Genomic DNA, 57,671 nt, shown 5'->3' with positions numbered 1-57,671 from the left:
AAATTACAACCGAACATTAAAGTTTTGTTTTGATGCTGTATTATCTCAAAATAGCCAAAACTTCCCAATGAAATACCTATTTAAAAAATATGATAGAAATACTTCTTTACCGCGAAGTTTTACATTTAAAAATGGCTTATCTGAATTATTTACTAATCAAAAACAAAAAATTATCAAAGAAAAAGTTATCAAGATTTCAAAACAAGATACATGGATAGTTGAAACAGACAGTGCTAATAGTTATCACTGTGATAACTTATGCATTGCAACACCATGGAATATAACGGAGTCTTTGCTAGAAGATATACTGCCAAATATAGCAAAACATCAATACCGACCTGTCATGTCAAACCTAACAAGTATAGGAATTGTTACTAATAAAGAATCATTAAAACATATTAAAAGTATTGCTGGCTTAATTGGTAAAGAACAGTTCTTTTTCTCAGCCGTCTCCCGTGACGTCGTCGATAACCCCAACTACAGAGCTATAGTATTTCATTGTAAAGGTAATTACCCTCAAAAAGAGTTAGCATATAAAATCACAAAACTTCTAAATATAACTGACGAAGATATTCTCCATACATATACAAAACAAAACACATTACCCTGCTATCATCGTAATCATAGCACTTTCCTACAGGATTTAGAAAAAGAGCTTTCTCAATTATCTAATTTATATATTACAGGTAATTTTTTTGATAGATTAGCAATTGAAAACTGTATTAGACGGTCAAACAAAGAAGCCGATAGATTGATCTGCTCTCAAAAAAAATGAGCTAAAACATACTCAGCTCTAGGAGCCACAAACCAATGATAAAAACCCTTGCTGTCAACAATTATCGTTCATTATTAAACCTAGTAATACCATTATCACAACTAAATATTATAACTGGCGCTAATGCAAGCGGTAAGTCAAATCTATACAAAGCTTTGAGACTACTAGCAGAAACAGCTCAAGGGGGTGTAGTAAACTCACTTGCTAAAGAAGGTGGTCTACCCACAACATTTTGGGCAGGTCCTGAAAAAATTTCCAAAGAAATGCTTGAAGGTAAAATTCCAATACAAGGAGGACCCAAACAAAAAGAATCTCGTCTACGCTTAGGGTTTAGTGATGAAACATTTGGATATGCTATTTCTCTCGGCTACCCAGGTCCACTAACTGCAACTTCTTTTTCTCTAGATGCCGAAATCAAGCGTGAAACAATTTGGGTTGGTGAAAATTATAAGCATCCAAGCACCCTAGTCGATAGAGATAGTCATATCATAAAGATCCGAGAACAAAAACAATGGCAAGTCATAGAGCAACACTGTCCTAAATATGAAAGTATATTTACTCAAGCTTCGTATATTGATAAAACACCTGAAATTATAACCCTACGAGAGAAAATCAAACAATGGCGTTTTTACGATCACTTTCGCACAGATATTGATGCTCCAGTACGGACTCCTCAATTAGGCACTCTTACAACAGTGCTAAGTCATGATGGCCACGATCTTGCCTCAGCACTGCAGACTATTATTGACATTGGAGACCAACAATCTCTAAATGAAGCTATCGAAGATGCTTTCCCGTGTAGTAATCTAAATATCAGAAAACATGCTGATGGGCAATTCATTACAGAGCTAAGTCAACACGGTCTACTTCGCCCGCTATCCGCTCGTGAACTCTCTGACGGAACACTACGATACTTATTATTAACAGCTGCGCTATTCACTCCAAGACCTCCTGAACTTATGGTTCTAAATGAACCTGAGACGAGCTTACATTCTGACTTGATACCTCCTCTTGCAAGACTAATTGCAAAAGCATCTACTAAAACTCAAATTTGGGTAATCTCACACTCTAAAGAACTCATAAAATATCTAAGACAACTACCAACTCATAGCCTAATTGAAATAGAGAAAGAACTTGGACAAACTAAAATTATTGGACAAAATCTTCTAAATACTCCAAATTGGAGGTGGCCAGATACAAAATAAGCTATATATAATTTTTCTGTATCAATTTTATTTGCTTATCTCACATAGACAGTGTACCATATAGACTGCTTAAATTTTTAAAGTGTGGTGAACTGTATCTGTTCACAAAATTAAGAATTTTTTGCAAAAACTGAGTAATTGACAACAATAAAATAAAGGAAAAAAGATGAAAACGTTTACTGCAAAACCATCAGACATCAAAAGACAGTGGCTTTTGATTGATGCTACAGATAAAACTTTAGGTCGTCTAGCTACAGAAGTAGCAATGATCCTAAGAGGTAAAAATAAACCAGAATATACTCCTCACATGGACACTGGTGATTATGTTATTATCATCAATGCTGAAAAAGTAGCTGTAACTGGTAACAAAAGAAAAGGCAAAATTTACCACCACCATACTGGATATATTGGCGGTATCAAATCAATCTCTTTTGAGAAGCTAATTGCAACTCATCCAGAAAGAGCTATTGAAAAAGCTGTTAAAGGCATGCTTCCTAGAACTCCTCTTGGACGTGCTATGTACAAAAAGTTAAAAGTTTATGCTGGTGAAAATCACCCACATACAGCTCAACAACCTCAAGCTCACAATATTTAATAAAGGATGGTAAAAATGTCAGAATATAATTATGGTACAGGTCGTCGCAAAAGCTCTGTAGCTCGTGTATTTATGAAAAAAGGTACTGGTCAATTCATCGTAAACGGACTTCCATTAGAACAGTACTTATGTCGTGAAACAGATTGCATGGTTGTAAAACAACCTTTAGAGTTAACTAACAACACTGATAGCTTTGATTTTAAAGTAACTGTAAAAGGTGGTGGAACTACAGGTCAAGCTGGTGCTATTCGCTTAGGTGTTACTAGAGCTCTTATCGAATTTGATGAAGATTTAAAACCAGCTCTTCGTGAAGCAGGCTTTGTGACTCGTGATCCACGTAAAGTTGAGCGTAAGAAATTTGGTCTTAGAAAAGCTCGTAGAAGAAGACAGTTCTCTAAGCGTTAATATACGTCATACTACCTTTCTATTATTCTTTTTATTTTTTATCACTAGGAGGATAAAATCTTGTTATTATATACAAAAAAGGATGATATCTATAGCGACATAGTTCGTATGATTCTTCTTATCAAAGGAGCTAATGCAAAGATTATAGATGTTTCTGAAGAAGAAAACTCCAAACACTTAGAAGAATTAAATATCATAACGCCTAATGGTAACATCCCTACTCTTAGTACAGATGAATTTGCTGTATATAGGCTTAGTGTTATTATAGAGGCTATAGAAGATTTGTACCCTTTTCCTCCGATGTTTCCAGTTTTTCCAAAACAAAGAGCTAATGCAAGAATATTATTAGAATATGTTAATAAAACATTTCTACAAAATATTATTAAATTACAGAGCTCAGATTTGACAGACGAAGAGGCATCTGAGATAAAAGTAAAAATGCAAAAAGATATTATTAGTACTTATAAAACAGTTGTTAGCGAAAGAGAGACAAATGCAGAAAGTAATCCTGATGCTCAAAACATTAACGTTTTGACTCTCATCATAACCTTCGTTTTTTATTACTTTATTAAGCTTAAGATTTCTATACCTACAAAAGATAAAAATATTATTAAAGAAATCAAAGAGCTACTTAGTGAGCCTAATTTCATTAAAACAATTAAAGCACAAGGAGCTTGATATGGCTATGCTTAGAGCTTATGTGGCTAAAGCTACATACAACTGGCTAGTTGATCACGGATTTACACCATATGTCTTAGTTGATACTGAATATGAAGGTGTAATCGTACCTAACAACTATATTGATGAAGATAATAAGATCTTACTAGACCTATCTCCTCAAGCAATACAAGGCTTAGAAATTGACGATAATCATATTAGCTTTGATGCTACTTTTGATGGTGAACCAATTTCGATAAATATTCCTATGGAAGCTGTTTTAGAAGTTTTTTCTAAAGAAACAGAACAAGGAATGTATGCTCGAGAATTTGGTTATGGAATCAATATTAATGAAGGTGAAGATGATGAAACAGTTAATCCTAAAAAATTAGGAGAAACAAACTCAGATAATGTTCTTTCACTAGATTAATTCTCTAGGAATTTTTCCTATCTTATCAGAAATTTCATGTAGTCAATTTATCTGAAACAATATAGCCATCTTTAATTATTAATTTTATGCTTTCATTAGGATTTACCAATAAGTCTATATCCTCTAAAGGGTTTCCTTCAAATACAATGATGTCAGCAAATGCACCTGATTTTATTATGCCTAGTTTATCTACCATATTTAATAACTCTGCATTTTTATAGGTAGCTGAGTATAGAGTTTGGAATGGTGTTTCAACTTGAGATCTAATCTTAAATTCAGTATTTTGATACCTCATTAGACCTCCCAATAGATCTGTACCAAAACCAACATTAATACTATAATCATGCGCAATTTTAATAGCCTCAAGACTATTTGATCGAACTCCACCTAACTTCTCTAAGACATGATCTGGGGTATTAAACTCTTTACCATGAAGATAAAATGCTTCATAAATTGCTAACGTAGGTACAATGAAAGCATTATTTGCAGCAATTATTTTTGCTGCCTTTTCATCAAGGAGATTCGCATGCTCTAAAGATCTTACACCTAATTTAACGCAGCGTATTAAAGCTTCTGGAGTATAAGCATGTGCCATGACATAAGTTCCATTACGTTTAGCTTCATCAACAATTGCTATTATTTCATCATCAGAGAATTGTAAGTTAGTAATTTTATCTGCTGGTGATGCAATACCTCCAGCTGCCATAATTTTAATCTGAGTAGCACCTTCTCTTAGCTGCTCTCTTGTAGCTTTTAGTACCTCTGGCACACCATCACATATTGTAGAAATATTTGAACCACTGACTTGACAAGAACAAATTTTTGATTCAGTAGTTCCTCTAAAATCTCCATGACCTCCAGTAGCACTGAGGGCCTTACCACTATAAAACAATCTTGGTGTTGTTGCTTTTCTTTTTTCAAAAGCCCGAGCTATTCCATAACCAGCTCCGCCAGCATCTCGTAATGTCGTAAATCCTCTCAGCAATGACTCTTCTGCTGCTTGTAGTGACTCTATAGCCATGAAATCATTTGATATATTATCATTTGCTAGATCCACTGATGCTGCTGAAGATAAATGCACATGAGCATCTATAAGCCCAGGCATCAAAAACCTATCTTTTAAATCTATAATTACCTCAGCACTAAAATTAGAAATTTCATTATCAGTCAATGATAAAATCTTATTATCTTCCACATAAACATAATTATAGTGATTAATTTGATTGTCTTTACCATTAAAAACATTTGCATTTTTTAATATAATCTTAGCCATTTTATATTACCTTTTTTTGATTATTTAGATTCTTTTTCGGTTTTATCAACATTTGTTAAACTTTCTAGATTAATAATCATCTCATCTAGTTGCTTAGTAAAGATATTTAAATCTTTATTATCGATATGTCCCAAAGACTTTTGCCAATTTATGTTTATAAAATCTTGAGTCTTAACTGAAAACTCTTTTCCTAGTTCTGTTAATTCAAAACGCACAACTCTTTTATCTTTTGTATCAACATATCGCTTCAATAACTTTTTAGATAGCAGGCTGTTAATCGCTCTAGTAATATTCTGAGGCTCACATCTCATATAGTTAGAAATATCCGACTTTGAAGGTTTATTAAGTGATAAAGTAGCTAGTAAAACAATAGACTCTGTATAGGTAAAATTTCTTTGCTCCAAATAGTCCATGAATATTTTATACCATAAGGCATTAATTCTTCTCCATTGTTGACTCAAATTTGTAAATTTATCTAGTAACATAAAAGCTATATATTTTTTTATTTACAATTATATGAAGCATTGCGTTATATTTCAACTAATGATAATATCTCATCCGTAATTATCTAACTAGTCTTGAAACATGATCACATTAAATCAAAAACAAATCTTACTTGACAAAGCTATCATGCAACAAAAATCACCTTTTTTTATAAAAGATATTGATAGCAAATATATATATATCAATCATCAAGCAGCCGCACTAGCAGATTTAACTCCAGAAGATTTTATAGGATTCGATGACTCAGAAATTTTTGGGGCTAAAATTGGGGCTATATATCGAAAAAAAGATCAAGATATAATTGCTGGTAAAGACATTAATCCTATTGATATTTTCACTGATAAAAAAGGCGTTACAAGAGCATATTTTATATTAAGACAACCTATCTATGATAAGGATAAAATTATCGGAGTATCTGGAATTAGAGCTGATATAACTAACTTCATAGAAAAAATTGCAGCCATCAAAATTTAATTTATATGACAAAAAATATTTTCACAGATAAAAATAATTATATTTTTGCTTCGACGATTACAGCTTCTGTATTTTTTTCTAGCTTAAGCTCATCCTACCTTTACAATCATCAAATACTACCTATGATTTGGGCTTTTGTTTTTGGGATATTTCTACCTTTTTATCGCTTTGGAAATACTAAGCTTGAACAAATCAAAAGCCTAACCACAAATACAATTCTAGTTCTAATAATGATGCTTCTAGCATCTTTTGTCAGTTTGATAAGTTCGCCAATACTGCAAGAACTAGCTCGTGGAATTTTAGTTTTTTATTGTCTATGTTCACAACGATATTTTACTGGTGGGCGTATTTTAATTATATTCTTGATAGTATATGTACTACTTTTTTTCTATCTTGATCCAATTCTATCTGAGAATACTCTATTACCTTCTCTTAATTACTGTCTAACTGGATTATTAATGGGCTACATATCAACTTCATTATTTACAATAATTATGCCAAGTGTTGATATCAAAACTCCGACTATTAATAATGACTCATTTGTTTTTAAACAAGCTATTATCATTACCATCCTTATAGTCTCTGTTTATATAACTGCTAGATTTATACATATAACTAATCCAGCTTGGATTTGCTATTCTATAGTTATAGTATCTACAGGAAATTATATAATATCGATAAAAACATCTCTGCATCGATTAATTGGCACTCTTATTGGTGCCGTTATAGGTATTGTATTATCACACTTTATTTTTGATAAATATCCATTAGCAATATACTCCTGTTTTATCTTCATTTTTCTTACATATTTTATGATTAATCATAATTATGGACTTGGTATTGTTTTTGCAACGATTTGGTTAATTGCAGTATTTTATTTTCTCAAATCAGATATGACAGTAATCAGGTTTACTATAGCACGAATTTTCGACACGCTAATTGGCATAGGTCTTGGAATATTTGCTGAATTCATATTACTTAAGAAACCTAGAAACAATAGACTATAATTTTTTAAAATATCCTAACACTACAGGCAAATACCCAATCATAAAACTTAAAGGTATACACACACTTGCCCAATAGAAAACAAAATCATCTTGATTAAAAATCAAATAGCAACATAAAGCACTTATCACACCTATTACAGTACTTAGAATAGCTCCTAATAAATTAGTCTTACTACCATAAAACCCATATAGCAAACTAAATGCTAAGGCAGCAATAGGAATATTAAAGAGCAACATTTTATCAAGAATTTGATCTATAAAAGTATTAGCAAGTATGTAGCTAAAAATTGCAATAATAGTTACGGTAATGATATTTTTGTGCTCGCTTTTATTATCTTGAAAATGTACAGAACACATCGAGGCCATAGTATTCCATAATGCTGCTATAGTTGTCAAAGCTATCATAAACATCATAAGATAAAATATCACCAACATAGGTCTACTGAAGAGATTTCGCACAGTATACACAAATGCTTCATCAGGATTGATGGAGCTAATCACTCCTGCATATTTAGCCGTAGTATAGACAGCTATCAGATAAATTAAACTCACAATAAATGATGTAATCAGGACAGCATAAAAAGCCACTTTCTTAGATTTGGCAGCAAATATTTTTTGTCCATACCATGGTGAAAGTATGTAAGTAAATGCTGTAAGAATTGCTAGAGATATAGAAAAAGAAACTGGTAAGGTTGGTATATGTGCATTATTAATATATCCAAGTGCAGAAGCATCAGCATTATATGCTAAATACCCTAAATATATAAATAGAACTATAGATAATAAAAAGCTCAACTTATCTATTTTCACTATCACTAGTAGTCCGTCTCTTATGGTAAATAATAACATTAAACTACATGCCACCCCACTTATTAACCAATGATTATAAGAAGGAAAAATCTGTTGTAGATAAATTGTAGTAGAGTATATAAAGTTAGCTCCAAACCCTGCCATCGCAGTTAACAAACATAATGCCACTACTAATCCAAATACTGGATTATAACGTTGAGAAAAAAATTCAGAAACACTAATTGCATCAAAGTTTTTCCACTTTTTAGCGACACTAAAAGAATAAAATAATAATCCAACTAAAAACACAATTCCTAGAGATAGTGCTGAGAATCCATATAAATGTCCCAAGCTCGAGAAACCTATTAGAGTTGATACATTTAACTCTGTCATTACAAGAGTAGCTGTAAGTGCAAAAAGTCCTAAACTCTTTCCTGCTGTGTAGTAGTTTTCAGAGTTATTCATTTATAACAATAGTTGAATTGGTTTATAGCTTTTTCTATGGATATCTAATACACCATATTTTCTTATATTTTCAAGATGTTCTTTTGTTGGATAACCCTTATGCTTAGCAAAACCATATTGTGGAAATAATCTATCATGCTCGAGACAAATATTATCTCTATGTACTTTTGCTAATATCGAAGCTGCAGATATTTCTTGAATTTTTGAATCACCTTTCACAATAGCTTCTGAATTATAATCCCAGTTTGGTAATTTATTACCATCGACCAGCACTTTGTCAAATTGTCCTTTTAAATTATCTGCAACTTGATTCATCGCTTTGAGCGTTGCTTGAAGGATATTTAATTCATCAATTTGCTGAGGTGAAACTTCAACTATTGTATATGCTTTTGCATGAGAAATTATTTGTTCATATAGTGATTGACGTTTTTTTTCTGTTAATTTTTTAGAGTCTGCAAGACCATCAATAGTTTTTTCAGGATCTAGTATTACTCCAGCAGCAACTACAGGTCCTGATAGTGGTCCACGCCCTGCTTCATCTATACCAAGTATAATCATTTTAATTTATCCAAATTATCTAGTGATGTTAAAAAGCCTCTCAAGATATTAACCTCTTGACTCTCTAATTCAGATCTTTGAAAAAGTCTACGCACCTTATCCATTACATGACCAGGTTTATCTCTATCCAAAAATCCAGATTGAAGCATATTATCTTCAAAATGTTGATATAACCCTTGTAGCTCTTTGACAGAAGCTTTTTTATGCAAATGAGTATATTCAGGAACTTCTTTTAAGTCACTAATCTCTACAGCTTGCTTATAAATCTCATAAGCTACTAGTTGTACAGCTTGGGCTAGATTAAGAGATGTATATCCTTCATTTGACGGAATATACGCATGCACATTACTCATCAAAAGCTCTTCATTTAATAGTCCTGTTCTTTCTCTGCCAAATAATATTGCTATTTTTTCATCAGATTTTTGGATTTTATTAAGTATGTTTGTAGCAACTTTATATATAGGCTCTATAGGCAGAGATACTCTACGCACTCTTGCACTAGTCCCGACTACATAATCTATACCATCAAGTGCTTCTTGAAGATTAGGTACAATCCTAGCATTTTTCACAACTTCTGTAGCATGACATGATAATGCTATGGCTTCGTCATCTATGCCTTTTTTAGGATTGACTAGCCACAAATTTGTTAATCCCATATTCAGCATTGCTCTAGCAGTGGAACCTACATTGCCACTGTGAGAGGGCTCTACTAAAACTATACGTATATTATTAGATAAATTAGTCATTGTTAGTATTAATAATTAAATTATACAAATCATCAGAACTTTCAGCTTGCTGAAAATATTGCTGGGTTCGATCCTCTTTTAGATAAAGGGCTAACTGCTTTAATAATTCCATATGAATATCTGATATCTTATCTGGAAAGAAAACACCAATAGCTATTTTAATATCATCGTCTATAGAATTATCATAATAACTATTTTTCAATGTAACTATCATTATTCTAGTAGTCATAAGGTTTTCAACCCTACAATGAGGAATATAAATATTCTTGCCAATATATGTATTACCTATTCTCTCACGCTTATAGATGTTTTTTAGAACGATATCTTCACTTATATCTGGATAACTATCAGATACTCGATTTGCTAAAAACTCAATTAAGCGCTTTTTTGACTCAATATTTAAATTTAAAATTATATCTTTTTTACTTATTAGAGCTTTTAAGTTCATGAATTTTATATAGAAAAATATAACAAGATACTTATTCAGAATGACCAGTCGCGTGGTTATCTCTCAATTTATTTTTATGTTTTTTTATCTGACGAGCCAACTTATCTTCAAGCATATCAATAGCTGCATATAAATCTTTATCCTCCGCCTTCGCCACAAATTCACTACCTGGAACTGTAACTATAGCTTCTGCCACTTGATGATCTTTTTCAACATCTAAAATTACTTTTGTTGAAGTGATGTTGTCAAAATAATGTCCTACCTTACCAATTTTCTCATTAACATAACTTTTGATTGGGTCAGTAACTTCAACATGTCTACCAGTAATTTGAATATTCATATAAACCTCCAGATTTTGAATAACACGCCCACAGAATTATATGGAGCTCTGTTTTAATAACCACCTAAGTGATATACTTGTATTCATATTATACAAGCTAAATACTATAAAGCAAAGCAATGAACAACAATGTAAAACAAATTTTAACCTCTCTAGGTCTTATTGCGGTAGCAGTTATATCATTCATTATTTTTGCTCCTTTATTTGTTTTTCTAATTATTTTTTTTATGATTTTCTCATTTTTTATACGTAGGAAAATAATTAAAGAAAATCCCGATTTTTTTAAGCAATATACAAATAAAAAAGGTCGTGTGATAGATCAAGAAGAAGATGATACTGATATTAACTCAAACTACAAAATAAAATAAACATGTATACTAAAGATACTATAGTTGCAGTTGCAACACCCCAAGGTAATGGTGGTATAGGTATAATACGTATCTCTGGCGTAAATGCTTTATCAATAGCCGAAAAGCTCACAAAAAAACGTCTCAAACCTAGATATGCCACATTTTGTAATATTTATAATGCAAATGAAATAGTTGATCATGGTATTGTAATATTTTTCAACTCTCCTAATTCATATACTGGTGAAGATGTTGTTGAAATACAAGCACATGGCAATCCTTTTATACTTAACTTAATAATCAAAGCTACCCTAGAATGTGGCGCTAGAATGGCAAATGCTGGAGAGTTTACAGAAAGAGCATTTCTTAATAATAAGCTTGATTTGGCTCAAGCTGAAGCTGTAGCTGATATTATTAATGCATCTTCAGAAATAGCTGCAAAATCAGCAGCAAAGTCTCTTCAAGGAGATTTTTCTAGAGAGATTAATAATCTTTTAGAAAAACTTATCTATCTACGAATGTATGTTGAGGCATCTATTGACTTTCCAGAAGAGGAAATCAACTTTTTAGAAGATCAAAAGATTCATACTAGTTTACAAGAAATATATAAAACAATTCTCGATGTCAAAAATAGTTGTAAACAAGGAGCGATCCTTGTTGAAGGCGTAACACTAATACTGGTCGGTAAGCCTAATGCTGGTAAATCTAGTCTTTTAAATGCTCTAGCTGGTAAAGAGTCTGCCATTGTAACATCAATAGCAGGTACAACTCGAGATATTGTAAAGGAGCATATTCAAATAAATGGTGTTCCTATGCATATTATCGATACTGCTGGATTACGTAGCAGTGATGATGTTATCGAAAGCGAAGGAATCAAAAGAGCAATCAAAAAGATTCAAGAGGCAGATCAAATATTATTTGTAACCGATGACTATACAAATAGTCAGGTTAAATTTAGTGATATAAAGGATATAATACCTGAATTTTATAATCAAATACCTAAAGATATAGATATTACTTATGTTCACAATAAGATAGACCTCCTTGAAGAAGCGCCTATGAATCATAATAATCATATTTATATATCCGCAGGTAACAACATAGGTATTGATAAGCTAAAAGATCATATTCTTGCCAAAGTTGGTTATACAACTCAAAATGAGAGTGTTTATACAGCTCGTGAGAGACATGTTACAGCTATAAATAATGCTTTTGAACATATCAAACTTGCTAGAGAACAGTTAGAACTTGGGAATGGAGAACTCTTAGCAGAAGAATTATTAATAGTTCAAGAGCATCTTAACTCAATCACAGGAGAGTTCAGCTCTGATGACCTATTAGGAGAGATTTTCTCAAGCTTTTGTATTGGAAAATAGTATAAAAAACTTCTTTTTTACTTATAATTAGTTTTAACCATAGTTATATCATCTTCTAACTGACGACTATTAAAAGGTTTGTTAATATTCTTATCAACCTCTACTGTTTTAACTTTACTGCTAGTTATATTTAATGAATTACCAGCTACTATCGCATACAAATCTGCACTAATAATCAATATAACAAAAACTACTAATACTTTATTCATTTAATAATCCTGCAAACAAACATTAACAAATTTAACAAACTCTTGCTCAAGATTATTTCTAACTCCAGTTGCTCTTACCAAATAAAAGTTAGTTTCGCCAAAATAATAATCATTAAGCACTGGTAATATATCTAATCTACTATTAGCAAAAATATCCAAAGTATTAACAATCTTATTACACTTAGTTGCTAAATTAATATCACATATAAAATTATTAAAAAATAGATTTGGGTTAATATTAACCTCTTCTTTAGAGTCATCTCTCTCTAAAAGACCTATCAGACTAGTCTGATATTTATCATGACTTAAGAACCCAACAACATCATGATTTTCTAAATCTTTCAGAGATTTTGGTTGTCCATATTTTTGAATATACTCTTCACTAGCGTAAAGTTTATTTTTAGCTCTTACTAACGTTTTTATAGTACAGTTTGTAACTAAAGGTTTTTTAATAGTAATTGCCACATCCATGTCATCCTTAACCAAATCTATTACTCCTGCAGTATAACTAAATACTAGTCGAACATTAGGATATCTAGCATAAAATAAATCCAATCTATCAGCTAGTATGTTATCAAGAAAAAGTTTTGGTATACCTACCTTTAAAGTTCCCGTTATTTCTTTAGATTTATTCATTAGCTGCTGAAATATTGAACTTGCTTCTTGCTCAATATCTTTAAAGTTTTTATAGAATGACTCTCCATCTTCAGTCATTTCTATTAAGCCTCTTGAGTTACGCTTGATCAATTTCATATTTATGGATTCTTCTAAGCTTTGAATTCTACGGGAAACTGTACTTTGAGAAATATTTAAATGTTTAGCTAATTCTGTAAATGTACCTATATTGATAAGCTTAATAAAAATAAAAATATCATCAAAATTCATCACTAACCTCATTTGCGCATAGCTGTTATGCATTTTTTGCTACAGACAAATTAATACTACTACAAATATAATAGCCATGTAAGCTGATAAATTAACTTTAGCTTTTTAAATAACAAATAAGGAAATAAATAATGAGAAAAACACTATCAAAAATTATTTTAAGTAGCGCAATATTAGCAACATCAATACCAGCTATGGCTTGCTCTGAAATCAATCATGATTTTGGAAAAAATATTGGAGTTTATACTACTAGAACTATGGATATCTTTATTGACTTAAAACCAAACTTAACTGTATATCCTAGAGGAACAAAAGAAAGTGGTGGTCTAAATAAAAATCCTCTTAACTGGACTGATAAATATGGTTATGTATCAATTGATGAAACTAATTTAGAAAATTTAACAGGTGAAGGTGTAAATGAAAAAGGCCTAGCTGCCCACCTGCTTTATTTAGGGGATACTGTTCAACCTAAAAGAGATCTAAGCAAACCAGGAATCAATGGCGTTGATTGGGTTAGATATGTACTAGGAAACTATTCTACAGTTCAAGAAGTTCTAGAAAACTTAGATAAATATCAAATATACAATCCGCCAGTAAAAATTAATGGTAAAGATAGTTATTTACCAGTTCATTATCTAGTAGAAGATAAAACTGGAGATAGTGCGCTTATTGAATATATTAATGGAAAGTTAACTATACATAGAGGTGTAAAAAATCTTAGTAATGAACCTAGCTATGATAAGCAACTTAAAATTTTAAAACAAGCCAAAGATTTGGGATTCTATAATATAGATAAACTACCAGGTGGTGCCAACTCTGGATATAGATTTGTAAGGGGTAGTTTTATAAATGAAAATTTACCAGATGCAGACTCTGCTGATCAAGCTGTCAATTACATGTTTGCAGCAGCTGACTCTGTATCTGTTCCATTTATCAAAGGCTACAGAAATGAGAGTTTTAATAACCCAAGTTTAGAAGATAAATGGCCAACACAATGGAAATCAGTAACATCCTTATCTCAGAATACTATCTATATTTCTGATACATTAGTTGGTAATAGAGTTTCTGTTAACCTTAATGAGGCTAATTTAAGTGAGGGACAACCAATTAAAAGCATATCAGTTATGGATAAATCTTTAACTGGAGATATAACTAGCAAACTAACTCCTAAAGATAAATAAAACTTAGGCCTAAGTAACTTTAATGCTTTTCATCAGTAATTTCTCAACTATCCAAAATCAATATAAGTTTTAGTGACTATGTTCATTTATGCATAACTGCTATGTAGCTTTTGCTAGAGACATATCACCACTACTAGATATATACTAAATATTAACTAGATTATAATAAAAACATAAAGGAGCAAATGATGAAAAAAATACTTCTATTAATTTTGATATCAGTTATAACTACTACTTTTGCTAATGCTAATCCAACAAAGTTAAGATCTTACTCTGTTGGTATCAAACGTAATCATATATCACTTTATGAGTCTCACAATATCACAAAAGCAACTCATTATTATACTCATTACAGATAATTAAAAGATTCTACAGCAAACATTTTGCTAAAATTACCTAATTTAAAATATAGTAAAAATATCATGATCTCTCTAATAGGCAAAACTCCTATTATCAAACTAAAAACCAACAACGCTCATAACTTATATGCCAAGTGCGAATGGCTTAACCCTACAGGAAGTATAAAAGATCGAGTTGCAAAATATATATTAGATAATTTAATCAAAAATAAAAAAATAAATTCTGAACAAGCAATTATTGAAGCAAGTTCTGGAAATATGGGAACTTCGCTAGCTGCAATTGGAAGATTATATAATCATCCCGTATATATTACGTGTCCAGAAAAAACTGGAAGAATAAAAAGAGAAATGATCAAAAGTTTTGGAGCAAATTTAACAATATGCAAAAATACTGCCAATTACACAGATGCTGATTTTTATGTAAATAAAGCTAAGCACTTAGCAAAAGATTTAGATGGGGTGTTAATTAACCAATATGATAACCTACTAAATACAGAGTGTCATTACAAAACTACAGGACAAGAAATAGTCAATTACTTTTTAACTCACTCAAAAAATATAGACTTCTTTATAACAGTTGGAGGATCTGGTGGAACTATTACTGGTTGTGCTAAAAGAATAAAAGAGATATTCCCAGAAACTAAAATTCTTATGCCAGACCCTAAAGGATCTGTTTATTACGATATTTTTTATCATGGCAAACCAATAGAGCAAAATATATACAGTTATAAAGTTGAAGGCCCAGGCAATCCCGTATTTTGTAAGTCTATGGACTTATCATACATTAATGAAATAATTCAATTCACAGATAAACAAGCTATACAAGGATGTAACGAACTAGCCCAAGAGCAAAGTATTTACGCTGGACACAGTAGTGGTGCAAATTATTTTATAGCCAAAAAGCTAATTGAAAAGCTTCCTAAAGACAAAAGCTACAACATCTTAATTATGATTTTGGATAATGGTATGAAATATAGTTTCGACTAGTCTTAGAAAATATAAAATGAAATGATATTCAAATACTGCTATTATTAAATTGATGTATCAATATATAGGAGTGTTTCATATGCCAGGTATATTAATAAGTTTCATACTGCTCTTTTTATCAGTCATATTCGCTTGGTTTAATAGACGATGGGGACTTATAGCATTTTGTATTTTTCTAATCGTAACATCACTAGTATTTCTTCATCATGCTAGTGATCATTTGTCAATTTATCTATAGATAAGGAGCGCAAATATGAAAAAATATTTTAAAGAAGATTTAGTAAAACTCCTAAGTGCTATAGAACTTGCAGGTATTACAGTTACAATTATTTCTGCATTCTACTTTCAGTTTGTAATGGGAGAAATCCCTTGCCCATTATGCCTTTTGCAAAGATTAGGACTACTAGCAATAGGATTCGGATTTTTATTGAATATGCATTATCATATCAGACCTAGCCATTATGCGCTATCGCTACTAGCTTCTGTATTAACAGCATTTATTTCATTACGTCAAATTGCTCTTCATGTTTCAGATCCAGTTGGCTTTGGTTCAACAGTTTTTGGACTACACATGTATACATGGGTATTCATAATATGCATGATTGCGATCATTTATATTTCTGTAGTTATGTCTTATCCTAATCAATATAAAATCAATAAAGATCCTAATGAAATAGCAGATGCAAAAAATAATAAAATCCGAACATTAAGTCATATTATATTTGTCATTTTCATAATTGCTATTTTTGCTAATATTGCTTCAACTTTTATTGAATGTGGTATACATGAATGCCCAGATAATCCAACAAAATACATTCTCGCATAAACTCTAAATAATGCTACATGATTTATCCTAATAAGATATTTCTTTATTAGCAATAAAATAATATATAATTAATAGATGTAATATCTGATACTGTTTATAGCAAAGTATTATAAGGAGCTTAAGATATGAAGCCGAAGCTATTAATGTACATATTATTGATATCATATTCTGCCTACCTATGTGCATCTCCTACTATTATTAATAAAGAAACATCCAACAACCAGATACTACAATCAATATCTAAAGAATTAACTAATGCTGAAATAGAAACACAATCTTTAATCAATAAACAACAACAAACTAAGGCTGATGATGATTCTTTTGAAATGTATAGTAATAAGGTAGTTAATCATAATTATTAGTTAATATCATTTTGTATATAAACTAATTGATAAGGATAATTTAAATTTAGTAAGTATAAAAACACAAAGCCCCATATTTCTATGAGGCTTTTTGTATTGCTTATCACGATAAGTCTTTGATATTTGAATAAGATGGCGATTACCTACTTTCACCTGGCCGGAGCCAAACTATCATCGGCGTTTTGTAGTTTCACTTCTGAGTTCGGAATGGGATCAGGTGGTTCCTACAAGTTATTATCGCCAAAACTGTGTTTTGGATAATATATCTTATAAAGATATTTAACAATTCAGCATAGAAATAGACTTAAGTCTCTCGGATCATTAGTACTGGTAAGCTTCATACATTGCTGTACTTCCACACCCAGCCTATCAACGTCGTAGTCTCCAACGTTCCTTACTGATTTACATCAGAGAGATCTAATCTTGAAGGAGGCTTCCCGCTTAGATGCTTTCAGCGGTTATCCCTTCCGAACGTAGCTACCCGGCAATGCTTCTGGCGAAACAACCGGAACACCAGTGGTTCGTTCACTCCGGTCCTCTCGTACTAGGAGCAACTCTTCTCAAATCTCTAACGCCCACGGCAGATAGGGACCGAACTGTCTCACGACGTTCTGAACCCAGCTCGCGTACCACTTTAAATGGCGAACAGCCATACCCTTGGGACCTGCTTCAGCCCCAGGATGTGATGAGCCGACATCGAGGTGCCAAACTCCTCCGTCGATATGAACTCTTGGGAGGAATCAGCCTGTTATCCCCGGAGTACCTTTTATCCGTTGAGCGATGGCCTTTCCATACAGGACCACCGGATCACTAAGACCTACTTTCGTACCTGCTCGAGCCGTCACTCTCGCAGTCAAGCGCACTTTTGCCTTTATACTCTTGGCACGATTTCCGACCGTACCGAGTGCACCTTCGTACTCCTCCGTTACTCTTTAGGAGGAGACCGCCCCAGTCAAACTACCCACCATACACTGTCCTCGAATTTCTCCTGAGTTAGAACTTCAAATATTCAAGGGTGGTATTTCAAGGACGACTCCACAATCACTAGCGTGACTGCTTCAAAGTCTCCCACCTATCCTACACATAAATATTCAAAGTCCAGTGCAAAGCTGTAGTAAAGGTTCACGGGGTCTTTCCGTCTAACCGCGGGTACACTGCATCTTCACAGCGATTTCAATTTCACTGAGTCTCTGGTGGAGACAGTGTGGCCGTCGTTACGCCATTCGTGCAGGTCGGAACTTACCCGACAAGGAATTTCGCTACCTTAGGACCGTTATAGTTACGGCCGCCGTTTACTGGGGCTTCGATCCAGAGCTTCGCTTGCGCTAACCCCTTCAATTAACCTTCCAGCACCGGGCAGGCGTCACACCCTATACTTCATCTTACGATTTAGCAGAGTGCTGTGTTTTTGATAAACAGTCGCAGCCACCTGGTATCTGCAACCCCCAACAGCTCAGAGAGCAAGTCTCATCACCATCAAGGGCACACCTTCTTCCAAAGTTACGGTGTCATTTTGCCTAGTTCCTTCACCAGAGTTATCTCATAGCCTTAGTATTCTCTACCTACCCACCAGTGTCGGTTTACAGTACGGTCACTTATACAATATACTTAGAAGCTTTTCCCGGAAGCATGGTATCAATAGCTTTGTCAAACAAGTTTGACTTCGTCTCGTATCTCAGATCAACAAGATGCCGGATTTGCCTAGCACCTCTACCTACATACTTTCCGGACAACCATCCGCCAGGCCTACCTAACCTTCTCCGTCCCTCCTTCGTTTATATAAGCGGCACAGGAATATTAACCTGTTTCCCATCGACTTCACTCTTCAGCTACGCCTTAGGGGCCGGCTTACCCTACGTTGATTAACATTGCGTAGGAAACCTTGGGTTTTCGGCCAATAAGAATCTCACTTATTTTACGTTACTCATGTCAGCATTCGCACTTCTGATACCTCCAGCAAACTTCTCAATTCACCTTCATCGGCTTACAGAACGCTCCCCTACCAATATACTAAATATATTCCGCAACTTCGGTGCATAGCTTAGCCCCGTTAAATCTTACGTGCAGGCCGACTCGACCAGTGAGCTATTACGCTTTCTTTAAAGGGTGGCTGCTTCTAAGCCAACCTCCTGGCTGTCTGGGCCTTCCCACTTCGTTTCCCACTTAGCTATGACTTGGGGACCTTAGTTGGCGGTCTGGGCTGTTTCCCTTTCCACTACGGACCTTAGCACCCGCAGTGTGTCTCCCGTGATTGAACTTCATCGTATTCTGAGTTTGCATCGAGTCAGTAAGGTCGTAAAACCCCATCGTCGAAACAGTGCTTTACCCCAATGAGTTATACACGAGGCACTACCTAAATAGTTTTCGGGGAGAACCAGCTATCTCCGTGCTTGATTAGCCTTTCACTCCGATCCACAGCTCATCCCATACTTTTGCAACAGTATTGGGTTCGGTCCTCCAGTTGGTATTACCCAACCTTCAACCTGGCCATGGATAGATCGCGCCGGTTTCGGGTCTACTCCTAGCAACTATTCGCCCTATTAAGACTCGCTTTCGCTACGGATCCCTTATTCAGTTATCCTCGCTACTAAAAGTAACTCGCTGACCCATTATACAAAAGGTACGCAGTCACATGACTAAATCATGCTCCTACTGCTTGTATGCAAGCGGTTTCAGATTCTATTTCACTCCCTTTATAAGGGTTCTTTTCACCTTTCCCTCACGGTACTAGTTCACTATCGGTCATTCAGGAGTATTTAGCCTTGGAGGATGGTCCCCCCATATTCAGACAAGGTTCCACGTGCCCCGTCCTACTTGTTCATATGCTTAGTTCCACTGTGATTATTTCGTATACGGGACTATCACCCTCTATCGTCAAGCTTCCCAACTTGTTCTACTATAATTACAGCTAAATCATACCAGGCTCTTCCCACTTCGCTCGCCGCTACTATGGGAATCTCAATTGATTTCTTTTCCTAAGGGTACTTAGATGTTTCAGTTCCCCTCGTTCGCTCTACACTCTATGTCGAGTGAGTACCTAACTTGTGTTAGGTGGGTTCCCCCATTCGGAAATCTCCGGATCAAAGTTTATTTACCAACTAACCGAAGCTTATCGCAGATTATCACGTCCTTCATCGCCTCTGAATGCCAAGGCATCCACCGCTTGCACTTATTTTCTTAAGTCTATTTCTATACTAAATTGTTAAATATCTCTATCTTCATGTAAATAAATATGGTGGAGCCAAGCGGGATCGAACCGCTGACCCCCTGCGTGCAAAGCAGGTGCTCTCCCAGCTGAGCTATGGCCCCAAAAACTGGTGGGTCTGAGTAGACTCGAACTACCGACCTCACCCTTATCAGGGGTGCGCTCTAACCAACTGAGCTACAGACCCGTATTTTACTTACACTAAAATATATTATCTACAAACACTATGCTAAATCACTTGAATATGTAATTAGAGCTTATTTCTATTTTTCGTATTTCCGTTAAGGAGGTGATCCAGCCGCAGGTTCCCCTACGGCTACCTTGTTACGACTTCACCCCAGTCATGAATCACTCCGTGGTAAACGCCCATTCGTTAAGCTATCTACTTCTGGAGCAACCCACTCCCATGGTGTGACGGGCGGTGTGTACAAGACCCGGGAACGTATTCACCGCAGTATTCTGACCTGCGATTACTAGCGATTCCGACTTCATGCAGTCGAGTTGCAGACTGCAATCCGGACTAAGAGTACCTTTCTGAGTTTCGCTCCAGCTCGCACCTTCGCAGCCCTCTGTAATACCCATTGTAGCACGTGTGTAGCCCTGGTCGTAAGGGCCATGATGACTTGACGTCGTCCCCACCTTCCTCCGCCTTGTCAGCGGCAGTCTCAATAGAGTACCCAACTTAATGATGGTAACTATCAATAGGGGTTGCGCTCGTTGCGGGACTTAACCCAACATTTCACAACACGAGCTGACGACAGCCGTGCAGCACCTGTCACTGCGTTCCCGAAGGCACCAATCTATCTCTAGAAAGTTCGCAGGATGTCAAGACCAGGTAAGGTTCTTCGCGTTGCATCGAATTAAACCACATGCTCCACCGCTTGTGCGGGTCCCCGTCAATTCCTTTGAGTTTTAGCCTTGCGGCCGTAGTCCCCAGGCGGAGTACTTAACGCGTTAGCTGCGCCACTAGATCCTTTACACCGAATCCAACAGCTAGTACTCATCGTTTACAGCGTGGACTACCAGGGTATCTAATCCTGTTTGATCCCCACGCTTTCGTCCCTCAGTGTCAGTATTGGTCCAGAATGTTGCCTTCGCCATTGGTGTTCCTTCTGATCTCTACGCATTTCACCGCTACACCAGAAATTCCCCATTCCTCTACCATACTCTAGTTTGCCAGTATCAAATGCAGTTCCAAGGTTGAGCCCTGGGCTTTCACATCTGACTTAACAAACCACCTACAGACCCTTTACGCCCAGTAATTCCGATTAACGCTCGGACCCCCCGTATTACCGCGGCTGCTGGCACGGAGTTAGCCGGTCCTTATTCTTTGGGTAACGTCCTTCTTATGAGCTATTAACTCATAAGCTTTCCTCCCCAACTAAAGTGCTTTACAACCCTAGAGCCTTCTTCACACACATGGCATTGCTGGATCAGGCTTTCGCCCATTGTCCAATATTCCCCACTGCTGCCTCCCGTAGGAGTTTGGGCCGTGTCTCAGTCCCAATGTGGCTGATCATCCTCTCAAATCAGCTATGGATCGTAGCCTTGGTAGGCCTTTACCCCACCAACAAGCTAATCCAACGCAGGCTCATCCATCTGCGGCAGCACAAAGGCCACCTTTAATCCGCAGATATTATGCGGTATTAACAGTCGTTTCCAACTGGTATCCCCCACAGATGGGCAGATTCCTACGCGTTACTCACCCGTCCGCCACTCGTCAGCAAGAAGCAAGCTTCTCCTGTTACCGTTCGACTTGCATGTGTTAAGCATGCCACCAGCGTTCAATCTGAGCCAGGATCAAACTCTTCAGTTTAATTCTCAAATTCTGACTCTAACTACTGATACTCAAATTCTTTAACAAAGTGTTTGTATATAATATATCTCTTAAATATCTTAGAAGCCTTAGCTCCCAACCGTTAACATCACTCGTCAGCCGGTGAAGACATATAATACGCATCACTCTCACAAAATGCAACTACTTTCTTCAAAAAAATTAAAGTTTTTTTAACATCTAACCAAATAACTCGTAAATACCACTCAAATTCAGATCTTTATAACCAAATCCCTTGTCCATTCATTAGTTATCAAACTCATAAAAACATATTAAAAATTAGTAAAATATAAGCTGTAAACATATAGCTTAGAGATATTTGCTTATGTACAATGCTTTCTAACTAGATTTAAATCACTTAAGTTAGCAATGATAAATATTAGCAATATAACAGACTCTAATGTTGATACTGTAGTTGGTCAATTAGCTTCTGATGTTACAAATAAAGGTGTAACTTCTTATTCTGCTAAACTTGCTTGTGAGATCAATAATTTTATAGTTGGACATAACATAGAGAACATAAACCTAGTTAGCACACAACTAAAAACAACTAAAATATTATATGATAATAATCTAATATCCAGGCTTGATTACAAAAAATATCAACAATACTGTAAAATTACTAAACTTAAAAACATCATAAATCAATTTATTGAATATTTCTCTATAAACAATAAAGATAATCAGAGCCTAGAACTAGCTATTTTAGACTTAGAAAACTCATGCAAATCAAAACTAATTTTAGAACTTCCTTACGATTACATAAAAAAAATAGATAAACTGCTAAACGTTATCGATAACTCAATACAAAGATCTAGCTCGCTAGATAAATCTACTTTGAACGAGTTTAATAAACTCAAGAACATTCTTGCTAAATATATTGGATACAACCCAGTACTCCAAAAACAAGAACTCACGATAAATATAAAGCCTATTAATCAAGGCTTTGAAATAGAGGATATTAACTTTGTATCTACAAACAATAAACAATACTTCAAACAGAACTCTCTAACAATTAAGAACTCGCATATTAAAAATTTAGAAATATGTGAAAATATTTATGGAATTAGTGGGGAATTAACTTTTAATTTGGCATATACAAACAATCACAAAGACTTTGATTTTTTACTGACTCCAAATCAACCTATACTGATAGATATCCAAATAAATGATGATTTTAATTTTTATAAGAAAGATTCTAAAAAAGAACATCACACACGATCAACTCGTTTTGTAGCTATTGGATCTACTACAAACTATCTAGATACTGAAGAAAAATTCGAATATAGCATATACTCTTATACTGAAAGTGTTTCATCTGGTTTAAAAGAATTTAAAATAAAATTCCATGACCCTCTCAAAGCACTTTGGATGGAACACAAACCATCTTATATTGACATCAATAAAAGTTTGGACGACATTCTTAAAGATAATTTTTTCTTTGACAGTTTATTTTCTTTAGACACGAATAAAAGCAATAACCTAAAAACTCGAATACCTCAAACATTTATTTCAACTATAAATAGAAGCTTCTATGATTTTTTTATTGAGCAACTCCAACAAAATAAAAGCTACCTAAAATATTTCTGCAACAAGAAAAATGGTAAAGTGACCTACTATATCTTTGATAAAGTAGACAGCTCCCTACAAAGCAATATTGCAAACTCTGATGATAACTTGAAGGATAAATTATCTCCCTATGATATAAGTTGCCTAAAAAAACAACATCTAACATCTAACGAACCAAACCTCTACGTTAAAGAAAATGATATTTCTCCAGATGTAACTATCAGCAATAAGAGAAAAGAAGAGCGAAAAAATTCTAAAGGCACAATAAAACCTTTTTCATCGATATATAAAGATAATCTTAGTACTATCGAATATTTGCAGAATCAGGATGATGAAAAAAAAGAGATTGTGACTTCGGAATTCGAAATACTTTTAACCTCGAGAAATATTCTTCCCTTTATAGATAGTGAGATCACTCTATCCAAACTAGAAAATGATAAAGATTACCTACTAGGAGCAACAAATATAAAAAATTTATTCATATATGAAAGAGAGTTATCATTCACTAGAAGTAAATATAGCACTCAACAACTCTATAAAAACATAAATAAGCTTCACTACAAGAGCACCTCTGAGGCTGATGTATATGAGAAAATAGCCTTCACAAAAACCCTTAATCTAACACACAATAATTTAGTAACCTACAAAATAAAAGACTATAACAACCTAGCTCCTGAATATCCTAAATACAAGTCTTTTCATAATTTCTATATAAATGGCAGAGTGACTATCGGAGAAAATGTTAATAACGATTCGAAAAAAGCATATAAATTCTTTAAAAACTATAAACCTGAAGAGAGCTCATTTGCTGAGTTTCAAGGAAATGGTGAAAAAGGCACTTCTGCTATACAAAATAGTAAAGCCAGTATTTTTTATGCAATAGAAGTTATCAAGGAATTACTACCAGATAAATCTTCTGAAAAACCAATTATATACCTACCAATGAAGGTAAATATAAATTCTGCTAATAACCAATTCATGCCTCTTAGAAATGATGATATTATTTTAGTTGAGGCTCAATCATTCACAGACGGCGAAATAGTTGAGTTAATTTCTAACTCAGCAATATCAACAGAAAAGGCACAGCAACAGTTATTACAAAGACAACTTCTTGGTGCTAAGGAAAACTGTGAAATGGCATATACACAGACAAGCGATGGTGAGACATTCTCATTAACTCAACTTAACGAAGCTAGTGAGAATTCTTTTTTAATAAACGATAAAAAAGGAATTTTTCTTAGATACAAATCAAAAGGGAATTAAAATATGACTTTTATAAAAAATCATCAAATATTACTAATTTCTCTGATAATAGTAGTAATCATTCTATCCGTTGTTAGCATTTTCCTTATAAGGAAGTGGCTAAAAACATCAAAAACCTCCAGTAAAAAGCCTATTGCAAATATTATAAAACGTGCAAAATCGGTTATTAGAACAAATAAAATAAAGAATAGCTTAGCTGAGCTGTATATATTCTATGGAGACTATTCTGCTGCAAAAGACCACATAAAAAAGCTAAAACCTAACGTCCAAATCATTGATAACAATGAACTGCCTCTAATAGCTATCGATAAAATCAATACTTCATTAGTATTTGGAACCGAAGACCTTTCAGACTTGTGTAAATTAAGAAGAAAATTAAATCTACAGTTTTATAAACTCAATTTCTGCTTTGATATTTCTAACCCTCACTTTCAGGAGGACAATAGTATAAGTGAGGTTTATAAACAACTTACAAAGCTAAGATTAAAAAATTTTATAATATCATTCTACAGTTCATCTGAACATAGTCAAAGCTATAACAATGCTATTGGTAAGAAATCTATAGTCAAACTAAGCTCAAATGAAGGCCTAAATAACAAAATTGATGAAGCAATACTGTCAAAAATCCTTAGCCATAAAGATAGTATTGGAGATAAATACAATAATACAATAATATTAAACCAAATAAGAAAATCACTAAAAAATATATCTCCTCAATTAAAATCTATTGATAAGGAAATATTTCTTAATTTTGGCTTAAACATTCCGGATAATATAATAGCGAGAAGAGATACCATATTTTTTAGCAGTTCCCCTAGAGGTATCATCATAAACTTAATCTCTCTATTGTTTAGCTTCATATTTATTATTAATATTTTTCAAGAGATTGGACTAAAAGAGAAAGCTTCCATCAAAAATTTAGATCCGTCATCTGAAACTAACTCTCACCAAGTGTTAAAAGAAGCTAGAAAGAAAATTGATGACACCATCCTTTTGGATATTCTATACCCAAAATCAGTAAAATATCACTTCATTTATGAACAATATGCTAATACGTTGCTAAAGAGTGTAATTTTACCGAAATACAATGATTCATATGACTTATCATTGGTCACATCATTTCTAATATTTTTCGAATATTTAGACAACAAAGACATAAATCAAAAGACTGATGCTATGCTTAAAATAATAAGTAGTTTTACAAATCTTTCTGAAAAACAACTAGAAATTGTGATCAAGTATACAAATCAAAACTTAAAAACTGAAACTATTAAAGCAGTTACTAATAGAGCTAATAAATTATATACTAATCGATTACTAGTTATTGGAGAAGACTCTGAAAGCTATTTAAGCACACAAGGCTTCAATGCTGAATACTTAGGAATATCAAATACTAAAAGAGCAAAAATCATTAATGATATATATATAAAATACTTGTACAGATGTACTATCGACAACTCAATTCTAGATTTAAAAAACAATTATATAATACCGATTGAGGTAAATAATATTTTCTCAACCTATCAAGAGCAATTTGATACTTCATCAAAGAAACTATGTAATTCATCATACATAAATTCAATAACAAAAAGTGTTTCTTTGATATTTAACCAAGAGGAGAACGAGAGGAAGTTTGAAAGCTTTAGTGACATGCTCGATCATATTTACTATTTAGTGAAATCTTTAGAGAAAAATGCTAATGATGTTACAGATGAGGGTAAAGAGCAAACTGGTTCTATAACTACGTCTTTAGTAAACTATGTTCTCAATAGTGTCGTCAACTCAACATATAATAAAGACGAACTTCCATTAATCAACCCTGTAAGTAAGAAGCTATATATGGAATTTGCACCTAATTTCTATAGTAAAAAAATATTGATATCTCCAATATATTCAAAAGAATATATTAAAGACAACATAGAGCCTATAAATAAAAAATTTAATAGACTTCTTAATAATCTTAAGGATAACTTCAATATAGAGCCTGACTTTATGATTGCTATCTACAAAAGTTCCATAAATAACTATAACTCAAGATATATAGAGTCTTACAACAGAATGATTGATAAGCTTAATAGTGACTCTGATTTCAGTAAAAATATCTCTAATAAAAATGCTTTAAATCTTTATCTACTGGCTATGTCATCAAAAGATTCCTCTTTCAATAATTTGATAGAATTCTATAACACAAATACCGATTTGGTATCTGATGAATCTAGAGTAAACCCTACTAAAAAGATTAATAAGCTTCAACAATTCTATGGAAAAATAACTAAGCTAGGTAAACAAGATAATAAAGATCAAGACATATCATTATGGGCTCCGATAGATAGCCACTTCCACGAAAATGATGAGTATCTAAAATCAAAAAGCTATGTTGAATATAGAGAGATATTCAAAAAATTGAATAATTTAATAAGAGAGCATGGTTACTCAGATACTTATAAGGAAATTAAGCAAGGATATAAACCTCTACAAAAAGTTTACTCCGGACTTTCTGAAATAAATAATCCAAACAATAACAACCTATATAAATTACTTAAAAAACATCTAGATATAGCTATTGAAGCGATAAAAACTATAGCTATAAAAGATGCTATAACTAAACTTGATAATACTGTTAATATTGAATATGAATTCATAACTGATCAATTCCCATTCAATAAAAATAGTAATACTTTTGCCACAAATGAAGCAATAACAAAAGATTTTGATAGCAACGGTTATATATACTCAACATTTATAGAGCAACTATCGCCACTATTATCTTATAATAAAACTAACGATAAATGGTATAGTAACGATTTCTCAACTTCTGAGCAGGTAGATTACTTAAATAAGTTTAACAAAGTATACTTATTGAACAAACTATTATGGGATGACAAAAGAAATCCTCAAGCTATCAAATTTGAGATAACTCCCATACCAAATGAAGATAATGACTATACCTTCTTCAGTATAATTCTCGATAAGCAAAACTATGTAAACTCTCTGAATATAGCATACTCAAATAGTATGGAAATTAGTTACAATTGGAACTCACTTGAATCAACAACCATAACTATAAAATTTGAAGACGGTAGTACAGACCAAATAAGTTACCACGGTAAATGGTCGATACTAAAAGCTATTAAAGATGCTAACTGTGATCAAAATAATATTTGCACTTGGGAAGTTAAACATAATGGTAAAACATACCCTGTAAGCTTTAAAGTCGAATCAAAATTTTTACAAGTATTAGGTTGGCAGAAACAAGGAGATACTAATGTACAATAACTTATTTAAAAAAGCTTTTTTAATATTAATTATAGCTCTAGGACTTAGTAGTTGTGCAAATGATGGTTTGTATATCAAAAACAATGTCCCTAAAACAAAAGTCGTATTAGAGTCTAAACCTGATAAAAATACCTTTTACTCTGACAACTATCAGTCCATCTCTCAAAGAATATATAATGATAACGTAAAAGTATTAAACCTAAAAACTGGAGAAAATGAAATTCCGTTAAATAAAGATAGTAAAGATTATGCTCTATACTTCATATTGCCGGATAATAACAATATTGAAAATTGGAAGTATATTATTAGCTCTGATTCAGTAAATGAATTTACTATCAAAAATGATAGTAATATAGAAAAAGATTAAGGGAGATAACTCTTATGTCAAAAGCAGATCATATTTTTAATTTAGAAGAACAGGGTTTACTCATAGACATAAAAGATGAGTCAAAAGGCTGTACTACTAAATTAGAATCCTCAGGAAAAATCTCTCATAACGCAACTGAATCAATTGAATCAACTGCTGACAAGCAAATAATCGACAATGTAAAAGACTCAAAAATTTCAATAACGGAAAAAGAAATATTATTAGCTACGAAAAAATCAAGCATCATGCTTAATGATAGCAAAATTGTGCTAAAAATAGGCAATTCGACTATTGTGCTTGATGACTCGAGTATTTCTATAGAGTCAGGAACAATTAATGTAAAAAGCTCTGCAAACACAAATATTCAAGCTGCACAGGACATCGGCATAAAAGGCTTAAATAATAGTATAAAAGCTGATGTAAGCCTTAATGCAGAAGGTGTAAATGTCAATATCAAAGGAAGTGCTACAGCAAGTATAAAAGGTTCTGCAGCAACAATGGTTGGTTAATGTTTATGGATAGTATTGCTGATAAAGCGCTTAAGCGTTTATTTGAAAATATCAACTTCTACTATGACCAAGAAAGGTCTTTTAGAGTAGACAAGCTTGACAAATGTATCAGCGATATCATTAAACTTGAAAATAAAAAATATTATAAGAAATTTGATATATATAATATTAGGTATCTTATTGAAGATATAAAATATTCAGTAAATCTCAACTTATCTGATATGTCTAAGAGGCTTTATAATCAGATATTAAAAGTTATCGACAATATTTTAGACTCTACTGATACTGAACTTTTTGTTGGCTACTTGAAAGATTTAAGAAAGTTAGTTGATAACTATAAGTTAGTAATTGACAAAGATATAGCTGATAGAAAAAAAATCATAACAAGTAGTAATGATGAATTGGGTACTATTTTTTTAGATGTTACAAAAGATACTAATATAGAAGTTAGTACTGATAAGCTTACACAGTTATATACTAAAACCCTAAAAAAACCTGACTCAGATAAACATATAGTTGAGTACGAGACATATTTTAATACACTGAAAACTTTTGTAAAACAGATACAAAGCACAGATAGCTTTCTTCCATTAAGGAAAAATCCCATTTTAAGCTTGATAAATCTTGCTTATATAATTAAAAATGGGATCTTCAAAGTAGATACCTACTTAGCTAGTGACATCATACTTTTAAAAGCTTATTATTCTGCAAATAGTGATATTACTAAACTAAACATTATTAACGAAAGAATAAATACAGATACTCTAAGCACCTCTTTAACATCTCTACAAGAAACACAGCCTTCTGATGAGTTAAAAAAGATTATAGATTTTATCGACCTACAAATTTTTGGCATATCTCGATACTTTAATGATTTTAATTTAGAAAATATTTTCTTTCATAAGACTCATACAACAAACACGCCTAAACTTGAGTCTTTTGAACAGCTCTTGATAACTTTAAAATGTATCCCAGATACAATATTTGATGATGAAACACTATATAAAAAAGTCCATAAAGAAAGAGAGCTCTATGAAAACCTTTTTACAAATAATAATGACAAGCCTATAGAGAAAATTATAGAACAGTCACCTAATAACTTAATTACAAAAATATCTAATAAGTATTTTCAAGCTTTGCTAGAAATAGCTACTTCTATAAACATCGCCATATCCGATGAAAACCTCGAGGTAATTGGCCCTTTCATCGAGTTCGAAAAGAATTTTAATTTAATAACCTCACAAATATCCAAAAAACATGAGTTTAATCATGAAAGATTTTACAAAGATATAAAGCATCTAAATAAGATATATCCTAGACTAAAGTCTAATTACTCATTATTAAAAGATATTGAACAACAATTAATTAAAAATAAAAATGGTATAAGTAGACTTAACTGTTTTTTTAGCAAAAAAAAGTTTTTAACATATAGAGAAATTAGAGTATCTAATCCTAGCAACAAGGGAATTAATATTGATAAATATTTAACAAAAATAAATAAAAATATTTCTAATGCCAATTATGAAAATGCTTCTGAGAAAGCTAAAGAACTTACTTTATTCCTTTTAAATCAAGCATGCTACAAGTGCCCTTCTCTTATAGGTATATATAATTTACCACCTTTTTCCAATGATTATTTCCTAACACTTAAAGAAATTACAGACGATCCAATTATTAATGATCTAAAAAGCAAGCAAGATGCTTATTGGAGGATATAATGCTAGACATAATAAACGACTCATTAAAACGACTAGAAACCGCACCTAACAATGATGATAGTATTAGTAATGCAATATCCAATCTGATATCTGAGCTTAACAATATTAAGACTTTGTTAAGCCCTACAAATCTCAACCTTTCAGGCAGTGCCTCGACATTAACTCCCTCTATGACTGCTCAAATCAAATGTTCATTCAGTCTCGCTCCAGGAGTCTATTTAAGTACAAGAATAAAAACACTTGCAGGAAATCTACCAGCATCTAATATTACTGACTCTAAGCTAGGCGCTAATATACTACCTTTTGCAGGGTGTACAAACCCAGCCAATCCGACAATGAACCCTTTCGTTTTTCCTTGGGTATGTATACCGAACCTTACACCATTTATACCAACGAACCCAACCACACTATTAGAAGGTGCCCCAATAAATACTATGAATAACAAAGCAATATGTACATTTGCTGCTGGAGGTATGGTGAACTTCATAAGTAGTGGGCAGATTAATGCAAAAACATCTTAAAGGACTATTGGCATGAATGAAATAAAAGATAACCTAAGCACAAATGATGCAGCCATCCTAAAAAAAACTTTTGACAAATTAAGTAGTGATATTAAAAATGATTTTGATAAAAGAATCTCTGAGTATAGTAGTAGTCTTTTATTCAAGTATTATAGTAGTTTATATTATTTTCTTCCTAAATCATGTTTATTAGAAATAAAAGACAAAGGTCATAATGGCTACTATATTCGTCCTCAAGAGTATTTTTTTATTGAGGACAAAAGGACTAATAAATCCTTAACATATACAACAAGATCAGAAAGTCTTATCTTACCTGTAAAGAATGTAGCAACCATAAAAAAAAGTGACACTCTAATAAATATATCATTAGATTTTGAAAATAATTTTGAATATGATTATCTTACTATATGGCTTGATCCAAGACTATGTGAAGAAGATCCTTTTTTTGCCACATCTATTTTCAATCAAATACTAGCAGATAGTGGTTCCGCAAAAATTAGATTTTTAGACTACTCATACTCAACCAAGGAAATAATAGTAGAACCTGTTAACCTACAACTTAAACCAACTGAAAAACTGATTTTGAATATTCATAACCCTAGTCTGATGTATGGGTTTAATATACGAATCAAAGATTTGTTTAAATATAAATACAATAATTTACAAAAAATAGACTTCTACTTTAATCTAAAAATAGACAACTACAGCGAAGAAAGACTATCTTCATTATTTAGAGTCAATTTGGTACCAATATTTAATAGCTTCGATGATTATTCAAGCGCCACATTTACCTCTATGAGTCTATCAAATAGTAAACTAAAACATCATCAAATAGATGATGCTCAAGCAATAGAGGTTTTATCAGTGTATGAAAACAATACTCCTTGTTCATTTGATGGCTTTGTCTTTTCTGGTCAAAATGAATACTATCTTAATAGAAACTCTCAATCACTAAACTACAATGTTGTCTTCCCTGAACTTGATAACAAAATATTAGAGACAAAAATACACACATACACAACATGGACACAAATAGTAGAGATATCTGATCTTATAGAGATTAACTCAAATGCAATAGCTTCTATAAATTCAAGTATTTCTCCAGTCTTTATAAATAGAGGATTAAATAACTATAACAATAACTCTAGAGATATGTTTAATATGGTTGATATGATTATATCTAAGAATATGTATTCAAAAACAACATTTATAGCTATAGCAAAGCTTTTAAAGACTGATGATAATAATATATCATTATTATCAAGCTTATTAGATAAAGTGGAAATTGATTCTGTTACTAATGAACTAATGCTAACCACTAGCGATAGGTACAATGAGAAATATAAATATTTCTTAGATTTTTTTGTAGGTATTATATGTAAATTCATAAACCAAAACACCTTCAGTTTTATTAAAAAAATTGTTTTAAATAACTCTTGAGAAAGGATATAAAAATGGCAGATTTTGTAGAAGTAGAGATCATTCTAGAGATTATTAAAAGTACAAAGGAAATTGTTAAAGCAGATCACATTGATAATGAGCAAATTGCATACTATCGTAATAACATCAGAAAAAGTATATTTTTTCTTCAAGAAGAATTATTAGAAAAATATAGTGAAACTATATGTAAATACATAACATTTCCATTAATTGCATATGTTGATGAAAAACTAATGATTCTAAAAGAAGAAGCAGGAAGTAATATTTCTTGGGGACTGCTACAACTTGAATACTATGATAGAAAAGATGGTGGTGAATATGTTTTTGAAATAATTGATAATTTATTATCAGACAATATCTATCCTCAATTATGCTATCAAACAATATCTCTAATTCTTAATAATGATTTCTATGGTAAATATTATGAAAACATTTATAATCATAATTTCCTTGCTTACAAAAAAGAAGTTGATAAATATATAGATAAATCTGCAATTGATTCAGTTAGCTTTATTGATACTTCTAATAGTACCCCTCCTCCAAAGAGATATCGTAAAATTGCAAAAATCTTATTAAGATTTGGAGTCCCTCTTGGATTATTCCTTATAAGTTTATTGATTTTTATGATTTGGTAATTTAGGGAGATTAGCATGAGTAGACTAATATCAGCACTGAACAATATAGAGTTAGAAACTCAAGATAAGATAAATCTTATTAATAGCATGCGAACTCACTCAATATATGAAAATGCCGAATATGATACATTTATCCAGAAAATAATCGATAATTCTAATGATACTAAAAGTATAGATGTATATAGCTTATTTCTTTGCTTAAATTCAGAAATATGCTTGAACTTAGATCAAATCGGCGCAACCCCCGAAATCATTGAAGATTACTTGTCTTTTATAGAAAAAAACTTTTCAACTATTAGTCCTTTAGATTCTAAACAGAAAAGTGAGCTTGCTGAAAAAGGTATTAACAAATTTTTAGCAGTAGTTGATATCAATTTTGCTGAAATTAAAAATCTAGAGCCTCAATCATCCACTACTATTGAAAACATAGTTAATTTAATTAATAAATTTACTGTATTTTTCGATGAAAATAATCTAAGTTATAATTCTGATCTAAAGGTACAACTAGATAAAACATTAAACAAAATAAAAAAATCAATAGCTACACAAGAGCAACAAAATCAAAGTGTAGAACAAGAACCTCATAAGGATGTAAAACAGTCCGTAACAAAAAGTGAAGAGTTGATATCAGTCACTGAAAAGAATTTACAAGGTTCAGATAAGTGGCAATCTCTTGTTGAAAAGATAGAAATTCTAAAAAGTCTAGTTGATGATGAGAGAATATTTGAAACATCCATAGTCTATGATGATATTCAGAATCTACTAGCAAATTTTGATCCTAAAGAATATTTCCCTGAAGTTTTTTTCCCTTTATATAAAAAGATTGCACCAATAATAGGTGATATACATAAAAATATAGATTATTACTCTTCGAGTATTCAATGGAGTGTAGCAAAAAAAATGTATGAAATCGATTATAGCCAGTTTTTGGATGACCTTGAGAAAATGCCTGAAAACAACTTTATCAATAGTACATCTTCTTCAATAGCTAAAGAACACTTCTATGAAACAAACTCTGAAGCAAAGAAAGAGTATCGTGAAAAAAATAAAGTATTAGAAGATAGTGATGCTCATAAGCCCAATATAAACACAAAGCCCAAAAATCAAGAAGTTAATAATACCCATCAAGATACTTTAAACCAAAATAATACAAGAGATGATGTCGATAATATTAGTGGTGATGATTTAAATAAATTATTCGACTTTTAAAGTATAAATAGTTATGAATATAGATAAATTGAATAAAATATCTCATAAACTCTCTTTAAATCATCTTCTTAGGATTTTTTCTGTTTATAATATTCCTCCCCAGAAGATGAGATTTGAACCAGTCTTAATAGATAGCACATTATCAGCCACTATCCTAAGAATATCAAAGAAAAATGAGCGTATATATATAGATATAAATGTTTTTAAACTTAAGCCTTTTGCAGAACTAGAAACAAAATACCAAAAATATATTCGTAGTAATAATGATTTAGCAATTGAAGTATTAGAGTACGGTATTAGATCTCTATTATACAGATATATAATTAGAACTAAGGAATTATATAGACTGACTCAAGATAATGCTTATATTAAAGCAGCTCCCAGATTTACTATTGATAATACAATTAATGCTCTATATAAAGCTCTTAGTGAAGATTACTGCACTATTATTAACTATGAAAAGGAGTTAATTAAAATTAAAAGACCTCCTTCCTTAGTAGGTCAAAAAAATATAGGCAATATATATCTAGGTGGATACATTCCTTCTTTTATTTATTTGATTAAAGTAAACATAATAGTTATAAACAAGAATAATAACGATATAAAGAGAATAAAAAATAAAGTCAAAGTAATCAAAAAGAGTATCAAGAACAATTCGATAAGAATAAAACTAAACATAACGATAGAAAATAATAAACCAAATAATAAATATGCTGGTTACACATATTTATAGTTAAAGAGTTCTTAGGTAAAAGCTATGAAGAAATCAAAGTTTTCGCTACCATCAAAAGCGGTAAAAACAGCACTACTATCTGCGAGTATAAAATCCCACTCTGAACCTTTTTGAATTTCATATATTGCATCAATATTATCAACTCTTGTTGTAAAATTCATCATCGAGTTCTCAACTTCAACCAGCTTAATTCCAGAAAGAGACAGAGTAACAACATTTTTATTCCTACTAATGCTCGTGATTCGTAAGACTTTTTTATTTTCAAACTTCACATTAGCTGGAGCAGTCGCTTTCCTTTTTATAAAAATATAATACCTAGAGGCTACAAAGAACTCTTCCGGGAAATTCTCACATATATATTTTCTTCCATGCAAATCAAATTTAATAAAGTTATTAATTTTTCTATACTCACAAAGACTAAGTAGCCTATCAGCAAGTGAATCAAGCTTTCTCAAAGGCTTATAAAAATCAAATTCAATACTATCAATTTCCTCAACTTTATCTAAGTTAAGTTGAATTAGACTATAAATATCATGCACCAAATCAAATATTTGTTTCGGAGAGCTATTCAATCTATTTGATTCTGCAAATTTAAGCTCTCTCTCTAACTTATTAATTAGAAATACCAATATAATAGCTGCATAAGATCTAGAGGTCGAGAAGACAAAACGGTTAAAAGACTTTAACTCAGAAACGAGCCTATTAAGCTTTACAAAAATATCCTGCATCGAGTAATGATTGAGAGTTAATACTGGAAAGTCGTAAATATCCGATACTAATCGACCTCTGTCTAACTTAAATAATGCAATTTGTGTACTATATTTAGAGCTATAATCATGTTCTAACGAAAGAGATAGTTGATTATAGATATACTTCGTACCATCTTTTTCAACCACCCTTTCTTTAATATCTAAAAATATTGGAATATCACCAACTAATTCATCTGTTGTTACTTGTAAGGATAAAGGGTAAGACCTATCATAAGAAACAAATATCTTTTCATCTAAATAGAGTTCAAGATCTTTTATGAGAATAAGCCCAGTATGCAAACTTTCAATATCTAAATTAAAGCTAATAATCCCTTTATGAAGATTCATCGGCAAGTAGTTTGCAACTCTTGACCTCTCTAAAACAGATAAGTTTGACTGATCTAAAATATCTCTATCTAACCTTACTCCATCTTCCCAGTATACCCTTTCAAGAAACATTAATGATATCACTCCTATTTACTAAGCAGCTGCTATATATCCTATTTTAGCAACACCTTTATCTGTACTTGCAGCACCACATACAGGCAAGCTACCTTGCGAAGTTGTTAGACCTTCAATAGTTATTATATGATATCTCATGCCATCTTTAGAAACACCCATCAACTCTGTCGGTTCTATACTTATAGAAAACGCCTTAGCACTTATAGGATAGAGCTCCAAGCTAGATAGATCAATCATAATACCCCATGCTTCATCTGTCTTGTACTCTTGCTTTTTATTGGAATTACCTAGCTTGATTTTCATATCTGTAGCACTTGCTTGTAAAATACTAGAAACTTTCTCTTCAAGCTTAGTTCTAACACTTGACTTAATCAAGGCGCCAAGTGTAATACTGATTGTTGGATTTATAGACCCCGGTGTTATTGACAAACGTATCACACTAGCTGCAGCTGTCGCAGAATCTGCTTTTGTAACATCATCGCCACCTTCAATAGCAACAATGTTCTTATCAAGATTCTCTCCAGCTATGGTCAAAGAGTCAATAAACAATCTACGGTTAGGATGAGAACCAATACATGCTGTAGGATCAGTTCTCACATAAATAGTTTCTCCACTTGTTACCTGCTGTCTTGTTATCATCTCACTCATAATCATTCTCCTTATTTTTAATTATTATTCGCACCAAATAATTCTGGTTCAAGTCTAGTATCAATAGTCATTGTAGTATCCATGCCTTCAAATTGAATATGTGGAATCACATTTATTTTGCATGAATACCAACCTGGTTTACCCGGTATGGTTTTAACTTCTATAGATACATTTCTAAAAGGATATCTTGCCATCTCTAGAGGCGTTGGCTGGTATACTGTAGTAACATACTCTGATATCCAATCTGAAAGAATATTTTGAATTTGCTCCGCTCCTACTACGCTTCCAATTTTATCTCTAATTACACATTTGATATAGTGAGATATTCTAGATATACACATAGTATATGAAAGATTAGCAATCAATCTTGAGTTGGCCGAATCAAAATCATCAACAAATTCTTCTACTTTTTTAGCCGAATTTACACTAAAAAAGCATGCATTACTCGTACCTTTTTCACTTACAAAAGGTATTAAGCCAATATTTGCCAATGATAGCTCCATATAGTCAGCAAATAACACGTTTAAAGGAGGTTTTGTTTCTAAAACCCCTTTATTATCGTAGACACAAGATACTAGGTTTCTTACATAGCCACCACTTTCGACCCCTCTTATATACTGGAACCATCTAGTTTTATCGTACGATCTCATCATATTTTTAACTAAGTGAATAGAAGAAGGTCCCCACAGATAACTATTATTATCTGAATAATCCACGAACTCATTAAAACCTTCCATGAGTTTATATTGAACTGGATTATTTTCAGGATTATATGGCTGACGTAGCATAAAGTCTCCGACAGTCAGTCCTATATATGCAGCAACATCAAGATTTCTAAAATCATTCCACTCTTTATATCTTGGATGCTCTAATAAAGCTTCAAAACTTTTAATATGCGTTATTTCTGAAAGATCTTTTACACCAAAAAATGATTTATCAATCGATGCTACAAAAGGTGCATGAGAGTTTTTTGCAACCATACCCATTCCAGTTAGCCAGATTATATCATTTGTAGTATTTTCAAAATTATATAAGCCTAGTATTGCACCATATGGTTCTCCACCATATTGATCAAACTCTGCAACATATACTTTTTTAAAGAAATCACTGCTAGATATATCATATAAATTTCTCTCAAAATCATACTGCAGCTCTTCTTTCTTAACATCTATTACACTTACCTCTACATTATCATGATCGTCTTGGCAAACCTCTTGTACTTTCAACCACTCCTGTTCAAGAGTTCTAAACTCATCATTAGATATTATAGAGTTAACTTGTAAATCAATAAGCTTATCAATAACTGTAATAACTTTTTGGATATACTTTTGATTATAATTATTAATGGCATCGTTATTTGCTAACACTAGAGATAACGCCATAAGGTTTCTAGCATTGTAGTCTGTAGATAACGATAAAACTTTAGACGCATCATCTGAAACATCAAAGTCTATATTTTTAAGTACACTATCAACCTCTGCTGATCCACCAAAGTTGTTCAAAAGCTCATCTGTAAGACTTAATTTATTTTCTGACATCAAAAAAATCTCCCTACTTATTTTCTATTTCATCTTGCTTGCCCGTCTCAAGAGACTCAACAGCTTCTGCATCATCAGAATCTTTAATCGTATAGTTTGTCAAAGCAGGAATCTTATTTTTTAAAGCTTCTAACTCATTACTATCAGAAAAAATCATATCTATCGTTTTTTTAAGATTACGATTATTTTCTATATCCTTAGCAAAAGATGCTAATATTTCTTTCATTTCAAGCAAAGCTCTAATCTCAGGAACTTTTTTAGCGACCGCATCAGGCCTGAAGTCTTTTACACTTTGGATTCTATAATTAACCTTCAAGTTGCTAGGATCTTTAGAGACAAAATTAGGAGCTTCAAAATCAAAAGATATATTCATATCCTCTAAAGCTCTATCAACTCCATTATCTATTCTTCTTACTTCTCTATCTGCAAACTCTTTTTTTGCATCTACAGACCTTCCTTTTGATAGATCTCCGACTACTAAAACTCTATAAGGCAATTCTTTTTTCTTCAAAACACCATCGACATTAGTTTCATAATTTATCATCAACCTTGAATTTGGAATCTTATTTTTTGCCATCTCTTCTCCCTATTTATCCTTACAAAAGCTTTAATATGAAATCTAGCAAAGAGTGCAACTAAAACAAACACTTTATACAGCAATTATTTTTTTTAAATTATTTAGCAAAATAGTTATTTAAATATTGGTGTAGCATTCCTTGATTTTTTAGATGACGATATGTTCTTATAAATTAAGGCCAGACTCTTCTGGAAGCATCTACCAATTAGAATTACAAGAAATGAGGGTTTATTTTATGCCAAAGTATGAACCAATGACATCAAACTTTAACGATGCAAATAGTGTTGATGATATTATCAATAAATACAACTTTGATGATTCTACAGAATACGCTTATGCCAAAACATCAAAAAAAGATTTTCTTAGAGCATACTTCCTCAATAGTAGAGCAAGACAAGCTTTTTTTGAAGAGGAAATCGTAATTAGACAAAAGCATTCTTTACAAGATGCAATGGAAAAAGGCTATGATGCTGTTAAAAAAGAAGTTTACGAAAAAAACTTGGGTAAGCTTGATGATTTAAGCATCTTTAGTAACTGGCAGCTCAAAGCAAATGATAAACGTGTTCAATCATGGAAAAGTATAACTCTTGATGAAAAATATCAGTTTTTTATCAAGCAGTCTAATGATCAAGAGCTTGGTGGAGGCAATGTAGCTTACATAAATACTGTAAATCCATTTATTCTAAAGTTTAAACTAAAAGCTGCTGGAAGTATCGGTAAGCTAATTGATGCTATAAAAAAACAGATAAATCCAAACACCGAAGATAAATTTCCGAGTGAAGTAGATGCTAACTTTGGCGTAGATTTTAATGCATCATTTGCTAAGTCAATTAATGGTTATGGTAATCTTTGCCTATGGACCTCGCTACCAATATATGATTTTCAGAATCATAGAACTGACGATGTCATGCCTATTTACCTCAATCTAAGTGGTTTTTGTTGCTCTTACGAACACACCATAGGATTTACATTAGGTGGTAACGCTTCATATAAGCCCACTAGAGCTCAAGTTGATTCTTTCGATGAAAATGGTAAGCAAATTTTTGACAAAGATGGAAAACCTGTCAAAGAAGACAGTAAAAAAATTGCAGATATTCTAGCATCTAACTGGTCTGCTACGGCAACATTAAACCTAATCGATCTCAAACATAAAATTAGTTGCTTAAGAGCGTCATATAGACTTATAACACCAAATGATAAAATGCTAATCCCAGATATTGTCTCTGAAAAAAATACTGCGGTCAAAGATATTGCTTTAGAAGATATCAACAGACTTTTCTTTGACAAGGACATATATCAAGGTTACGCAACGAAAAATCCTACAAACTCATTAGAAAAGTTTGGTACTTTAGAAAGTGGAAAAATTATTAAAGGTAAAGTTGCAAAACCTAAACATAACATCATTACTGGCTCACGTCAGCAAGAGTCAGAATCGGATCCTAGATTTGTAGTTACTACTACTGAGTCTGGACATTATATTAAACTGGGAGAAATCAGTGCTAAAGCTGGTTATAAAGTAAATTCTCTAGAAATACATGATTCAGATGAATTAAAAAAATATAGAGAAAAAATCAAAGAATACGATGAAATCATAAATCTTGAGTTTACTAATCGCGAAGGTACACTATCAGAGCAACTTAATCCTATTTATGATTCCATAGATACTCTAAAAACAGAAGTTGAAGCACGACTTTGTGTTTTTGATAGGAAATCTTATTCTAAAATACGTACAATAAATGTAGCGATACCATTTGATAGAAGCTTATTAGTACCTGATAAAAGCCTAACCAAAGGCACTCAAGATAAGTTGAGTTTACATGAAAAAAGTATTTCAGGGAAAGGATTAAAGGATTATTACCATGTTAAAGGTATTAGAAATAATTCAACTAACTATAAGCCTGTTACAATAGCAAATAATAATGTTGATGACCTTGCTAAGCTAAACTTAGGAAGAGAAACTTTTTTAGATAGGTTATCTGGACATGCTCAAGACATTGCTAATCCTAACCCAGGAGTTGATCCAGTTGCAGATCCTCAGAAAGTAGATAACTTTTTATCAGATACCTTCAACTTCCAAGATGCTACTGACTCAAGAGAAACTGATGCTATAGTTATTCAAAACACTATATTAAATTACACTCAAGATTTTGATATTGAAATTTCAATGGATTCTCAATCTAAAAATTCATGGTTTAACTCTAAAAAAGCCTCTCTCATAACTGCTTTAGCATCTACAGAAGATAGTACCAAGGGTGGTCAAGTATCTAAAGAATATGATTTAGATAAAAGAAAATCGAATGAAGAACTAAAAAAACAAATCATAGACTATATTAATGCTAATGAACCTTCTAAAAGCAAAGACTTTAGTCCAGCAAAGGCCTTAGAAGAATTCTTGGCCTCTGAGAATGGTTCCGGAATAAAATCAACAAATAACATTTCATATATTTCATTATGTCGACTTCTAGAGAAAAAACCTTTAGATAGTGAGTATGAAAACACTACTAGCTCAGCTATATATTTTGGCTCATCTTTTAACGTACCAGTCTATCAAAATCTTATGAACTACATAAATATTTTAGAAGAGCAGTACACTTATGACTATAACATTATAGATAATGTCACTAGAATAATTGAAAACGGTAATAACAAGAGTGATATTTATCTAGATATATATTTTGCTCTCATGGAAGAGTGTCTTAAACATTCCAATTATGATTCTGTAGAAGGAATTGAGCAAAGACTAGAAGATGGCATTGAAAGGATTATTTCCATTACTCTAAACAACGCTCTTAGAGGAATAGTTGCTCTAAGAAAACAAAAGTGGAAAAGTAATGGAGTTCATGTTTTCAGTAGTGCTGACCATGATTTTAAGTACTGGATGCAAAATAGATTACATGAATTAGACTACTTACTATGCCAGGAATTCTCAGCATATCTAGGAATGATAGCAGACTTCCACAACTCAACAACTCATTCTCAATATTCACAAATAAAAACTGCTTTTAGATTTATTAGACTTAGAAATATGTTCCTTGTTAAATTCTTAGAGCTTAAAAAACTATTCATAAAGAAAAGAAGGTTAAATGGTGTAGATATATCTGATGAGCATCTAAAAATGTTTAACAGCATAATCACGTTCTTATGTTCTTTTGATTTTAAAAACTTAACTAAAGACTTTAATTTTAATGATGAATATGAGTCACAAATATTTGAACATTTTTTCAATGGCTGTGTAAATATCGAGGGCTTTATGGAAAGTCTTACAAAAATGCAGCAAGCCTGTGTTAATAGTAGTGTCCCATATTTGAATTTTCTTAAATACTTAAGTGATAAAACAAACAAGGATATGCTAAACGGTTTGATAGAAAATATCAGCAAACTTGGATTTACGACATCTTTAGTCATAGAATCATGTTGGAAAGCTAATGAACAAACCTTAGGTGACCTTAATATAGATATCAATAACAAAAATAAAGAAGATAAAGCAATACAACAAAGTGTAGGACGACTATATAAGCAGATATCAAACAAAGCTAATAATGATAAGAGATTTACCACTGATAATTTTGTTGGGTTTAGAATACTTAAACAAGAAGCATCGACAAATACAAATGTAGCTAAGTTCACTATTGGACTAAGAGCTGAAGTTTCTTCTGGAACTGTAGAACTAAGAGCCGGAGACACAAAGCTAGTAAATGTAAATGTTTATAAGATATTAAAAAAGTATGGTGTCGATAATGTTTGTGGAATACCTGTCAAAGCTTTTAAAGAAATTGTTGAGTGCCTAACAGAAGCTACACTTGATCTTGAGGTTGGTATGACAAATAATGAGGAGAGATCAAGCCAAGCTCTGGTAACTATAATAGCTCAAAATCAAGAACTAAAAAAATATGTACGCCCTACTATTGTCCTATAACACTAATATCCATCTACTATTTTTATATACTCTTACTAGAAAAAGTTAACCTGTCCCAATATCACTCTATCTTTTGCCCCTGTTGCCGATGGAATATTATTATAGCTATTGTTAAGAGTTTCATTTCCTAACACAGCAAAGGCTATAGCTTCTTTTGCATCACTACTATGCCCAATTTCTTCAAACGTGATGACTTCGACATCTATCAGTTTTTTAATAGTTTCTATCAAAAATATATTATACGCCCCTCCCCCAGTGAAAATTATTTCATCCAACTCAACTTTATCAAGTACAAAATCATTATATGCTTTGGCTATACTCTCCGCTGTAAATATAGTTAGCGTATGAACTATATCTTTAGGATTGCTTTGCTTATATTTATCAAGAATATAATCTGTATACCCAATACCAAAAAGCTCTCTACCCGTTGACTTTGGTGGATTCAGAGCTAAATATGGATTTTGCAAAAGCTCTTGCAACATATCTACAATAACTGTACCAGAAGCTGCTATTTCGCCATCTTTATCATAATCTCGATTAAACAAAACTTCCATTGCCCTATTTATCATCATATTACCTGGACCAGTGTCAAATGCATATATATCATTAATATTTGCATTTCTAGGAATAATTGTAGTATTAGCTATTCCACCAATATTATGTAGAGCACGTGATTTATTTTTATCACTATAAAGAATATAGTCCACATAAGGTACCAAAGGGGCTCCATCTCCTCCAGCTGCAATATCTCCGGCTCTAAAATTTGACACAACTGTTGTTCGACATTCATAAGCTATCGTCGCAGCATCACCCAACTGTAATGATGATTTAATAAAACCATCTTCATTTTTTGCTTGGTGATATATAGTCTGCCCATGACTAGCTATGAATTCGATATCTTCTAATTTTAGGTTATTCACAGCTACTAATTTCTTTACAGCATTAGCATATTCAATTCCAAGCTTAAAATTAAGACTACATAATAGCTGAGCATTACTTCTTGTTAAATCTAAAGACTGCTTAATATCGTTTAATAAATCTTCTGAATATGAACATGTTTCAAAACTAACTAACTTAAGATCTGTGTCTAATCCATATCCTCGAACCTTACATAAAGCCACATCAATTCCATCTAACGAAGTTCCAGACATAATTCCAATACAGTATTTATACTCACCCATCTCTGCTATCCCAATAGTAAAATCTTAATTTTATTATATCCTACTAGCTAATTCACAAACACTGATTATTTCAATTTTTAAAGTCCCATTACTTTTTAGAATTACTCTCTCTTAGACTTGTTAACATATATAACTTTGTTTATCCTAAAGTTAGAAACAATTTTTTGTTAATCATATGAAATACTTTCAGCTCAAGCTTTCGCTATTTCTCATTTTCTTTATTAGCGCTATTTTACTTAATAGCGTTGGTATTGTGATTCTACAATCGGTCACTCATTATCAGGTCACAGAAGTTCAAGCAAGTATTCTTGAGGCATGCAAAGATCTTACTATAGCAATAGTTTCATTTGCTATTTGTTCATTTATTCCAAGATTTGGTTATAAGAATGCCATGCTTTTAGGACTAGCAATTATTGCTACAGGATGTATTACCATGGCAAGCCTAGATAGTTTCTTTACAGCTAAACTACTATTTGTTTTAATAGGCGTAGCTTTTGCTCTTATCAAAGTATCTGTATATTCAACTGTTGGATTAATTACCAATGACTCAAAAGCACATGCTAGCTTAATGAGTCTATTAGAGGGTGTCTTTCAGGTTGGGGTTGTTTTATGCTTTTTTGTATTTAGCATATTTATTCACTTTGGTAACTGGCTTGGCACATACTGGTTATTAGCAGGCTTATGCTTAGTTGCATTTTTGCTACTTTTATTTACCAAACTTGATGAATCAGCAGTACAAACATCTAAAAATTCTAATTTTCTAGCAGATACTTTAAGTATGCTAAAACTCATAAAGCTACCAATTGTGATGTTATTTATAATTAGTGTATTTTTTTATGTATTTATCGAGCAAGGTGTACAATCTTGGCTTCCAACATTTAACACTAGAGTACTTCACCTTTCTACATCAACCAGTGTCTTTATGGCAAGTATTTTTGCTTTAAGCATAGCTGCTGGTAGAATCACTTTTGGCTTCATAATGAAAAAGATTGACTGGAAAGTAATTATTATCGTAGGCCTTATATGCTGTGGAATATTAATAGTATCAACCTTACAACTATCTAAACTAATAGACACTAATAAAACAGATTCTTATATGGCTATAGTTATAGCACTACTGTTTCCTATGATTGGTTTTTTCATGGCTCCAATATATCCAACATTATGCTCAAGTATTCTTAGTAGCCAACCTGAAAACTTACAAAGTGCTATGGCTGGTTTAATAATCATATTTTCCGCTTTAGGTGGTACTATTGGTTCGAGGATAATTAGTGAAATATTTGCACACTTTGGTGGTGTAACCGCATTTTACTGCGTACTTATACCTATAGCACTTTTAGTACTATTAATACCCCCTTATGCCAAACTTCATAGGAATAAATAATTATGTCTAATAAACAACAAGAACAAGTAATTCAATTATCAGGTGAACTTTTTGAAGCAGTTCAATTAAAACCATGTTTCAATGACTCAAAATACTTTGTTGATATGACTCCTAAAAGATCTTCTCAAGATATCTTTGATGATTACAAAAAGCTCAAAGACATTGTTGATTTTGATCTTGAAGCTTTTGTCGAGAATAACTTTTACCCTCCGATATCAGAAAAAACTTTTGATAATAGTAAAGAATTATCACTACAACAATACATAAAACAAATGTGGCATTTTTTACATCAATCATCAGATGAAAAAAACTCACTAAGTTCTCTTATAGCACTTCCAAAACCTTATATAATCCCCGGTGGAAGGTTTAGAGAGGTTTATTATTGGGACTGCTATTTTACTTGTGAAGGTTTACGAGTTGATGGCGAAATACAGATGATTAAAGATATTGCAGATAACTTTGCATATTTAATAGATACTGTTGGCTTTGTACCAAATGCAAATAGAAAATACTATCTAACTCGTTCGCAACCTCCTTTGTTTTATCTAATTATAAATATCCTATATCAAGAGCTAGGTATAGCAGCTATTGAAAAATATTTACCAACTTTAGAAAAAGAATATTCATTTTGGATGAATACGCAAAGAAATGTAAACGGTTTAAATAGATACTGGGATGAATCAGCTACTCCTAGACCAGAATCATATCGCGAGGATATTGAACATGCACAAAATATATCAAACAAGCTTGATTTCTATCGTAACATCCGTGCAGCTTGTGAATCTGGGTGGGATTTTTCTAGTCGTTGGTTTGCTAATACAAATGACTTTAGTACTATTCAAACAATAGATATTCTACCTATTGATTTAAATAGCTATCTATATGGATTAGAGAATCTACTAGGTAAATGGTTCACTGAAATTTCAGACCAAGAAAAAACGACTAAATATTTAGAGTTAGCTGAAAAAAGAAAAAAACTTATTCAAAATACTTTTTGGGATAATAAAAAAGATTTTTTTTATGATCTAAATACTAAGACAAATAAGGTTACCAGCATTACAAGCTTAGCAGGAGTGACACCACTATTCTTAAATATAGCTACTCAAGAACAAGCTCAAAAGGTTGCTAAGGTTATAGAAAATCAATTTTTAACAGCGCATGGACTTATTACAACAACTTTAAATACTTCTCAACAATGGGATTCTCCAAATGGCTGGGCACCATTACATTTTGAAGCTGTTATAGGTTTAAGAAATTATGGTTTTGACAAGCTTGCAGAAACCATTGCTAAAAGATTTGTAGATACAGTTAATCAGAAATTTAAAGAGACTGGAAAGATCCGTGAAAAATATGATGTAGTTGATCCCAAAGCAAATGCTGGTGGTGGAGAATATATAGTACAAGATGGCTTCGGTTGGACAAATGGCGTTGTCGCAAGCTTTATCAAAATGTATAAATTATAAATATACAGAATCTTAACATTCTTAAACCATTAAGAATACCAAGCTAAATTAATGTAACTAACTAAAAAAATTCTTGCTGAAAATATAGAAAAATTAGAAAGAAATATTATTTCACGATTGGATCAAGTTCACCACTTTCATAACGTTGGAACATTGTTTCAAGTGAAATTGGCTTAATTTTATTAGCCATACCAGCACTACCAAATGCTTCATATCTAGCCTGACAAATTTCAGACATTGCTGCTTTTGCTACTGCATTATATTTACGTGGATCGAATTCAGCAGGATTTTCTGCCATAAATCTTCTAATCGCTCCAGTAGCAGCCATACGTAAATCAGTATCAATATTTACCTTACGCACACCATATTTAATTGCTTCAACGATTTCCTCTACTGGCACGCCATAAGTCTCACCCATAGCACCACCATAAGTATTGATTACTTCTAACCAATCTTGAGGTACTGAAGATGAGCCATGCATTACTAAGTGAGTATCAGGAATTCTTGCATGAATTTCTTTTACTCTCTTGATAGATAATACATCACCTGTAGGTGGCTTAGTGAACTTATAAGCACCGTGAGAAGTACCTATAGCAATTGCTAAAGCATCAACTTTTGTTTTCTTAACGAAATCAGCAGCTTCTTCTGGATCTGTAAGCATTTGATCCATAGACAAAGTACCCTCAGCACCAACACCATCTTCTTCTCCTGCTTGTCCAGTTTCTAATGAACCAAGACATCCAAGCTCACCTTCAACTGATACACCACAAGCGTGAGCCATATCAGAAACAGTTTTTGTAACATTAACATTATACTCATAATCAGAAGGAGTTTTACCATCTGATTTTAATGAGCCATCCATCATTACAGATGAAAAACCTAATTGAATAGATCTTTGGCAAACAGATGGAGATGTACCATGATCTTGGTGCATACAAACTGGAATATGAGGATACTCTTCAATCGCTGCAAGAACTAAGTGTCTTATAAATGGAGCTCCTGCATACTTTCTTGCACCCGCAGAACCTTGTAGAATAACTGGTGAGTTAACTCTATCAGCAGCTTCCATAACAGCTCTTACTTGCTCAAGATTATTTACATTAAATGCTGGCAACCCATATCCATGCTCTGCAGCATGATCCAATAGTTGACGCAATGAAACTAAAGCCATGTTTATCTCCTTATCTTACTTGACCTGCAATTATTACTTTAATTTTATTTGTGCTTCCATGTACACCCATACTATCACCACTTGTTAAAACAAGAATGTCACCATCCTTGGCCAAGCCTCTGCTTTCCAACTCCATAGATGCAGATCTATTGACATACAGCTTAGACATTCTAGTAGAGTCAAAATATAGAGGAACAACTCCTCTGAACAATGTCATTGCTCCTAATGTTGTAGCATTACGTGATAGTGCATAAATAGGTAAATCAGAATTTATACGTGACATCCAGCGTGAAGTATTCCCACCCTCTGTCAATACAATTAAACCTTTTGCTCCAATGTCATTGGCTATTTTAACAGCAGCGACTGATACAGCATGATCCACTCTATCACAATCAGCAATTTTTTGCTTTTTAGTAATATGCGTATACTTACTTCTTTCTGCAGACTCACAAATTCTTGACATTGCAGAAATAGTTTCAACAGGATACTTACCAACAGCTGTTTCAGCTGATAACATCACTGCATCAGTACCATCAAATACAGCATTTGCTACATCAGATGCTTCAGCACGAGTAGGAGATGAATTCTCAATCATTGACTCCATCATTTGAGTAGCTGTGATAGAACCCTTCTCATTTCTTCTGGCTGTACTAATAATTAATTTCTGTACAGTAGGGACATTTTCATCGCCGATTTCAACAGCTAAATCACCACGAGCCACCATCACAAGATCAGAAGCGTCAACAATGCCTTTGAGGTTATCTTCTAATACGGCTTCTGCTCGCTCGATTTTAGCAACCATTGCGGGCTTCCAACCAGCCTCATTAACAAGCTGGCGAGCATATTCCATATCTTTGCCATCTCTAACAAATGAAACAGCTAAGAAATCCACCTGAAGCATAGCTGCTACTTTGATATCTTGCTTATCTTTATCTGTTAAAGCTGGTGCAGTAAGTCCACCGCCTTTTTTGTTGATCCCTTTGTTATTAGAAACTTTACCACCGATAACAACTTTTGTTACAGCTTTGTTACCTTTAACAGAATCAACTTCTAGAACAATTTTACCATCATCCACCAATAGTATATCGCCCTTCTTAACATCTTGAATGAGCTCTTTATAGTCAATACCAACTGTATTTTCATCACCATCTTCGATACCAAGATCTGCATCAAGTGTGAATTTTTGACCTTTCTTGATTATCACAGAACCATTCTTGAACTTCGATAGTCTTATTTTTGGACCTTGTAAGTCCGCTAAAATACCGACATAAGTATCTTGTTCTTTTGCAATTTGACGTATCAGATCAACTCTTTTACGATGATCTTCAGCAGATCCATGCGAAAAATTACATCTTACCGCATTAACACCTGCTTTAATCATCTCTGTCAACGCTTCTCTAGATTCACTAGCAGGACCAAGCGTAGCTAAAATTTTCGTTCTTCTCATATAAATAACCTACAGTTATATAGTTGCTTTCTCTTTCAATATTTCTACAGCAGGTAGTTTCTTACCTTCAAGAAACTCTAAAAATGCTCCACCAGCAGTTGATATATAAGACACATTTTCTTTAATATCAAATTTCTCAATCGCTGCAATAGTATCACCACCGCCTGCAACAGAGAAAGCATCTGATTCAGCTATCGCTAATGATAGAGCTTTTGTACCTTCTGCAAAATTATCAAATTCAAATACTCCTACAGGACCATTCCATAGAATAGTGTTAGCAGATTTTAAAAGCTCTGCAATATTTCTTTCAGACTTTGGACCTATATCTAGTATCATTTCATCATCAGCAACATCAGCAACATCTTTAACTACTGCAACAGCATTTTCGCTAAACTCTTTGGCAACTCTTACATCTACCGGTACAGGTATGTTTACACCAAACTCTTTCGCTTTTGCCAAGATATCTTTAGCTTCACCAACTAGATCTTCTTCATATAGTGAATTACCAATATTAAATCCTTCAGCTTTTATGAAAGTGTTTGCAATACCTCCACCAACAATAAGAATCTCAACCTTATCAAGAAGATTGTGTAAAACAGATAACTTTGTTGAAACTTTAGACCCACCAACTATAGCAGCCATTGGTTTCTTAGGAGCCTTCAAAGCTTTTTCTAGTGCTTTGATTTCATTAGCCAAAAGTAGACCGGCACACGCTACAGGCACATACTTAGCTACTCCATAAGTCGATGCTTGAGCTCTATGAGCTGTAGCAAATGCATCCATAACAAACACATCACCAAGACTTGCTATTTTTTTTGATAGCTCATCGTCAGACTTTTTCTCACCTTTATTGAAACGTACATTATCGCACATAACAATTTCACCAGCTTTAGCATCAACACCATTTAGCCAATCTTTAGCAAATCTAACTGGTTTATTGATGATTTGGGATAATGCTTCAGCAACAGGTTCAAGTGAAAACTGAGAGTCATACTCGCCTTCTGTAGGGCGACCAAGATGTGACATTAAAATCACTGCTCCACCTTGATCTAAAATATACTGAATAGTTGGAATAGCTGCCTCTATTCTGACTTTGCTTGCAACCTTGCCATCTTTGACAGGCACATTAAAGTCAACACGAACTAAGACTTTCTTGTTCTTAAGATCAACATCTTTTAATGTTAGAAAACTCATTTATACCACCTATAAGTGTTTACAGAGCTCCAAAGTACTCTACTACTCTTACCATTTGATTTGTATATGACATTTCATTATCATACCAAGATACAACTTTAACTAGAGACTTATCTCCAAGTAAAGTAACTTTAGTTTGAGTTGCATCAAATAATGATCCTTCAGAAATTCCTACGATATCACTAGATACCAACTCTTCTTCTGTATAACCAAAAGATTCATTAGCAGCGGCTTTCATAGCAGCATTTACATCTTCAGCTGTTACACTCTTAGACACTACAGCAACTAGTTCTGTTAATGACCCAGTAGGAACAGGAACACGCTGAGCAGCTCCATCTAGCTTACCTGCAAGTTCAGGAATTACCAAACCAATAGCTTTAGCAGCACCAGTTGAGTTAGGTACAATATTTACAGCTGCAGCTCTTGCACGACGGAAATCATTTTTAGCATGAGGCGCGTCTAAAGTATTTTGGTCACCAGTGTAAGCATGAATAGTTGTCATAAATCCACTTTCAATTGTTGCCAAATCATGAAGACCTTTAGCCATAGGTGCTAAACAGTTAGTTGTACAAGAAGCAGCTGAGATAATTTTCTCATCTGCAGTTAATATATCATGGTTAACACCAAAAACTACTGTTGGCAAATCATTACCAGCAGGAGCTGAGATAACTACTTTTTTAGCACCAGCATCAATATGAGCTTGTGATTTTGCTTTTGATACATAAAAACCTGTACATTCTAATACTAGGTCTACTTTCAATTCACCCCAAGGCAAATTAGCTGCATCTTTTTCAGCATATATTTTAATTTCTTTACCATCTACAACAATAGCATCATCTTTTGCAGTTGTAACAGCTGCTTTTGAAAATCTACCTTGAGCGGAATCATATTTTAATAAATGTGCTAACATTTTTGGATTTGTTAAATCATTGATCGCAACAATCTCTATACCAGCCTTGTCAAACATTTGACGAAAAGCTAAACGACCAATTCTACCGAAACCATTAATTGCAACTCTCATTTTAATCTCCTTAAGATATTATCTTTCGAAAGTTTATTACACATATTTAGCAACTATGTTGCTGATATTTTCTACAGTAAAACCGAAATGCTTAAATAAATCCTCAGCTGGCGCGGACTCACCGAAACTATAAATCCCTTTTACTTCACCACCAGCTTTAGGCATATACTTATACCATCCATCAGGCTGAGCCATCTCAACAAAAATCGCTGGAATATCATCTCTTATTACTGATTTTTTATACTCTTGAGTTTGAGTATCGAAAACGTCGACACATGGAATAGAAGCAACATTAACCTCCACCCCTTTGTCTTCATATTTTTTTGCTACTTTAATAGCTAACTCGACTTCTGAGCCAGTAGCTACAATAGTTAGTCTAGCATCGTTATTATTTCTGACTAAATATCCGCCTTTCACAATATTAGAAACTTGTTCTTTCGTCTGAACCACAGGCTCTAAACCTTGACGCGTTAGTACCATAACACTTGGAGTCTCATTAGACTTAACCGCTTCATTCCAAGCAACCATTGTTTCAATGGTATCTGCTGGTCTCCAAACATTTAAGTTTGGTATCAATCTTAAACTAGGAACGTGCTCAATAGGTTGATGAGTAGGACCATCTTCCCCTAACCCAATTGAATCATGTGACATCACATGCACAACAGGCTGTTTCATAAGAGCAGACATTCTAATAGCATTTCTAGAATAATCACTAAATACTAAGAATGTACCTCCGTATGGCTTTAAACCACCGTATAAACTTAGACCGTTCATAATAGCAGCCATACCAAACTCTCTCACCCCATAAGAAAGATAGTTAGCTCCTTTATCGGTATTGTTCAGCCAAATTGATCCACTCCAATTAGTGTTATTTGATCCTGTTAAATCTGCTGAACCGCCAAACATTTCTGGCATATTATTACACAACACTTCTAAAGCCATCTGAGATGCTTTACGCGTAGCCACTTTTACAGGATTCGCTAATTGTGAAGTAATATATTGATTAACTTCTTGCTCAAGATTTGCAGGCAACTGTTTTTTCAATACTCTATTAAATTCTTCAAACTTAGGATTACTCTTATATAAATCCAATTGTTTCTGCCAATTTGCCTCTAAAGCTTGACCTTTTTCTTTAGCATCCCAGAATTTGAATACATCATTAGGAATTTCAAAAGGAGCATAATTCCAATCAAGCTCTTTTGCAGCAGAGGTTCTTTCTTGCTCACTCAAAGGTGAGCCGTGTACAGAAGCGGTACCAGCCTTTTCTGGAGAGCCAAACCCAATAACCGTTTTACAGCAAACCAAAGTTGGCTTACTTTGTTCAGATTGTGCTTTAACTATAGCTTTTTCGATAGCTTCGAAATTATGACCATCTACATCCTCAATCACATTCCAGCCGTAGGCTTTGAATCTCTCAACTGTATTATCAGTAAACCAACCTTTTGTATCCCCATCTATAGAAATACTATTATCATCCCAAAATGCTATTAATTTATTTAGACCTAAGGTACCAGCTAACGAACACGCTTCATGAGATACACCTTCCATTAGACACCCATCGCCTAAAAATACATAAGTGTGATGATCTATTACTTTCAAGTCAGATGTATTGTATCTATCTGACAATAGTTTTTCACCTAGTGCCATACCAACAGCATTGGCCACACCTTGACCCAATGGTCCAGTTGTAGTCTCTACACCTGGCGCATAACCATATTCAGGATGACCTGGAGTTTTAGAATGAAGTTGCCTAAAATTTTTAATATCATCAATACTTAAATCATAACCACTAAGATGCAGTAAAGAATATAAAAGCATAGAACCATGACCATTTGAAAGTACAAATCTATCACGATTCGTCCAGCTTGGATTTTGAGGATTGTGTTTAAGAAACTTGGTCCACAAAACTGTAGCGATATCCGCCATACCCATTGGCATACCAGGATGTCCTGACTTGGCTTTAAGTGTTGCATCGATAGATAGAAATCTTATAGCATTTGAAAATTCTCTAGGGATAGATAAAGACATTATTACTTGATCCTTTTACTGTATTGTCAATTTAAAAAAATATAACTAGTAAGATGATACAGTAGAGACTTTCATAAAACAAGAAATGTATATAGAATAGTATAACAATACGACAATGAAAATATAATGTATGAAAGGCAAACATAGCCAGGTAAATTATGGCATATATGCAAAGCAAAAAAGAGACTTAGAAAATATCAATATTGCTGTAGAAAATTTAAACAACATTTCTAAACTTATAGCTAATACAACACACATATTTAACTGCTCATTCTCTTTTTTTGAAGAAAAAAATCATGCGTGCATTAAATATCACATAGACGGTTCACTTAAACTAATTTGCCAAGAATCACTCGAGCAATTTGACTACCCTATCTCTGTGTCAAACAGCATAATAATCACTGAGGATGATAGGCTCGTACAAGACAGCTTACATGAACCATTCATCTGTGAAAGCGCAATAATAGATTTACAAGATATTATCAAAGAAGAAATACTTTTAGAACTACCCATGGCGCCAAAAAAAGACTCTAGCTCTTGTAAAAAGACAAAAAAACATTCATACTATAGCGAGCAAGAAATTGTTACCGAAGAAAAAGTGAATCCTTTTGAGGTTCTCAAAAAGCTTAAGTAACACAGAATTTAGAATTTAAAATTAAATAAAAGAGGTTATCTAAAAATGGCTGTACAACAAAACAAAAAGAGCAGATCAAAAAGAGACATGAGAAGGTCTCACGATTCTTTAACAACTCCAACTCTATCTACTGATAAGTCTACAGGTGAGCTGCATTTAAGACATCACGTTTCGCCAAATGGCTTTTATAAAGGTAAAAAAGTAGTAGATACAAAATCTGAAGACTAATATCATTCCAGTCAACCTTTAGAATCATCTCACACTATTACTTATGCCTTGGTTAGTGAGTATTTAGAAATATATCAATTAGCGACATAGGAAGTTTTATTTATTATGGGTTACAAAATATCTATAGATGCAATGGGTGGAGATAATGGTCTAAACACCACTATCCCAGCAGCTCTTGAAGCAGTTAAGAAAGACTCTAACTTACAAATAGTATTAGTCGGAGACCACCATAAGGTGAAAAGAGCTTTAGACAGATATTCAAAAGTCAAAAAAATAAAACTGCCAGTTTTACAAAGAATTGCCATTCATCATGCTAGCGAAACTGTCGGTATGGATGAGTCTCCATCAATTGCCGTAAGAAAGAAAAAAGATTCTTCAATGCGTGTAGCAATAAACCTTGTTAAAGATGGTACAGTGGATGCATGTGTGAGTGCTGGTAATACAGGCGCATTAATGGCAACCTCCAAATTTGTCTTAAAAACTGTGAACGGTGTAGATCGCCCTGCTATAGTATATGCACTTCCAGCATTTAATAGAGAGACCAAACAGCTCAGCAAAACTTATATGTTAGACTTAGGTGCGAACGTGGTTTGCTCTTCTGAACAGCTTTTCCAATTCGCAATCATGGGCTCAATACTTGCTGCCAGCTCAAAAGGCTTAGCTGAACCCAGAGTATCTCTGCTAAATATTGGTGAAGAAGAGATGAAAGGCTTAGATAACATCAAAAACGCTTCAAAACTTTTACAGAGTTGTGATTTTATCAATTATCAAGGATATATTGAAGGAAAACATATTTTTGATGATAGTACAGATGTAATTGTATGTGATGGCTTTGTCGGCAATGTTTCCCTTAAAACAATGGAAGGTAGCTTAAGACTTATAGAATCATTAATTAAAAAATCGATTACAGAAACATCGCTACTTATGAAAATACCTGTAATCATGTCTCTACCTTTATTCAAAAAGATGAAAAAAGGAATGAACCTAGATAGTTTTAATGGCGCATCATTATTAGGTTTAACGGGTATTGTCGTTAAAAGTCATGGTAGTGCAAGTGCCAATGCATTTGAAACTGCTATTTATGAAGCAATCAAAGAAATCAAACACAATATACCAAAAACAATTCAAGAATCATTAGAAAAAGTTCTTTAATCACATTCAATCATGATACAATATTTCAAGATAGTAGGCTTTCTTTGGATTGCTTACAATAATAGTTTTTGTTACTAATCTAACTAAATAGGTATGACTATATAATGTTTTCGCAAATACTTGGTACAGGAAGTTACTTACCTGAAAAAATCTTAACCAATGAAGATATAAGTAAATTTGTTGATACTTCGGACGAATGGATTAAACAAAGAGTTGGTATAGAGAGACGCCATTGTGCAAATGAAAAAGAAACTACAAGTTTCATGGCAACTAAAGCTGCTGAAAAAGCCTTAGAGTCTGCTGAGATTAATGCTAATGACATCGATATGATAATAGTAGCAACTAGCACACCAGATTTTATTATGCCATCGACAGCATCAATGGTACACCAAAACTTAAAGATTGATCATTTTAACGTTAGATGTTTCGATATATCTGCAGCTTGCAGCGGGTTTGTATACGCTCTTGACATAGCAAAACAATATGTAGAAACAGGAACATCAAAAAACATCCTAGTAATTGGCGCTGAGAAAATGACTCGAGTTCTTGACTGGAGTGACCGCTCTACCTGTGTACTTTTTGGTGATGGTGCTGGTGCTGTTGTTATCTCAACCAGTCATGAGAAGAAGATTTTATCATCTTTACTTTATACTGATGGTTCATGTCTAGATATGCTAAATGTGCCTAACAACCTTCCAACATCGAGGGGAGAAGCAATAAACATAGATCCATACTTAATCATGGAAGGAAATAAAGTTTTTAAATTTGCTGTTTCAAGACTTTCATCTCTTGCTGATGATTTAATCAAAGAAGCAGGGATACAGTCTAATGAAATTGACTGGTTAGTACCACATCAAGCAAACTATAGAATATTAAATTCAACTGCTAAGAAAATAGATATGCCTATGTCAAAAGTAGTTACAACACTTCAAGATCATGGTAATACATCGGCAGCCTCAATACCTTTAGCACTAGACCATGCAGTCAGAACAAACCAAATTAAACCTGGCGAGACAATCATCTCAGAAGCATTTGGAGCTGGATTTGTCTGGGGTGGATTTATTGCAAAAATTTAATCTTTTTTTGAAAGTTACTTCAATATCATAAAGGAGAATTATTATGTCAAAAATAGCTGTGGTTTTCCCAGGTCAAGGCTCACAAAAACTAGGGATGCTTCAAGATTATTATGAAAAATTTGAAACGTTCAGAAGCATTATTGACGAAGCTAAAACACATTTAGGCTACGATCTATGGAATATCATCCAAAATGATGAGTCAACACTAAACAAAACTGAGTTTACTCAGCCAGCATTACTAGCTACAAGTTATGCTATATACAAAGTATTGAAAGAGCAAAATCCAGAACTCAAAGTAGAATATTTTGCTGGACACAGCC

Annotated in this window: 53 protein-coding genes, 2 tRNA genes and 3 rRNA genes (2 of these 58 running past the window's edge); 34 read left to right on the top strand and 24 right to left on the bottom strand. The window is 33.0% G+C overall.

The features are described from left to right. The 6 genes from F0R75_RS02025 to mglB form a co-directional block, all read left to right on the top strand. Positions 1 to 775, top strand: the 3' portion of a protein-coding gene (locus tag F0R75_RS02025; RefSeq protein WP_149368530.1) for an NAD(P)-binding protein. Its footprint begins 413 nt before the window's first position; 775 of the gene's 1,188 nt are visible here — the last part of the coding sequence; its start codon lies beyond the left edge, outside the window; the stop codon is at positions 773 to 775. 35 nt (positions 776 to 810) lie between these two features. After that, positions 811 to 1,980 carry an AAA family ATPase gene (locus tag F0R75_RS02020; protein WP_149377183.1) on the top strand — a complete coding sequence of 390 codons (1,170 nt, stop codon included), beginning with the start codon at positions 811 to 813 and terminating at the stop codon, positions 1,978 to 1,980. Between the two features lie 166 nt (positions 1,981 to 2,146). Next, entirely contained in the window at positions 2,147 to 2,575 is a 429-nt protein-coding gene (gene rplM, locus F0R75_RS02015; protein ID WP_013922802.1) for a 50S ribosomal protein L13, read from the top strand. Positions 2,576 to 2,590: 15 nt separating this feature from the next. Further along, complete coding sequence (rpsI, locus tag F0R75_RS02010) at positions 2,591 to 2,980, top strand: 30S ribosomal protein S9 (protein WP_013922801.1); 390 nt, start codon at positions 2,591 to 2,593, stop codon at positions 2,978 to 2,980. A 60-nt stretch (positions 2,981 to 3,040) separates the two neighbouring features. Then, the gene (gene mglA, locus F0R75_RS02005) at positions 3,041 to 3,658 is read left to right on the top strand and encodes a transcriptional regulator MglA (RefSeq protein WP_146421916.1); all 618 of its coding nucleotides are present in this window, start codon (positions 3,041 to 3,043) and stop codon (positions 3,656 to 3,658) included. Between the two features lies 1 nt (position 3,659). Beyond that, a complete protein-coding gene (mglB, locus tag F0R75_RS02000) occupies positions 3,660 to 4,067 on the top strand; it encodes a transcriptional regulator MglB (protein WP_013922799.1) in 408 nt (135 codons plus the stop codon). A gap of 34 nt (positions 4,068 to 4,101) precedes the next feature. Here mglB and F0R75_RS01995 read toward each other — a convergent pair whose 3' ends face one another. Both F0R75_RS01995 and F0R75_RS01990 read right to left on the bottom strand, forming a co-directional pair. Beyond that, complete coding sequence (locus F0R75_RS01995) at positions 4,102 to 5,340, bottom strand: metal-dependent hydrolase family protein (protein WP_246145968.1); 1,239 nt, start codon at positions 5,338 to 5,340, stop codon at positions 4,102 to 4,104. Between the two features lie 20 nt (positions 5,341 to 5,360). Then, complete coding sequence (locus F0R75_RS01990; RefSeq protein ID WP_246145967.1) at positions 5,361 to 5,825, bottom strand: MarR family winged helix-turn-helix transcriptional regulator; 465 nt, start codon at positions 5,823 to 5,825, stop codon at positions 5,361 to 5,363. A 100-nt stretch (positions 5,826 to 5,925) separates the two neighbouring features. On the opposite strand from F0R75_RS01990, the gene F0R75_RS01985 reads away from it, so the two are divergent. Next, on the top strand, positions 5,926 to 6,318 hold the full coding sequence (locus F0R75_RS01985; protein ID WP_146421913.1) for a PAS domain-containing protein: 393 nt from the start codon (positions 5,926 to 5,928) through the stop codon (positions 6,316 to 6,318). A 5-nt stretch (positions 6,319 to 6,323) separates the two neighbouring features. After that, positions 6,324 to 7,325 (top strand): FUSC family protein, encoded by a 1,002-nt coding sequence (locus F0R75_RS01980; protein WP_149368532.1) that lies wholly within the window; start codon positions 6,324 to 6,326, stop codon positions 7,323 to 7,325. Here the strand turns inward: F0R75_RS01980 and F0R75_RS01975 are convergent. From F0R75_RS01975 to hpf, 5 genes are read right to left on the bottom strand one after another with little or no spacing between them, the layout of a single operon-like run. Next, positions 7,320 to 8,579 carry a sodium:solute symporter family transporter gene (locus F0R75_RS01975; RefSeq protein WP_149368533.1) on the bottom strand — a complete coding sequence of 420 codons (1,260 nt, stop codon included), beginning with the start codon at positions 8,577 to 8,579 and terminating at the stop codon, positions 7,320 to 7,322. The two genes, F0R75_RS01980 and F0R75_RS01975, sit on opposite strands and share 6 nt — an antisense overlap. After that, a complete protein-coding gene (gene rnhB / locus F0R75_RS01970) occupies positions 8,580 to 9,137 on the bottom strand; it encodes a ribonuclease HII (RefSeq protein ID WP_149368534.1) in 558 nt (185 codons plus the stop codon). Next, a complete protein-coding gene (locus F0R75_RS01965; RefSeq protein ID WP_149368535.1) occupies positions 9,134 to 9,883 on the bottom strand; it encodes an RNA methyltransferase in 750 nt (249 codons plus the stop codon). The genes rnhB and F0R75_RS01965 overlap by 4 nt, the downstream gene beginning before the upstream one ends. Further along, positions 9,876 to 10,331: a PTS sugar transporter subunit IIA gene (locus tag F0R75_RS01960; RefSeq protein WP_013922790.1), complete on the bottom strand. Its 456-nt coding sequence runs from the start codon at positions 10,329 to 10,331 to the stop codon at positions 9,876 to 9,878. Before F0R75_RS01960 ends, F0R75_RS01965 begins: the two co-directional genes overlap by 8 nt. A 31-nt stretch (positions 10,332 to 10,362) precedes the next feature. Continuing rightward, positions 10,363 to 10,671 carry a ribosome hibernation-promoting factor, HPF/YfiA family gene (gene hpf, locus F0R75_RS01955; RefSeq protein WP_013922789.1) on the bottom strand — a complete coding sequence of 103 codons (309 nt, stop codon included), beginning with the start codon at positions 10,669 to 10,671 and terminating at the stop codon, positions 10,363 to 10,365. Between the two features lie 119 nt (positions 10,672 to 10,790). On the opposite strand from hpf, the gene F0R75_RS01950 reads away from it, so the two are divergent. Both F0R75_RS01950 and mnmE read left to right on the top strand, forming a co-directional pair. Further along, a complete protein-coding gene (locus F0R75_RS01950; RefSeq protein ID WP_013922788.1) occupies positions 10,791 to 11,039 on the top strand; it encodes a hypothetical protein in 249 nt (82 codons plus the stop codon). Positions 11,040 to 11,041: 2 nt separating this feature from the next. After that, on the top strand, positions 11,042 to 12,394 hold the full coding sequence (gene mnmE / locus F0R75_RS01945; protein ID WP_149368536.1) for a tRNA uridine-5-carboxymethylaminomethyl(34) synthesis GTPase MnmE: 1,353 nt from the start codon (positions 11,042 to 11,044) through the stop codon (positions 12,392 to 12,394). Positions 12,395 to 12,411: 17 nt separating this feature from the next. Here mnmE and F0R75_RS01940 read toward each other — a convergent pair whose 3' ends face one another. After that, complete coding sequence (locus tag F0R75_RS01940) at positions 12,412 to 12,603, bottom strand: hypothetical protein (protein ID WP_149368537.1); 192 nt, start codon at positions 12,601 to 12,603, stop codon at positions 12,412 to 12,414. After that, positions 12,604 to 13,488, bottom strand: coding sequence for a LysR family transcriptional regulator (locus tag F0R75_RS01935; RefSeq protein ID WP_149368538.1), 885 nt, complete (start codon positions 13,486 to 13,488; stop codon positions 12,604 to 12,606). A gap of 131 nt (positions 13,489 to 13,619) precedes the next feature. Between F0R75_RS01935 and F0R75_RS01930 the strand changes: the two genes are divergently transcribed. The 6 genes from F0R75_RS01930 to F0R75_RS01915 all read left to right on the top strand — a co-directional run bounded on the left by F0R75_RS01930 (position 13,620) and on the right by F0R75_RS01915 (position 17,203). Next, entirely contained in the window at positions 13,620 to 14,669 is a 1,050-nt protein-coding gene (locus F0R75_RS01930) for a linear amide C-N hydrolase (RefSeq protein ID WP_149368539.1), read from the top strand. Positions 14,670 to 14,857: 188 nt separating this feature from the next. Then, the gene (locus F0R75_RS10125; protein ID WP_013922783.1) at positions 14,858 to 15,028 is read left to right on the top strand and encodes a hypothetical protein; all 171 of its coding nucleotides are present in this window, start codon (positions 14,858 to 14,860) and stop codon (positions 15,026 to 15,028) included. Between the two features lie 63 nt (positions 15,029 to 15,091). Further along, on the top strand, positions 15,092 to 16,015 hold the full coding sequence (locus tag F0R75_RS01925; protein WP_149368540.1) for a PLP-dependent cysteine synthase family protein: 924 nt from the start codon (positions 15,092 to 15,094) through the stop codon (positions 16,013 to 16,015). A gap of 52 nt (positions 16,016 to 16,067) precedes the next feature. Next, positions 16,068 to 16,253, top strand: a complete 186-nt coding sequence (locus F0R75_RS10185) for a DUF5993 family protein (protein ID WP_306669292.1) — start codon at positions 16,068 to 16,070, stop codon at positions 16,251 to 16,253. Positions 16,254 to 16,268: 15 nt separating this feature from the next. Further along, entirely contained in the window at positions 16,269 to 16,841 is a 573-nt protein-coding gene (locus F0R75_RS01920; protein WP_013922781.1) for a disulfide bond formation protein B, read from the top strand. A gap of 125 nt (positions 16,842 to 16,966) precedes the next feature. Then, on the top strand, positions 16,967 to 17,203 hold the full coding sequence (locus F0R75_RS01915; protein WP_149368541.1) for a hypothetical protein: 237 nt from the start codon (positions 16,967 to 16,969) through the stop codon (positions 17,201 to 17,203). 130 nt (positions 17,204 to 17,333) lie between these two features. Here the strand turns inward: F0R75_RS01915 and rrf are convergent. From rrf to F0R75_RS01890, 5 genes are all read right to left on the bottom strand, one after another. Beyond that, positions 17,334 to 17,448: ribosomal RNA gene (gene rrf / locus F0R75_RS01910) — 5S ribosomal RNA — on the bottom strand. A gap of 55 nt (positions 17,449 to 17,503) precedes the next feature. Continuing rightward, positions 17,504 to 20,386: ribosomal RNA gene (locus F0R75_RS01905) — 23S ribosomal RNA — on the bottom strand. Between the two features lie 50 nt (positions 20,387 to 20,436). Then, a tRNA-Ala gene (locus F0R75_RS01900) sits at positions 20,437 to 20,512 on the bottom strand. Between the two features lie 6 nt (positions 20,513 to 20,518). Continuing rightward, a tRNA-Ile gene (locus F0R75_RS01895) sits at positions 20,519 to 20,595 on the bottom strand. 95 nt (positions 20,596 to 20,690) lie between these two features. After that, positions 20,691 to 22,224: ribosomal RNA gene (locus tag F0R75_RS01890) — 16S ribosomal RNA — on the bottom strand. Together the 16S, 23S and 5S rRNA genes with 2 tRNA genes alongside form the textbook arrangement of a ribosomal RNA operon. A gap of 387 nt (positions 22,225 to 22,611) precedes the next feature. Here F0R75_RS01890 and F0R75_RS01885 point away from each other — a divergent pair. Genes F0R75_RS01885 through iglJ form a run of 10 tightly spaced genes read left to right on the top strand, consistent with a single transcriptional unit; the run spans position 22,612 to position 35,482 of the window. Continuing rightward, positions 22,612 to 25,074, top strand: coding sequence for a pathogenicity determinant protein PdpA1 (locus tag F0R75_RS01885; protein WP_149377182.1), 2,463 nt, complete (start codon positions 22,612 to 22,614; stop codon positions 25,072 to 25,074). 3 nt (positions 25,075 to 25,077) lie between these two features. Beyond that, complete coding sequence (locus F0R75_RS01880; RefSeq protein ID WP_149368542.1) at positions 25,078 to 28,350, top strand: hypothetical protein; 3,273 nt, start codon at positions 25,078 to 25,080, stop codon at positions 28,348 to 28,350. Beyond that, a complete protein-coding gene (gene iglE / locus F0R75_RS01875; RefSeq protein WP_149368543.1) occupies positions 28,340 to 28,717 on the top strand; it encodes a type VI secretion system lipoprotein IglE in 378 nt (125 codons plus the stop codon). The genes F0R75_RS01880 and iglE overlap by 11 nt, the downstream gene beginning before the upstream one ends. A 14-nt stretch (positions 28,718 to 28,731) precedes the next feature. Beyond that, complete coding sequence (gene tssI / locus F0R75_RS01870) at positions 28,732 to 29,226, top strand: type VI secretion system tip protein TssI/VgrG (RefSeq protein WP_149368544.1); 495 nt, start codon at positions 28,732 to 28,734, stop codon at positions 29,224 to 29,226. A gap of 5 nt (positions 29,227 to 29,231) precedes the next feature. Then, a complete protein-coding gene (locus F0R75_RS01865) occupies positions 29,232 to 30,944 on the top strand; it encodes a hypothetical protein (protein ID WP_149368545.1) in 1,713 nt (570 codons plus the stop codon). Further along, positions 30,944 to 31,465: a type VI secretion system PAAR-like protein IglG gene (gene iglG / locus F0R75_RS01860; protein WP_041263696.1), complete on the top strand. Its 522-nt coding sequence runs from the start codon at positions 30,944 to 30,946 to the stop codon at positions 31,463 to 31,465. The genes F0R75_RS01865 and iglG overlap by 1 nt, the downstream gene beginning before the upstream one ends. 12 nt (positions 31,466 to 31,477) lie before the next feature. After that, positions 31,478 to 32,905 (top strand): type VI secretion system baseplate subunit TssF/IglH, encoded by a 1,428-nt coding sequence (gene iglH, locus F0R75_RS01855; RefSeq protein WP_149368546.1) that lies wholly within the window; start codon positions 31,478 to 31,480, stop codon positions 32,903 to 32,905. A gap of 14 nt (positions 32,906 to 32,919) precedes the next feature. Next, complete coding sequence (locus tag F0R75_RS01850; protein WP_013922771.1) at positions 32,920 to 33,540, top strand: DotU family type IV/VI secretion system protein; 621 nt, start codon at positions 32,920 to 32,922, stop codon at positions 33,538 to 33,540. A 15-nt stretch (positions 33,541 to 33,555) separates the two neighbouring features. Then, positions 33,556 to 34,749 carry a type VI secretion system protein IglI family protein gene (locus tag F0R75_RS01845; RefSeq protein WP_149368547.1) on the top strand — a complete coding sequence of 398 codons (1,194 nt, stop codon included), beginning with the start codon at positions 33,556 to 33,558 and terminating at the stop codon, positions 34,747 to 34,749. Positions 34,750 to 34,762: 13 nt separating this feature from the next. After that, positions 34,763 to 35,482: a type VI secretion system baseplate protein IglJ gene (gene iglJ / locus F0R75_RS01840; RefSeq protein ID WP_149368548.1), complete on the top strand. Its 720-nt coding sequence runs from the start codon at positions 34,763 to 34,765 to the stop codon at positions 35,480 to 35,482. An 11-nt stretch (positions 35,483 to 35,493) separates the two neighbouring features. Here iglJ and tssK read toward each other — a convergent pair whose 3' ends face one another. Genes tssK through tssB form a run of 4 tightly spaced genes read right to left on the bottom strand, consistent with a single transcriptional unit; the run spans position 35,494 to position 39,456 of the window. Then, on the bottom strand, positions 35,494 to 36,690 hold the full coding sequence (gene tssK / locus F0R75_RS01835) for a type VI secretion system baseplate subunit TssK (protein WP_149368549.1): 1,197 nt from the start codon (positions 36,688 to 36,690) through the stop codon (positions 35,494 to 35,496). A 21-nt stretch (positions 36,691 to 36,711) separates the two neighbouring features. Further along, positions 36,712 to 37,341, bottom strand: a complete 630-nt coding sequence (iglC, locus tag F0R75_RS01830; protein WP_179951639.1) for a type VI secretion system tube protein IglC — start codon at positions 37,339 to 37,341, stop codon at positions 36,712 to 36,714. Positions 37,342 to 37,358: 17 nt separating this feature from the next. Further along, positions 37,359 to 38,879, bottom strand: coding sequence for a type VI secretion system contractile sheath large subunit (tssC, locus tag F0R75_RS01825; RefSeq protein ID WP_149377181.1), 1,521 nt, complete (start codon positions 38,877 to 38,879; stop codon positions 37,359 to 37,361). Between the two features lie 13 nt (positions 38,880 to 38,892). Then, on the bottom strand, positions 38,893 to 39,456 hold the full coding sequence (gene tssB, locus F0R75_RS01820; protein WP_149368551.1) for a type VI secretion system contractile sheath small subunit: 564 nt from the start codon (positions 39,454 to 39,456) through the stop codon (positions 38,893 to 38,895). A 235-nt stretch (positions 39,457 to 39,691) separates the two neighbouring features. On the opposite strand from tssB, the gene F0R75_RS01815 reads away from it, so the two are divergent. Further along, positions 39,692 to 43,372: a hypothetical protein gene (locus F0R75_RS01815; protein ID WP_149368552.1), complete on the top strand. Its 3,681-nt coding sequence runs from the start codon at positions 39,692 to 39,694 to the stop codon at positions 43,370 to 43,372. Between the two features lie 35 nt (positions 43,373 to 43,407). Here the strand turns inward: F0R75_RS01815 and anmK are convergent, their stop codons facing one another. Then, the gene (gene anmK, locus F0R75_RS01810) at positions 43,408 to 44,553 is read right to left on the bottom strand and encodes an anhydro-N-acetylmuramic acid kinase AnmK (RefSeq protein ID WP_149377180.1); all 1,146 of its coding nucleotides are present in this window, start codon (positions 44,551 to 44,553) and stop codon (positions 43,408 to 43,410) included. A gap of 253 nt (positions 44,554 to 44,806) precedes the next feature. Between anmK and F0R75_RS01805 the strand changes: the two genes are divergently transcribed. Continuing rightward, the gene (locus F0R75_RS01805; RefSeq protein WP_246145966.1) at positions 44,807 to 45,937 is read left to right on the top strand and encodes an MFS transporter; all 1,131 of its coding nucleotides are present in this window, start codon (positions 44,807 to 44,809) and stop codon (positions 45,935 to 45,937) included. A gap of 2 nt (positions 45,938 to 45,939) precedes the next feature. Further along, positions 45,940 to 47,400 carry a trehalase family glycosidase gene (locus F0R75_RS01800; protein WP_149377179.1) on the top strand — a complete coding sequence of 487 codons (1,461 nt, stop codon included), beginning with the start codon at positions 45,940 to 45,942 and terminating at the stop codon, positions 47,398 to 47,400. A gap of 106 nt (positions 47,401 to 47,506) precedes the next feature. Here the strand turns inward: F0R75_RS01800 and fba are convergent, their stop codons facing one another. The 5 genes from fba to tkt are packed head-to-tail and all read right to left on the bottom strand — an operon-like array spanning position 47,507 to position 54,261. Then, positions 47,507 to 48,571 carry a class II fructose-bisphosphate aldolase gene (fba, locus tag F0R75_RS01795; protein WP_149368556.1) on the bottom strand — a complete coding sequence of 355 codons (1,065 nt, stop codon included), beginning with the start codon at positions 48,569 to 48,571 and terminating at the stop codon, positions 47,507 to 47,509. A 10-nt stretch (positions 48,572 to 48,581) separates the two neighbouring features. Next, on the bottom strand, positions 48,582 to 50,018 hold the full coding sequence (pyk, locus tag F0R75_RS01790; RefSeq protein ID WP_013922759.1) for a pyruvate kinase: 1,437 nt from the start codon (positions 50,016 to 50,018) through the stop codon (positions 48,582 to 48,584). A 15-nt stretch (positions 50,019 to 50,033) separates the two neighbouring features. Beyond that, the gene (locus tag F0R75_RS01785) at positions 50,034 to 51,212 is read right to left on the bottom strand and encodes a phosphoglycerate kinase (protein ID WP_149368557.1); all 1,179 of its coding nucleotides are present in this window, start codon (positions 51,210 to 51,212) and stop codon (positions 50,034 to 50,036) included. A 19-nt stretch (positions 51,213 to 51,231) separates the two neighbouring features. Next, a complete protein-coding gene (gene gap / locus F0R75_RS01780; protein ID WP_149368558.1) occupies positions 51,232 to 52,233 on the bottom strand; it encodes a type I glyceraldehyde-3-phosphate dehydrogenase in 1,002 nt (333 codons plus the stop codon). A gap of 36 nt (positions 52,234 to 52,269) precedes the next feature. Beyond that, a complete protein-coding gene (gene tkt / locus F0R75_RS01775) occupies positions 52,270 to 54,261 on the bottom strand; it encodes a transketolase (protein WP_149368559.1) in 1,992 nt (663 codons plus the stop codon). Between the two features lie 130 nt (positions 54,262 to 54,391). Between tkt and F0R75_RS01770 the strand changes: the two genes are divergently transcribed. The 5 genes from F0R75_RS01770 to fabD form a co-directional block, all read left to right on the top strand. Beyond that, entirely contained in the window at positions 54,392 to 54,895 is a 504-nt protein-coding gene (locus tag F0R75_RS01770; protein WP_149368560.1) for a YceD family protein, read from the top strand. Positions 54,896 to 54,940: 45 nt separating this feature from the next. Continuing rightward, a complete protein-coding gene (gene rpmF, locus F0R75_RS01765) occupies positions 54,941 to 55,123 on the top strand; it encodes a 50S ribosomal protein L32 (protein WP_013922754.1) in 183 nt (60 codons plus the stop codon). Between the two features lie 105 nt (positions 55,124 to 55,228). Next, complete coding sequence (gene plsX / locus F0R75_RS01760; protein WP_013922753.1) at positions 55,229 to 56,275, top strand: phosphate acyltransferase PlsX; 1,047 nt, start codon at positions 55,229 to 55,231, stop codon at positions 56,273 to 56,275. Positions 56,276 to 56,379: 104 nt separating this feature from the next. Next, a complete protein-coding gene (locus F0R75_RS01755; protein WP_146420611.1) occupies positions 56,380 to 57,351 on the top strand; it encodes a beta-ketoacyl-ACP synthase III in 972 nt (323 codons plus the stop codon). A 43-nt stretch (positions 57,352 to 57,394) separates the two neighbouring features. Next, positions 57,395 to 57,671, top strand: partial view of an ACP S-malonyltransferase gene (gene fabD, locus F0R75_RS01750; RefSeq protein WP_149368561.1) — the beginning only. It continues 644 nt past the right edge of the window; 277 of the gene's 921 nt are visible here — the first part of the coding sequence; its start codon is at positions 57,395 to 57,397; the stop codon falls past the right edge of the window.

The organism is Francisella marina, assembly GCF_008369785.1.
Lineage (GTDB): Bacteria > Pseudomonadota > Gammaproteobacteria > Francisellales > Francisellaceae > Francisella > Francisella salimarina.
The sequence above is the reverse complement of the archived record's forward strand: the minus strand, read 5'-3'. Positions and strand labels throughout refer to the sequence as shown.

Coding starts and splice junctions, on each gene's coding strand:
- F0R75_RS02020 (WP_149377183.1), top strand. CDS start 811: ATGATAAAAACCCTTGCTGTCAACAATTATCGTTCATTATTAAACCTA.
- rplM (WP_013922802.1), top strand. CDS start 2,147: ATGAAAACGTTTACTGCAAAACCATCAGACATCAAAAGACAGTGGCTT.
- rpsI (WP_013922801.1), top strand. CDS start 2,591: ATGTCAGAATATAATTATGGTACAGGTCGTCGCAAAAGCTCTGTAGCT.
- mglB (WP_013922799.1), top strand. CDS start 3,660: ATGGCTATGCTTAGAGCTTATGTGGCTAAAGCTACATACAACTGGCTA.
- F0R75_RS01995 (WP_246145968.1), bottom strand. CDS start 5,340: ATGGCTAAGATTATATTAAAAAATGCAAATGTTTTTAATGGTAAAGAC.
- F0R75_RS01990 (WP_246145967.1), bottom strand. CDS start 5,825: ATGTTACTAGATAAATTTACAAATTTGAGTCAACAATGGAGAAGAATT.
- F0R75_RS01985 (WP_146421913.1), top strand. CDS start 5,926: ATGATCACATTAAATCAAAAACAAATCTTACTTGACAAAGCTATCATG.
- F0R75_RS01980 (WP_149368532.1), top strand. CDS start 6,324: ATGACAAAAAATATTTTCACAGATAAAAATAATTATATTTTTGCTTCG.
- F0R75_RS01975 (WP_149368533.1), bottom strand. CDS start 8,579: ATGAATAACTCTGAAAACTACTACACAGCAGGAAAGAGTTTAGGACTT.
- rnhB (WP_149368534.1), bottom strand. CDS start 9,137: ATGATTATACTTGGTATAGATGAAGCAGGGCGTGGACCACTATCAGGA.
- F0R75_RS01965 (WP_149368535.1), bottom strand. CDS start 9,883: ATGACTAATTTATCTAATAATATACGTATAGTTTTAGTAGAGCCCTCT.
- F0R75_RS01960 (WP_013922790.1), bottom strand. CDS start 10,331: ATGAACTTAAAAGCTCTAATAAGTAAAAAAGATATAATTTTAAATTTA.
- hpf (WP_013922789.1), bottom strand. CDS start 10,671: ATGAATATTCAAATTACTGGTAGACATGTTGAAGTTACTGACCCAATC.
- F0R75_RS01950 (WP_013922788.1), top strand. CDS start 10,791: ATGAACAACAATGTAAAACAAATTTTAACCTCTCTAGGTCTTATTGCG.
- mnmE (WP_149368536.1), top strand. CDS start 11,042: ATGTATACTAAAGATACTATAGTTGCAGTTGCAACACCCCAAGGTAAT.
- F0R75_RS01940 (WP_149368537.1), bottom strand. CDS start 12,603: ATGAATAAAGTATTAGTAGTTTTTGTTATATTGATTATTAGTGCAGAT.
- F0R75_RS01935 (WP_149368538.1), bottom strand. CDS start 13,488: ATGAATTTTGATGATATTTTTATTTTTATTAAGCTTATCAATATAGGT.
- F0R75_RS01930 (WP_149368539.1), top strand. CDS start 13,620: ATGAGAAAAACACTATCAAAAATTATTTTAAGTAGCGCAATATTAGCA.
- F0R75_RS10125 (WP_013922783.1), top strand. CDS start 14,858: ATGAAAAAAATACTTCTATTAATTTTGATATCAGTTATAACTACTACT.
- F0R75_RS01925 (WP_149368540.1), top strand. CDS start 15,092: ATGATCTCTCTAATAGGCAAAACTCCTATTATCAAACTAAAAACCAAC.
- F0R75_RS10185 (WP_306669292.1), top strand. CDS start 16,068: ATGTATCAATATATAGGAGTGTTTCATATGCCAGGTATATTAATAAGT.
- F0R75_RS01920 (WP_013922781.1), top strand. CDS start 16,269: ATGAAAAAATATTTTAAAGAAGATTTAGTAAAACTCCTAAGTGCTATA.
- F0R75_RS01915 (WP_149368541.1), top strand. CDS start 16,967: ATGAAGCCGAAGCTATTAATGTACATATTATTGATATCATATTCTGCC.
- F0R75_RS01885 (WP_149377182.1), top strand. CDS start 22,612: ATGATAAATATTAGCAATATAACAGACTCTAATGTTGATACTGTAGTT.
- F0R75_RS01880 (WP_149368542.1), top strand. CDS start 25,078: ATGACTTTTATAAAAAATCATCAAATATTACTAATTTCTCTGATAATA.
- iglE (WP_149368543.1), top strand. CDS start 28,340: ATGTACAATAACTTATTTAAAAAAGCTTTTTTAATATTAATTATAGCT.
- tssI (WP_149368544.1), top strand. CDS start 28,732: ATGTCAAAAGCAGATCATATTTTTAATTTAGAAGAACAGGGTTTACTC.
- F0R75_RS01865 (WP_149368545.1), top strand. CDS start 29,232: ATGGATAGTATTGCTGATAAAGCGCTTAAGCGTTTATTTGAAAATATC.
- iglG (WP_041263696.1), top strand. CDS start 30,944: ATGCTAGACATAATAAACGACTCATTAAAACGACTAGAAACCGCACCT.
- iglH (WP_149368546.1), top strand. CDS start 31,478: ATGAATGAAATAAAAGATAACCTAAGCACAAATGATGCAGCCATCCTA.
- F0R75_RS01850 (WP_013922771.1), top strand. CDS start 32,920: ATGGCAGATTTTGTAGAAGTAGAGATCATTCTAGAGATTATTAAAAGT.
- F0R75_RS01845 (WP_149368547.1), top strand. CDS start 33,556: ATGAGTAGACTAATATCAGCACTGAACAATATAGAGTTAGAAACTCAA.
- iglJ (WP_149368548.1), top strand. CDS start 34,763: ATGAATATAGATAAATTGAATAAAATATCTCATAAACTCTCTTTAAAT.
- tssK (WP_149368549.1), bottom strand. CDS start 36,690: ATGTTTCTTGAAAGGGTATACTGGGAAGATGGAGTAAGGTTAGATAGA.
- iglC (WP_179951639.1), bottom strand. CDS start 37,341: ATGAGTGAGATGATAACAAGACAGCAGGTAACAAGTGGAGAAACTATT.
- tssC (WP_149377181.1), bottom strand. CDS start 38,879: ATGTCAGAAAATAAATTAAGTCTTACAGATGAGCTTTTGAACAACTTT.
- tssB (WP_149368551.1), bottom strand. CDS start 39,456: ATGGCAAAAAATAAGATTCCAAATTCAAGGTTGATGATAAATTATGAA.
- F0R75_RS01815 (WP_149368552.1), top strand. CDS start 39,692: ATGCCAAAGTATGAACCAATGACATCAAACTTTAACGATGCAAATAGT.
- anmK (WP_149377180.1), bottom strand. CDS start 44,553: ATGGGTGAGTATAAATACTGTATTGGAATTATGTCTGGAACTTCGTTA.
- F0R75_RS01800 (WP_149377179.1), top strand. CDS start 45,940: ATGTCTAATAAACAACAAGAACAAGTAATTCAATTATCAGGTGAACTT.
- fba (WP_149368556.1), bottom strand. CDS start 48,571: ATGGCTTTAGTTTCATTGCGTCAACTATTGGATCATGCTGCAGAGCAT.
- pyk (WP_013922759.1), bottom strand. CDS start 50,018: ATGAGAAGAACGAAAATTTTAGCTACGCTTGGTCCTGCTAGTGAATCT.
- F0R75_RS01785 (WP_149368557.1), bottom strand. CDS start 51,212: ATGAGTTTTCTAACATTAAAAGATGTTGATCTTAAGAACAAGAAAGTC.
- gap (WP_149368558.1), bottom strand. CDS start 52,233: ATGAGAGTTGCAATTAATGGTTTCGGTAGAATTGGTCGTTTAGCTTTT.
- tkt (WP_149368559.1), bottom strand. CDS start 54,261: ATGTCTTTATCTATCCCTAGAGAATTTTCAAATGCTATAAGATTTCTA.
- F0R75_RS01770 (WP_149368560.1), top strand. CDS start 54,392: ATGAAAGGCAAACATAGCCAGGTAAATTATGGCATATATGCAAAGCAA.
- rpmF (WP_013922754.1), top strand. CDS start 54,941: ATGGCTGTACAACAAAACAAAAAGAGCAGATCAAAAAGAGACATGAGA.
- plsX (WP_013922753.1), top strand. CDS start 55,229: ATGGGTTACAAAATATCTATAGATGCAATGGGTGGAGATAATGGTCTA.
- F0R75_RS01755 (WP_146420611.1), top strand. CDS start 56,380: ATGTTTTCGCAAATACTTGGTACAGGAAGTTACTTACCTGAAAAAATC.